At 69.5% G+C, this 55,170-nt stretch carries 58 protein-coding genes (2 of these 58 only partly in view); 27 read left to right on the plus strand and 31 right to left on the minus strand.

All coding sequences use genetic code 11. The features are described 5' to 3' along the window. On the minus strand, positions 1–206 hold the 5' end (the start) of the coding sequence (locus AB4079_RS13770; protein ID WP_441787872.1) for a LacI family DNA-binding transcriptional regulator. 823 nt of this gene lie to the left of the window's left edge; the window shows 206 of its 1,029 coding nt (coding positions 1–206); it begins with the start codon at positions 204–206; its stop codon lies beyond the left edge, outside the window. A gap of 182 nt (positions 207–388) precedes the next feature. On the opposite strand from AB4079_RS13770, the gene AB4079_RS13775 reads away from it, so the two are divergent. The 4 genes from AB4079_RS13775 to AB4079_RS13790 are packed head-to-tail and all read left to right on the plus strand — an operon-like array spanning position 389 to position 6,017. Further along, the gene (locus AB4079_RS13775; RefSeq protein ID WP_441787873.1) at positions 389–1,708 is read left to right on the plus strand and encodes an ABC transporter substrate-binding protein; all 1,320 of its coding nucleotides are present in this window, start codon (positions 389–391) and stop codon (positions 1,706–1,708) included. Positions 1,709–1,713: 5 nt separating this feature from the next. Beyond that, positions 1,714–2,649, plus strand: coding sequence for a carbohydrate ABC transporter permease (locus AB4079_RS13780; RefSeq protein WP_441787874.1), 936 nt, complete (start codon positions 1,714–1,716; stop codon positions 2,647–2,649). Further along, positions 2,646–3,542 (plus strand): carbohydrate ABC transporter permease, encoded by an 897-nt coding sequence (locus AB4079_RS13785; protein WP_441787875.1) that lies wholly within the window; start codon positions 2,646–2,648, stop codon positions 3,540–3,542. The genes AB4079_RS13780 and AB4079_RS13785 overlap by 4 nt, the downstream gene beginning before the upstream one ends. Positions 3,543–3,599: 57 nt before the next feature. Then, positions 3,600–6,017, plus strand: coding sequence for a glycoside hydrolase family 3 N-terminal domain-containing protein (locus AB4079_RS13790; RefSeq protein WP_441787876.1), 2,418 nt, complete (start codon positions 3,600–3,602; stop codon positions 6,015–6,017). A 7-nt stretch (positions 6,018–6,024) separates the two neighbouring features. On the opposite strand, the gene AB4079_RS13795 is transcribed toward AB4079_RS13790, so the two are convergent. Continuing rightward, positions 6,025–7,362, minus strand: a complete 1,338-nt coding sequence (locus tag AB4079_RS13795; protein WP_441787877.1) for an MFS transporter — start codon at positions 7,360–7,362, stop codon at positions 6,025–6,027. Positions 7,363–7,512: 150 nt separating this feature from the next. On the opposite strand from AB4079_RS13795, the gene AB4079_RS13800 reads away from it, so the two are divergent. From AB4079_RS13800 to AB4079_RS13815, 4 genes are all read left to right on the plus strand, one after another. Next, entirely contained in the window at positions 7,513–7,833 is a 321-nt protein-coding gene (locus AB4079_RS13800; RefSeq protein ID WP_441787878.1) for a DUF5652 family protein, read from the plus strand. An 85-nt stretch (positions 7,834–7,918) separates the two neighbouring features. Continuing rightward, the gene (locus AB4079_RS13805; RefSeq protein WP_441787879.1) at positions 7,919–8,563 is read left to right on the plus strand and encodes a hypothetical protein; all 645 of its coding nucleotides are present in this window, start codon (positions 7,919–7,921) and stop codon (positions 8,561–8,563) included. A 161-nt stretch (positions 8,564–8,724) separates the two neighbouring features. Then, positions 8,725–9,459: a hypothetical protein gene (locus AB4079_RS13810; protein ID WP_441787880.1), complete on the plus strand. Its 735-nt coding sequence runs from the start codon at positions 8,725–8,727 to the stop codon at positions 9,457–9,459. A 146-nt stretch (positions 9,460–9,605) separates the two neighbouring features. Then, entirely contained in the window at positions 9,606–10,385 is a 780-nt protein-coding gene (locus AB4079_RS13815) for a L,D-transpeptidase (RefSeq protein ID WP_441787881.1), read from the plus strand. A gap of 248 nt (positions 10,386–10,633) precedes the next feature. Here AB4079_RS13815 and AB4079_RS13820 read toward each other — a convergent pair whose 3' ends face one another. Both AB4079_RS13820 and AB4079_RS13825 read right to left on the minus strand, forming a co-directional pair. Next, entirely contained in the window at positions 10,634–11,155 is a 522-nt protein-coding gene (locus AB4079_RS13820) for a hypothetical protein (protein ID WP_441787882.1), read from the minus strand. Next, a complete protein-coding gene (locus AB4079_RS13825; protein WP_441787883.1) occupies positions 11,152–11,760 on the minus strand; it encodes an RNA polymerase sigma factor in 609 nt (202 codons plus the stop codon). The genes AB4079_RS13820 and AB4079_RS13825 overlap by 4 nt, the downstream gene beginning before the upstream one ends. A 163-nt stretch (positions 11,761–11,923) precedes the next feature. Here AB4079_RS13825 and AB4079_RS13830 point away from each other — a divergent pair, with 163 nt between their 5' ends. From AB4079_RS13830 to AB4079_RS13840, 3 genes are all read left to right on the plus strand, one after another. Then, positions 11,924–12,052, plus strand: coding sequence for a hypothetical protein (locus AB4079_RS13830; protein ID WP_441787884.1), 129 nt, complete (start codon positions 11,924–11,926; stop codon positions 12,050–12,052). Positions 12,053–12,172: 120 nt separating this feature from the next. Continuing rightward, positions 12,173–12,907, plus strand: a complete 735-nt coding sequence (locus AB4079_RS13835) for a hypothetical protein (RefSeq protein ID WP_441787885.1) — start codon at positions 12,173–12,175, stop codon at positions 12,905–12,907. A 43-nt stretch (positions 12,908–12,950) separates the two neighbouring features. Next, positions 12,951–13,589: a GNAT family N-acetyltransferase gene (locus AB4079_RS13840; RefSeq protein ID WP_441787886.1), complete on the plus strand. Its 639-nt coding sequence runs from the start codon at positions 12,951–12,953 to the stop codon at positions 13,587–13,589. A 15-nt stretch (positions 13,590–13,604) separates the two neighbouring features. Here AB4079_RS13840 and AB4079_RS13845 read toward each other — a convergent pair whose 3' ends face one another. Next, positions 13,605–16,088, minus strand: coding sequence for a hypothetical protein (locus AB4079_RS13845; protein ID WP_441787887.1), 2,484 nt, complete (start codon positions 16,086–16,088; stop codon positions 13,605–13,607). A gap of 52 nt (positions 16,089–16,140) precedes the next feature. Next, a complete protein-coding gene (locus tag AB4079_RS13850) occupies positions 16,141–16,671 on the minus strand; it encodes a hypothetical protein (RefSeq protein ID WP_441787888.1) in 531 nt (176 codons plus the stop codon). A gap of 142 nt (positions 16,672–16,813) precedes the next feature. Between AB4079_RS13850 and AB4079_RS13855 the strand changes: the two genes are divergently transcribed. From AB4079_RS13855 to AB4079_RS13865, 3 genes are all read left to right on the plus strand, one after another. Next, entirely contained in the window at positions 16,814–17,350 is a 537-nt protein-coding gene (locus AB4079_RS13855; RefSeq protein WP_441787889.1) for a GNAT family N-acetyltransferase, read from the plus strand. 10 nt (positions 17,351–17,360) lie between these two features. Then, positions 17,361–17,954, plus strand: a complete 594-nt coding sequence (locus tag AB4079_RS13860; protein WP_441787890.1) for a cation transporter — start codon at positions 17,361–17,363, stop codon at positions 17,952–17,954. Between the two features lie 84 nt (positions 17,955–18,038). Then, complete coding sequence (locus AB4079_RS13865; RefSeq protein ID WP_441787891.1) at positions 18,039–18,404, plus strand: YkvA family protein; 366 nt, start codon at positions 18,039–18,041, stop codon at positions 18,402–18,404. On the opposite strand, the gene AB4079_RS13870 is transcribed toward AB4079_RS13865, so the two are convergent. After that, positions 18,401–18,997, minus strand: coding sequence for a TetR/AcrR family transcriptional regulator (locus AB4079_RS13870; RefSeq protein ID WP_441787892.1), 597 nt, complete (start codon positions 18,995–18,997; stop codon positions 18,401–18,403). The two genes, AB4079_RS13865 and AB4079_RS13870, sit on opposite strands and share 4 nt — an antisense overlap. 86 nt (positions 18,998–19,083) lie before the next feature. On the opposite strand from AB4079_RS13870, the gene AB4079_RS13875 reads away from it, so the two are divergent. Then, complete coding sequence (locus AB4079_RS13875; RefSeq protein WP_441787893.1) at positions 19,084–20,088, plus strand: zinc-binding dehydrogenase; 1,005 nt, start codon at positions 19,084–19,086, stop codon at positions 20,086–20,088. A gap of 23 nt (positions 20,089–20,111) precedes the next feature. Here the strand turns inward: AB4079_RS13875 and AB4079_RS13880 are convergent, their stop codons facing one another. Together AB4079_RS13880 and nirD are read right to left on the minus strand one after the other, a co-directional pair. After that, complete coding sequence (locus AB4079_RS13880; RefSeq protein WP_441787894.1) at positions 20,112–20,828, minus strand: sirohydrochlorin chelatase; 717 nt, start codon at positions 20,826–20,828, stop codon at positions 20,112–20,114. Beyond that, a complete protein-coding gene (gene nirD, locus AB4079_RS13885) occupies positions 20,821–21,225 on the minus strand; it encodes a nitrite reductase small subunit NirD (RefSeq protein WP_441787895.1) in 405 nt (134 codons plus the stop codon). The genes AB4079_RS13880 and nirD overlap by 8 nt, the downstream gene beginning before the upstream one ends. A 221-nt stretch (positions 21,226–21,446) precedes the next feature. On the opposite strand from nirD, the gene nirB reads away from it, so the two are divergent. The 3 genes from nirB to AB4079_RS13900 are packed head-to-tail and all read left to right on the plus strand — an operon-like array spanning position 21,447 to position 25,961. Further along, positions 21,447–24,044, plus strand: a complete 2,598-nt coding sequence (gene nirB / locus AB4079_RS13890; protein ID WP_441787896.1) for a nitrite reductase large subunit NirB — start codon at positions 21,447–21,449, stop codon at positions 24,042–24,044. Beyond that, positions 24,041–24,829, plus strand: a complete 789-nt coding sequence (cobA, locus tag AB4079_RS13895; protein WP_441787897.1) for a uroporphyrinogen-III C-methyltransferase — start codon at positions 24,041–24,043, stop codon at positions 24,827–24,829. The genes nirB and cobA overlap by 4 nt, the downstream gene beginning before the upstream one ends. 1 nt (position 24,830) lies before the next feature. Further along, complete coding sequence (locus AB4079_RS13900) at positions 24,831–25,961, plus strand: uroporphyrinogen-III synthase (protein WP_441787898.1); 1,131 nt, start codon at positions 24,831–24,833, stop codon at positions 25,959–25,961. Between the two features lie 67 nt (positions 25,962–26,028). Here the strand turns inward: AB4079_RS13900 and AB4079_RS13905 are convergent, their stop codons facing one another. The 3 genes from AB4079_RS13905 to AB4079_RS13915 are packed head-to-tail and all read right to left on the minus strand — an operon-like array spanning position 26,029 to position 31,105. Then, positions 26,029–27,591, minus strand: a complete 1,563-nt coding sequence (locus AB4079_RS13905) for an FAD-dependent oxidoreductase (RefSeq protein ID WP_441787899.1) — start codon at positions 27,589–27,591, stop codon at positions 26,029–26,031. Further along, positions 27,588–29,684, minus strand: a complete 2,097-nt coding sequence (locus AB4079_RS13910; RefSeq protein WP_441787900.1) for a molybdopterin oxidoreductase family protein — start codon at positions 29,682–29,684, stop codon at positions 27,588–27,590. Before AB4079_RS13910 ends, AB4079_RS13905 begins: the two co-directional genes overlap by 4 nt. Positions 29,685–29,695: 11 nt before the next feature. Beyond that, positions 29,696–31,105 carry an MFS transporter gene (locus tag AB4079_RS13915; protein WP_441787901.1) on the minus strand — a complete coding sequence of 470 codons (1,410 nt, stop codon included), beginning with the start codon at positions 31,103–31,105 and terminating at the stop codon, positions 29,696–29,698. Positions 31,106–31,295: 190 nt separating this feature from the next. Here AB4079_RS13915 and AB4079_RS13920 point away from each other — a divergent pair, with 190 nt between their 5' ends. Next, the gene (locus tag AB4079_RS13920) at positions 31,296–32,123 is read left to right on the plus strand and encodes a helix-turn-helix domain-containing protein (RefSeq protein ID WP_441787902.1); all 828 of its coding nucleotides are present in this window, start codon (positions 31,296–31,298) and stop codon (positions 32,121–32,123) included. Here the strand turns inward: AB4079_RS13920 and AB4079_RS13925 are convergent. From AB4079_RS13925 to AB4079_RS13950, 6 genes are all read right to left on the minus strand, one after another. After that, the gene (locus AB4079_RS13925; protein ID WP_441787903.1) at positions 32,070–32,936 is read right to left on the minus strand and encodes an alpha/beta hydrolase; all 867 of its coding nucleotides are present in this window, start codon (positions 32,934–32,936) and stop codon (positions 32,070–32,072) included. The two genes, AB4079_RS13920 and AB4079_RS13925, sit on opposite strands and share 54 nt — an antisense overlap. Before the next feature lie 151 nt (positions 32,937–33,087). Then, the gene (locus tag AB4079_RS13930; RefSeq protein ID WP_441787904.1) at positions 33,088–33,912 is read right to left on the minus strand and encodes an alpha/beta fold hydrolase; all 825 of its coding nucleotides are present in this window, start codon (positions 33,910–33,912) and stop codon (positions 33,088–33,090) included. 124 nt (positions 33,913–34,036) lie between these two features. Further along, positions 34,037–34,735 carry a hypothetical protein gene (locus AB4079_RS13935; protein WP_441787905.1) on the minus strand — a complete coding sequence of 233 codons (699 nt, stop codon included), beginning with the start codon at positions 34,733–34,735 and terminating at the stop codon, positions 34,037–34,039. 42 nt (positions 34,736–34,777) lie between these two features. Continuing rightward, a complete protein-coding gene (locus AB4079_RS13940) occupies positions 34,778–35,230 on the minus strand; it encodes a MarR family winged helix-turn-helix transcriptional regulator (RefSeq protein WP_441787906.1) in 453 nt (150 codons plus the stop codon). Beyond that, positions 35,227–35,436 (minus strand): hypothetical protein, encoded by a 210-nt coding sequence (locus AB4079_RS13945; protein WP_441787907.1) that lies wholly within the window; start codon positions 35,434–35,436, stop codon positions 35,227–35,229. Before AB4079_RS13945 ends, AB4079_RS13940 begins: the two co-directional genes overlap by 4 nt. Positions 35,437–35,508: 72 nt before the next feature. Then, the gene (locus AB4079_RS13950; protein ID WP_441787908.1) at positions 35,509–35,922 is read right to left on the minus strand and encodes an arsenate reductase ArsC; all 414 of its coding nucleotides are present in this window, start codon (positions 35,920–35,922) and stop codon (positions 35,509–35,511) included. Positions 35,923–36,154: 232 nt separating this feature from the next. Between AB4079_RS13950 and AB4079_RS13955 the strand changes: the two genes are divergently transcribed. The 4 genes from AB4079_RS13955 to AB4079_RS13970 all read left to right on the plus strand — a co-directional run bounded on the left by AB4079_RS13955 (position 36,155) and on the right by AB4079_RS13970 (position 39,697). After that, positions 36,155–36,505, plus strand: coding sequence for an ArsR/SmtB family transcription factor (locus tag AB4079_RS13955; protein ID WP_441787909.1), 351 nt, complete (start codon positions 36,155–36,157; stop codon positions 36,503–36,505). Between the two features lie 188 nt (positions 36,506–36,693). Next, on the plus strand, positions 36,694–37,761 hold the full coding sequence (locus tag AB4079_RS13960; RefSeq protein WP_441787910.1) for an NAD(P)H-dependent flavin oxidoreductase: 1,068 nt from the start codon (positions 36,694–36,696) through the stop codon (positions 37,759–37,761). A 161-nt stretch (positions 37,762–37,922) separates the two neighbouring features. Then, a complete protein-coding gene (locus AB4079_RS13965) occupies positions 37,923–38,933 on the plus strand; it encodes an alpha/beta fold hydrolase (protein ID WP_441787911.1) in 1,011 nt (336 codons plus the stop codon). Positions 38,934–39,031: 98 nt separating this feature from the next. Beyond that, positions 39,032–39,697 (plus strand): methyltransferase domain-containing protein, encoded by a 666-nt coding sequence (locus AB4079_RS13970; RefSeq protein ID WP_441787912.1) that lies wholly within the window; start codon positions 39,032–39,034, stop codon positions 39,695–39,697. A gap of 23 nt (positions 39,698–39,720) precedes the next feature. On the opposite strand, the gene AB4079_RS13975 is transcribed toward AB4079_RS13970, so the two are convergent. The 5 genes from AB4079_RS13975 to AB4079_RS13995 all read right to left on the minus strand — a co-directional run bounded on the left by AB4079_RS13975 (position 39,721) and on the right by AB4079_RS13995 (position 43,581). Further along, positions 39,721–39,894, minus strand: a complete 174-nt coding sequence (locus AB4079_RS13975) for a hypothetical protein (RefSeq protein WP_441787913.1) — start codon at positions 39,892–39,894, stop codon at positions 39,721–39,723. A 9-nt stretch (positions 39,895–39,903) separates the two neighbouring features. Next, on the minus strand, positions 39,904–40,299 hold the full coding sequence (locus AB4079_RS13980) for a DUF2200 domain-containing protein (protein WP_441787914.1): 396 nt from the start codon (positions 40,297–40,299) through the stop codon (positions 39,904–39,906). A gap of 34 nt (positions 40,300–40,333) precedes the next feature. Further along, positions 40,334–41,500, minus strand: a complete 1,167-nt coding sequence (locus AB4079_RS13985) for a toxic anion resistance protein (protein ID WP_441787915.1) — start codon at positions 41,498–41,500, stop codon at positions 40,334–40,336. A gap of 203 nt (positions 41,501–41,703) precedes the next feature. Then, complete coding sequence (locus AB4079_RS13990; protein WP_441787916.1) at positions 41,704–42,006, minus strand: DUF2277 domain-containing protein; 303 nt, start codon at positions 42,004–42,006, stop codon at positions 41,704–41,706. 48 nt (positions 42,007–42,054) lie between these two features. Next, positions 42,055–43,581 (minus strand): MDR family MFS transporter, encoded by a 1,527-nt coding sequence (locus AB4079_RS13995; protein ID WP_441787917.1) that lies wholly within the window; start codon positions 43,579–43,581, stop codon positions 42,055–42,057. Between the two features lie 63 nt (positions 43,582–43,644). Between AB4079_RS13995 and AB4079_RS14000 the strand changes: the two genes are divergently transcribed. Together AB4079_RS14000 and AB4079_RS14005 are read left to right on the plus strand one after the other, a co-directional pair. Next, a complete protein-coding gene (locus tag AB4079_RS14000) occupies positions 43,645–44,319 on the plus strand; it encodes a winged helix-turn-helix transcriptional regulator (protein WP_441787918.1) in 675 nt (224 codons plus the stop codon). Between the two features lie 54 nt (positions 44,320–44,373). Further along, a complete protein-coding gene (locus tag AB4079_RS14005; protein ID WP_441787919.1) occupies positions 44,374–44,856 on the plus strand; it encodes a hypothetical protein in 483 nt (160 codons plus the stop codon). A 19-nt stretch (positions 44,857–44,875) separates the two neighbouring features. Here the strand turns inward: AB4079_RS14005 and AB4079_RS14010 are convergent, their stop codons facing one another. After that, positions 44,876–45,361 (minus strand): DUF805 domain-containing protein, encoded by a 486-nt coding sequence (locus AB4079_RS14010; RefSeq protein ID WP_441787920.1) that lies wholly within the window; start codon positions 45,359–45,361, stop codon positions 44,876–44,878. Positions 45,362–45,729: 368 nt separating this feature from the next. Beyond that, positions 45,730–46,605, minus strand: coding sequence for a LysR family transcriptional regulator (locus tag AB4079_RS14015; protein ID WP_441787921.1), 876 nt, complete (start codon positions 46,603–46,605; stop codon positions 45,730–45,732). 166 nt (positions 46,606–46,771) lie between these two features. Here AB4079_RS14015 and AB4079_RS14020 point away from each other — a divergent pair, with 166 nt between their 5' ends. Beyond that, positions 46,772–51,541, plus strand: coding sequence for an ExeM/NucH family extracellular endonuclease (locus AB4079_RS14020; RefSeq protein WP_441787922.1), 4,770 nt, complete (start codon positions 46,772–46,774; stop codon positions 51,539–51,541). A 98-nt stretch (positions 51,542–51,639) separates the two neighbouring features. Here AB4079_RS14020 and AB4079_RS14025 read toward each other — a convergent pair whose 3' ends face one another. The 4 genes from AB4079_RS14025 to AB4079_RS14040 are packed head-to-tail and all read right to left on the minus strand — an operon-like array spanning position 51,640 to position 53,968. Beyond that, positions 51,640–51,960 carry a CHY zinc finger protein gene (locus tag AB4079_RS14025; protein WP_441787923.1) on the minus strand — a complete coding sequence of 107 codons (321 nt, stop codon included), beginning with the start codon at positions 51,958–51,960 and terminating at the stop codon, positions 51,640–51,642. Next, a complete protein-coding gene (locus AB4079_RS14030; RefSeq protein WP_441787924.1) occupies positions 51,957–52,568 on the minus strand; it encodes a CbiQ family ECF transporter T component in 612 nt (203 codons plus the stop codon). The genes AB4079_RS14025 and AB4079_RS14030 overlap by 4 nt, the downstream gene beginning before the upstream one ends. Before the next feature lie 27 nt (positions 52,569–52,595). Further along, a complete protein-coding gene (locus tag AB4079_RS14035; RefSeq protein ID WP_441787925.1) occupies positions 52,596–53,303 on the minus strand; it encodes an energy-coupling factor ABC transporter ATP-binding protein in 708 nt (235 codons plus the stop codon). Beyond that, positions 53,300–53,968 (minus strand): biotin transporter BioY, encoded by a 669-nt coding sequence (locus AB4079_RS14040; RefSeq protein WP_441787926.1) that lies wholly within the window; start codon positions 53,966–53,968, stop codon positions 53,300–53,302. The genes AB4079_RS14035 and AB4079_RS14040 overlap by 4 nt, the downstream gene beginning before the upstream one ends. 56 nt (positions 53,969–54,024) lie before the next feature. Between AB4079_RS14040 and AB4079_RS14045 the strand changes: the two genes are divergently transcribed. Further along, a complete protein-coding gene (locus AB4079_RS14045; RefSeq protein WP_441787927.1) occupies positions 54,025–54,630 on the plus strand; it encodes a TetR/AcrR family transcriptional regulator C-terminal domain-containing protein in 606 nt (201 codons plus the stop codon). On the opposite strand, the gene AB4079_RS14050 is transcribed toward AB4079_RS14045, so the two are convergent. Together AB4079_RS14050 and AB4079_RS14055 are read right to left on the minus strand one after the other, a co-directional pair. Then, on the minus strand, positions 54,611–54,991 hold the full coding sequence (locus AB4079_RS14050; RefSeq protein ID WP_441787928.1) for a DUF3566 domain-containing protein: 381 nt from the start codon (positions 54,989–54,991) through the stop codon (positions 54,611–54,613). The two genes, AB4079_RS14045 and AB4079_RS14050, sit on opposite strands and share 20 nt — an antisense overlap. Before the next feature lie 107 nt (positions 54,992–55,098). Then, positions 55,099–55,170, minus strand: partial view of a hypothetical protein gene (locus AB4079_RS14055; protein ID WP_441787929.1) — the 3' portion only. The gene runs 177 nt beyond the window's last position; only the last 72 of its 249 coding nucleotides appear in the window; its start codon lies beyond the right edge, outside the window — the gene reads right to left on this strand; its stop codon occupies positions 55,099–55,101.

Raw genomic sequence — 55,170 nt, forward strand, 5'->3', positions numbered from 1 at the left:
TTGGGCGGGACGGAGGGGCGCCCTCTGAACTCGCCGTGGCGCTCATATCCGAGCTCGTGTGCAGCAGCGAGGATCTGCGTCCGCGTCTGGATTGTGACGTCGCCCTTGCCTGCCAGCACTCGCGAGACCACGGACGGCGAGTAGCCGGAGACCTGCGCAACATCGACGATCCGGGCGCGGGTCTTTCCCTCGGGGTCTCGCGCCATTGCCTCATGCACCTCCATGCACGCACCAAGAACTAATGAAAACACCTCAGTAGCTTGTCAAGCATCTTCGCAGGTGTTTTTGCGCACAATCTTAGGCGCTGATCCCGGCCGCAGGTAGCGTCTCGTGACTGTCGGCAGAGAAAGAAACGCTCTGCGATCACACTCAACGATGAGAGGCACACATGAACACGAGAAGGGGCATCCGGCGCGGCATCCTAGCGACCGTGGCCGTTGCCGTGACGCTACCGCTGGTGGCGGGATGCACGGCCGGCACTTCCGGAAGCACGTCGGGCAATACGACGCTCACGGTGATGACCGGCGCACAGGACCTGTCCAAGGACCAGCTCGCCGAATTCCAGAAGCAGAACCCGGGCATCACGGTCAAGGTGATCGCCACCGACGCGACCCGCCTGAACACCATGCTGGCCGCCGGAAACCCGCCGGACATCGCCGTCGGCGCGGCCATCGGCAGCGCCAACATCAACGCGCGCGGCCTCGCAACGGATCTGACGCCGTACCTGGCCAAGAGCAAGGTGCTCAAGGAGAGCGACCTGCAGCCGGTCAACAATGGCTTCCGCTGGAACGGCAAGCAGAGCGGTAAGGGCGACATCTACGGCATCGTGAAGGACTGGAGCCAGGACAACACGCTCTGGTACAACACGGCACTGTTCGACCAGGCGCAGGTCCCGTACCTCAGCGCCACCAAGGCGACGACCTACGATCAGCTTCTCGACATCTCCAAGAAGCTGACCTCGTCCGACGGCAAGCAGTACGGCCTCGGGCTCGAGTGGGCGTGGAGCCTGTACGCGCCGATTTCGGCCATGGTGCTTCAGCAGGGCGGACACCTCTTCAACAGCGACCTCACCAAGGTCGACTTCGACTCGGCCGAGGCGAAGCGTGCGCTGCAGTGGTACGTCGACTTCGGTCAGGCGAACGTCGGACCGACCTCCCTCAACCCGCTGGCGGACGGCTCCGACTACTCGACGTTCGCGGCGAACCGGATGGCGATCACGCAGGACGGCTACTGGTTCGGCGGAAACTTCGCCGATCCGAAGGCCATGAAGACGGTGGCGATGGCTCCGGCTCCGGTGATGGGTGACAAGCCCGTGGCGACGACCTACTCGGGACAGGGCTGGTGGATTCCGGCCAAGGCCAAGAACAAGGACGCGGCCTGGAAGCTCATCGAGTACTACATGGCCGGCAAGCCGGCGCAGGACCGTGCCTCCAGCGGCTGGGGCATCCCCGCGCTGAAGTCGCTCATGTCCAAGATGCCGCAGACCCTGCCCTACCAGAAGCAGGCCTACCAGGTCGCCCAGGACGAGCTCGCACACGCTGAGCCGCTGCCCGACTCGCCGTACGTGACCACCGACCTGCTGAACACCACGATCGACAAGTACCTCCAGCAGGCGATCAAGAAGCAGCTGACCGTCGACCAGGCGGCCACCGCGATCACGAACGACATCAACAAGGCCCTCAAGCAGGGCAAGGAACAGATCGGCTAGCTCCAATGACTCGCAAGTGGACCCGATACCCGAAAAGAGCGTTCTACGCCTTCGTCGGCCCGTGGGCTGTCGGTTTTGTTCTTCTGACCGCTGCACCCATGGTGTACGGGTTCCTTGTGAGCCTGACCAACTTCGACGGCAGTTCACCGCTGTGGAGGTGGGTCGGATTTCGGAACTACGTCGAACTGTTCAGTGACGGCGACGCTTGGGCGGCACTTTTGAGGACGGTGTTGTTCACCATCATCATCGTGCCGCTCAGCGTCGCCGGCTCTCTCGGCCTCGCGGTCGTGATCAACCGGAGGCTGCGCGCCGTCGGCCTCTGGCGAACCGTGTTCTTCCTGCCATCGGTCGTACCGGTCGTCGCGATGGCGATCATGTGGAAGCTGGTCTTCAACAAGGACGCAGGAATCGTCAATGCGATCCTCGGGGTCGTCGGCATCCCGCCGGTATCCTGGCTGGTCGATCCGACCGCGTTCTACGCCCTGATCGTCCTGATGCTCTGGGGCGTCGGCGGCGGCATGATCATCATGCTCGCAGCGCTCCAGGGTGTCCCCATCGAGTTGGAAGAAGCTGCCCGGGTGGACGGCGCCAGCCGGTGGACCGTCTTCCGGCACGTCACCGTGCCGATGATCTCGCCGGTGATCTTCTTCGCGGTCATCACGGGGGTGATCGGCTCCCTGCAGATCCTCGTCCAGCCCCTCCTGCTGACGAGCGCCAGCGGCATCGCTGCCGCCGGCACCGTACCCAACAGCAACCGGTTCTACATGGTCCAGGTGTACCAGGAGTTCTTCGTCGACAACCGGTTCGGGTACGGCTCGGCGATGCTGTGGGTCTTCTTCGTCGTCATCCTGGCGCTCACCGTGGTGCTGATGAGGGCGAGCCGGTCCTGGATCTACTACGAAGTCGACGCCGACGCCGAACGTGAGGGAGCTACCCGATGACCGCCACCGCCCAGCGACCTGAAAAGCAGGCGCCCCTGGCAGCCACGCCGCCACGAAGGGTGCGCAAGCGGAGGAAGAAGCCGCAGGTCGGCCTCTACATCCTGGTCCTCGTCCTTTCGGTGTTCTTCGTCGGCCCGTTCGTCTGGTTGCTGCTGGCCGCGCTCAAGTCGCCCGGCGAGTGGACAGCGCTGCCGGTGCAGATCCTCCCGGCCCAGCCGCAGTGGGACAACTTCGTCCATGCGCTGACCGACATGAACTTCCTCGGGTACACGGGCAACTCGCTCACCGTCTCGTTGACGTACTCCGTGCTCGTCACGCTCTCGAGTGCTGCGGTCGGCTTCGGATTCGCCCGCCTCAGGGCCCCCGGCAAGGGAGTGCTGTTCATCATCCTGCTCTCCACGATGATGATCCCGCAGATCCTGACCCTGCTGCCCACCTACGTGATGTTCTCCCAGATCGGGCTGCTGAACACGTACTGGCCATGGGTACTGTGGGGACTCGCTTCTTCTGCCTATCTGGTGTTCCTCTTTCGGCAGTTCTTCGCGGCGATGCCGCGTGAGCTCGAGGATGCGGCGATCATCGACGGCGCCGGCTGGGCCAGGATCTTCTTTCAAATCTTTCTGCCGCTGTCCCGACCAGTGCTCATCACGTCATTCCTGCTGTCGTTCGTGGCGTCCTGGGGCGACTACATCGCCCCGGCGCTCTTCCTCGACCTCGACCACACGACCCTCGCCGTCGCCATTACTGCCTGGTATCGGGATCCGCATGACAATGTCGTCCCGACCGTTCAGGCTGCCGCGGCCGCGCTCTATGTGGTGCCGGTGCTCCTGATCTTCCTCTTTGCTCAGCGCTACTTCATCCGCTCCGCCCTCGGCTCCGGCATCAAAGGCTGACGCGAGCGATCGCATTTCCCACACTCGCTTCACCGAAACACAGTTAGGACAGCGCAATTGAGCACTGACCACGCCCTCCCGTACCGCAACCCGGCTCTCCCGGTCGAGGATCGCGTCAGCGATCTTCTCAGCCGGATGACGACCGTTGAAAAGGCGGCGCAACTCGCCTCACCGTTCGGTGCGGTCGTCGACGTTCACAACCCGCCGGAGACCGGTTGGGGAACCGCCGTCGCTGCGCTGTCCTCCCTGGACGCCCGGCCGCGCGAGGCTGCGAAAGCCGCCAACGAGCTGCAGCGCAAGCACGTCGAAGAAACCCGGCTAGGCATCCCCATTCTCTTGGGTGAGGAGGCTCTGCTCGGCTTCAAGGTCCGGGATGCCGTGGTCTTTCCCGACGCGATCGCACAGGCGGCCACCTGGCAGCCTGAGCTGATCGAGGAGATGGCGTCGACGATCGGTCGGCAGATGACCTCCCTCGGCGTCCGTCAGGCCCTGTCACCGCTGGGCGACACTGCTCGGGATCCCCGCTGGGGTCGCGTAGAGGAAACGTACGGCGAAGACCCTTACCTCGTCGGCGAGATGGCCACGGCGTTCGTCCGCGGCCTACAGGATGCCGACCCCGACAAGCCGGTCATCGCCACGCTGAAACACTTCATCGGATACAGCGCTAGCGAGGGCGGCCGTAACACCGAAGCAGCGCAGCTGGGCGAGCGCGAACTTCGCGAGGTTCACTCGGTGCCGTTCGAGATGGCGATCCGCACCGGCGGCGCGCGCGGCATAATGCCGTCCTACAACACCGTCGACGGCCTCCCTGTGACCGGGTCCGCGGAGCTCTTGCAGGACCTGCTCCGTGGCGAGCTCGGCTTCGACGGCATCGTCATGTCGGACCTCAACGCGATCGCCCAGTTGGCGACGAAGCACGGAGTAGCCGCCGATCAGCGTCACGCGCTCGCTCTGGCGCTTCGGGCAGGGCTCAACCAAGACCTCGACAACCGGGTGTCCACCGCAGAGATCGTCGACGCCGTCACCGACGGTGTGCTGGCCGAAACCGATCTCGACAATGCCGTCTCCACCGTCCTGAGGGCCAAGTTCGCGATCGGCCTGTTCGAGAATCCTTACGTAGACGTCGCTTCGGTCCCAGAGACGTTCGATGGCGACACGGAGCGTGCTCTCGCTCGTCGCATCGCCGAGCGGTCGACGATCTTGCTCAAGAACGACACGATCGGGGAGAAGCCCCTCCTTCCGCTCGACCCCGGAGTGGGTCGCGTCGCCGTCATCGGGCCGAACGCCGATCGCCTGATGGGGCAGCTCGGCAACTACAGCTACCAAGTGCTGGACAGTGTCACCCGCCAGTTCGCACACGCGGCCAACCCGCAGGCGACCGCCGATGAGCTCGCCGAAATCGTCGGCCGCATGGGCCCCGACGACGCGCGCCTGATGGTCAGTTCGGTGCCGATCGTCACATTCCTCGACGGAATCCGACAGCGCGTCAGCCCCGATACTGAGGTCGCCTACGCCCAGGGATGCACCATCGCCGGCGAGGACACCCGGAACATCGACGCCGCGGCCGCCGCGGCCGCGAGTGCGGACGTCGCCATCGTCGTCGTTGGAGACCAGGCCGGTATCAACGGCTTCGGCACCGTCGGAGAAGGGCTCGACAGCACCGATTGCGAACTACCTGGAGTGCAGCGCGAACTGATCGAGGCCGTCCTCGCCACCGGTACGCCCACCGTCGTCGTGCTGAGTCACGGGCGCCCGTTCGTACTCGGCTGGCTGAGTGAGCAGGCCCCAGCGATCGTCAGCTCGTTCTTCGGCGGCGAGGAAGCCGGCAACGCCGTCGCCGGCGTGCTGTTCGGCGATGTGAACCCAGCGGGCCGGCTCCCCATGAGCATGTTGAAGTCGGCCGGGTCAGCGCCGTCACCATACGGGCGAGCGGTACAGGGGCGGGCGTATGTGAATGGCGACGGCGGCTTCGTCTTCCCGTTCGGACATGGCCTGAGCTACACCCGTTTCGAATACCGCGACCTCGTTGTCGACACCGAGGCGACGACCGACGGAACGATTCGCCTTGCGTTCACTGTCGTCAACGTCGGCGATCGCGATGGAGACGAGGTCGTGCAGATCTACGGACACGACGTGGTCGCCCGGACCGCTCGACGCGGCCGCACCCTGCTCGCCTTCCAGCGCATCAGCCTCGCCGCAGGCGCAGGCGCACGAGTCAGCGTCGCGATCCCCGCGAGCATGCTCGCGCTGTGGGACCGGCGAGAGGGCTGGGTGGTCGAACCCGGCGTCATCGAACTGTTCGTGGGCGCCTCCTCCGCGTCCATTCGGCTCAGCGACGAGGTCACTCTGACCGGACAACATCACCTCACGGGCGCTGCTCGTGACCTGTTCAGCCGGGTGACGACCGCGCAGGTGACCGAGGACGAGCTTTCGGCTGTGAGCCCGTCGTTGCTGACCGCCCAATTGGTGAACTGAGCGGAGGTCAGCGGACGCCCCGGATACGCCAGGTCGTGACCGCCGTCCCCGCGGCGAGGATCGCACCGGCGACGAAGAGAGCGGGGTAATTGCTTCCGCCGCCGATTGCGAGGATCAGGGGTGCGATGATCGGCCCGATCACCGCCGGGATGCCGGAGGACAGGTAGTAGATCCCCATGTACTTGCCCGCCCTGTCCTTCTCCGGGAGCACGTCCGTCGCCAGGGCGAGGTCCACCGAAGTGAAGGCGCCTGTCCCGGCAGCGAGAAGGGTCCCGCCGACGACGAAGAGGGTGAAGTCCGGCGCAGCAGCGGTGACGACCAGGCCGGACGCGATGAGCGCGGCGGCGAGATAGATGAAGGGCTTGCGACGGCGAAACCTGTCAGACAGGAATCCGCCCAGAACCGCGAAGCCCATCATCGCGAGCAGGCTGACACCGCCGGCGGCCGCCAGGCTCTGACCGGCCTGCTCGGCGGTGAAGCCGAGTCGTTCGAGCAGGAAGTACAGCTGGTACGTGCTGAAGAAGGTGAATCCGAACTGGAGTAGGAACTTCCCCAGGAAGACGAGGGCGAAGTCGGGGTACCTGCGAGGACTGAAGTAGAAGCTCGTGAACACCGTGGATACCGGCTGCCGGTCCTCGCCGGATGCGGGACGGTCCTTGATGACCAGCACGATGATGAGAGCGCCGAGGGCGAAGACCAGCGGCGGCAGAAGGAACAGCAGAACCAGGTTGCCGGTCAGGAAGCTACCGAAGAGACTGGCGCCGATTCCGGCGATGGAGGCCGCCACCCCTCCAAGTGCACCGACCTTGCCGCGCTGTGCCGACGGGACCTGCTCGGCCAGGATGGGGTTGAATCCCGCGCCGATGGTGGCGACGGCGAACTGGCAGACCGCCCAGCCGACGATCATCGTCGGGATGTTCGGCGCGATGGCCACGATGGCGCCGCCGACAGCGGACAGGACCAGTCCGCCGATGATCCAGGGCCGGCGCCGGCCCCAGCGCAGTCGCGTGCCGTCGCTCAGTGCGCCGGCGATGGGCCCGAAGACAAGACCGAGGATGCTGCCGAGGCCGATGACCAGACCGAGGCTGGTGTCCTTGTCGTGCGGGTCGACGAGCTGGACCTTGTACGCGAGGCTGAACAGGGCCGGCATCAGCATGACGAGGTTCAGGCCGAAGTACGCGAACATGTAGGCCGCGATGAAGCCGGCCTTGACGCGAGGCGGCTCGGGCTGCTGCAGTGCTTCCGCAGGGTGCTGCTCCCCGAGGGCGTAGTCCGCAACCGAAGCAGAAGCATCGGTGAAGGCTTGCGCGGGCGAGATCTCGGGGGGCTGGGGGTTGTTCGACACGGTGGCTCCGTTGGCATCCGGTAGTGCAATGCAGTTTAACTACTCGGCGGCCCGAACGGTGCGGGCTGCCTCCGATCCACAGATCGAGGAGAGTCCCACCCTGCGCTGACCCCTTGCCACCTCGCTGGGGACGGCGGTGCAATGGTGCTCATGAGAAACAACACAGGGCCATTCGGAATGCGGATGCCCGACATCCCGCCGGCTCGACGCGCCCTCCTCGTCGCGGTGATCGCCTGGAGCCTCGCCTGGAAAGGCGCGTCGCTCTGGCGCGCGGCCAGGAATAACAGCAAGCCGTGGTTCGTCGCCCTGCTGCTGACGAACACGCTGGGCGTGCTGGATGCCGTCTACCTCTTCGCCATCGACCGCCGTCGGCCGAGTTCCCGCCTGGTCGAGGAGGCCATCCTCACCGCAACCGGCGAACCGGAGCAGGGCGGACACTGGGACGAACCTCGAGGTCCTGCCGGCCCCTGAACGGCACACGCTTCGCGATTTGCGCTTTACGACGACCCACCTTTGAGGGCTTGCCCGGGATCGCTTGGTTCGGGAGTATCGCTGGATGACATTCCGCGAAGCGCTTGACCGGTGGGGCTTCCGCGCGGCGTATGTCGCCGGCGCCGGCTTCCTGGTCGCACTCGCGGCACTGCTTGTGTTGGCCGGCGCTGCCTGGAGCCCGCTGGTCGTCTCCGTTGCCGTCATCTATCTGGGACCTCTCGGGCTCGCGCTGCTTCTCATCGTCCTGCTGTTCCCGTCCCTTCCCGCACCCATCGCTGTCCTCGCAGCCGTGTCCGTCGCCGTCGCCGTGGCGATCGCCAACGTCGCCATTGTGCGCCGCTGGAGCGCTCTGGCCGACCAGCGAGGTGCGGCGCCCGATGGAGGGGAGCGGTTCTGGCGCTATGATCGGCTCCTGGGTGGGACCTCCTTTGTGGCATCGGGGTGTGTCTTCCTTCTGCTCACTGTCGTCGCCGGTTTCGCCGCGCTGACGGCTCACGGCATCGACGTGCGCGCGGCTGACGCCCTGGCGAATCGGGTGATACTCGTCGCCGCCATCACCTGGTGCCTGGGGTTCGTGCTCGCCATCGCCGGGCTCATTCTCTGGATCATGAGGGCCACGCGAAGGCGAGTGCTTGTGCCATGGGCCGCGTCAGAGTTCGCGGTGATGGTCGGTCTCATCGCCGCCTTCATCGTGGGGGTAGCGGTCTGATGGCGTGAGAGAGTGCTCGCGCCGATCTGTACGTTTCTTCAGCACTGGCGCGTACCCCGGTGCCATAGTGTTGGTTTGCCCTGTTCGGGCTTCGTACTCGGGGGGAAGACATGAGCCGATCTGTGCGCTCTCGGTGGGCACTCATCACGACGGTCGCAGCGTTGGTCACTGGCAGCATTCTCGTGTCGAGTCCGGCACAAGCGGCTACCGCCTCGATCGGTGTGACGGATCCGGTGGTCTATTCGGACACGTGGTCGAGCGGAATCGATGTGACTGGCGGTGGCTTCACCCCTAACTCGACGGTGACCCTCTCGCTCGACTGGGTCGACGACAGCACCGCGACGAAAGTTCATCTTGCTGACACGACCACTCAAGCGGACGCATCAGGCACCGTCTCCGTGGTCGGCTGGATCCCAACGCAAGCGCCCGGGAGCTGGGCCGACTCCACCCTTACCCTGTCTGCAACGAGCGATGCCTTGGACACGTCCAACGCTGTTGCTTTCGATGTGCGCAATCCGCCAGGCATCGAGACAAACGCACCGAGCCTGACGACAGCTCAATTCATGGATCCGGCTTTGGGGCTCTTAGTCGAAGCCAGCGGATTCACACCGGGCGAGGCGGTCACGTTCTCAGCGGTCTACAACGGAGAGAACCTTCCGGCGCCTGCCTCGATCGTGGCGGATAAGTACGGCTCCATATTTTGGCAATATGTGCGCCCCAACAGTGCCGCAGCGGGGTCCGTCGTCCTGGATGCCGCGGGCGCAACGGTGCATTGGCGTGCCACTGTCGCCATTACAGGGGCGACGATCGGAGGTTCACCGGCGCCGGCCGCGTCCGCTGACCCCGAGGCCTCCAAACCCGCGACACCGCGCGCGCTTCCGGTCGTCAGCGGCTAATAATCCCATTGGTGAAACCGCGCGCCATTCTCGCTGTTGTGGCATCGCTCGTTCTTGTCGCTGGAGCCGGCACTCTCGCGCTCGTCCTTCCGGTGACAGCGGGTTCGACGGCTCCCTCGTCTCCTGTCGCAGCAGCACCATCGCACGTGCCTTTCGGCAAGCACACATCGTCGGCGCCTCCCGCCGCGCCGATTCCCATGCCACCTGAGTTGACCTCCGCACAGGTGGCGGCGCTTCCAGCGGCGGACTACCGGGCGGTGATTCCCGGTCTCGTGGCCGCGCCGCCGACCGCGACGTGGGCCTCGGTGTTTCGGCTAGCAAGCGACACCCCACTTTTCGGAACAGACCGGGCGGTTCCGATCGCGCGGCTCGAGGCCGAGGACTTTTTGAATGAGACCACAGTCGTGGTGCGGATCAAGGTGGAGGGAGAGTGGTCGCTTGTTCTCGTGCCGAGCAGGGAAAACCTGCCCTCGCAGGTCCATGCAGGGCAAACGGCACCGGCACAGAGCGCAGCCTGGCTCCCGACGACCGCTCTGATCCCGCTCTCTACCGTCAAGAACCGCGTGGTCATATCGGTTTCTGCTCAATCGCTGACGATCACGGACGCAGCGGGTCGACCACAGCGGACGTTCTCCGTCGGGGTCGGCGCAGCGGGGACGCCGACGCCCATCGGGGTAACCGGGTATCTAGAGGCTCGATACCTGGACCCGGCTCAAGGACAGAGTCGCTACCGCATCCAGCTCACCTCCCTGCACTCGTCAGCCGCTGATGAGCCGTACGGCGGGTCAGACGGCGGACTGATCGGCATTCACTACGAGGACGTGTCCACGGGTGCGGTTTCGCACGGTTGCGTCCGGCTCGGGGCAGACGCCATTGCCGCTGTGGACAACCTGACGCTCGGCACGCCGATCGTCATCGTTGCGTAGAACCGTCACGCTCAAACCCTCACACCGTGACGCGAATCACGGAGGAACCGATGACCCTCTGGTGGACATCGCCCTGTGAGTTCCGGTGATCGCCGGAGCCGTGATTCGGCGGGTGCTCGCGACGGGCGCCGGTCCTGTCGTGAGGAGTCCACATGAAGCGCACCCTTGCGCTGACCTTTGCTGTCGTGTTCGCAGCCGCCCTGTCTGTCACCACCACGGCGGCCGCTCCGGAGCCGGCGAGCTGAGGACTACCGTTTCGGGGCGAGCCCGATCGCCTGGCAGATGCTGGGCCGCCCCGGAACCACAGCGGGAGAGCCGTCGTCCATCACGCACACCTGGAGCTGCGAGGGGACCGCGTGCGGAGCGGGCGACGCGGAGAGCTGGTCGGTGCCCTTATCCAGGGCACCGCGGCGCCACATGTCCCGGCAGACGCTGACCGGATCGCTGACGGCACCCGCGTTGATCGCTGCATCGTGCAGGGTGGCCGCTGCGTACGTGAACTGGCCGTCCGACCCCCGCTGGGACGAGGCGAAGCAGTAGACGATGTCGGAGTTGGTCACCCGCTGGGCCTGCACGATGGCGGTGGCGGCAGTGGCGACCCCTCCGATCACGAGCACACCGATGCCGCCCCAGACCGCGAAGCGGCGGCGGAGGGTGCGGTGCCGGCGTGCGGTCTCGGTGCGCACCTGATCCAGCAGCGTGTCGCGGATCGCGTCGGTGCGCACCGCGGTCATGTCGGGCATGTCGTCGTTGTCGTAGAGGGAGGTCACTGTGGCGCTCCGTCCAGTCGGGCGGTGAACTCGCCGTGCGCCTCAGGCAACAGGTGGCTGGGGATGCGCCGGCGGACCTTCTCGCGCGCGCGGTACAGCTTCGACTTCACCGTTCCCATGGGTATGTCCAGCACGGCGGCGACGGTTGCAAGCGGCAGCTCCTCGATCACGCAGAGGTCGATGATCGAACGCTCCTGACTGGTCAGCGTCGTCATGGCCGCGTAGATTGCGCTCAGCTTCTCACTCTGCCCTGCGCGCTCGAGCACGTGATCGGCGTGATCTGCTTGCTCCTCCGCCGCGGGCAGTGCTGCGATCAGTCGACGCCATCGCCGGGAGCTCCGCGTCTGATTCAGCAGGACGAAGCTGGTGACGCTGAGCAGCCACGGGAGCACCGACCCGTCGACGATGCGCACTTTGGATCGGCTTCTCCACGCCTCGAGGAACACCATGGCCACCACGTCTTCGGCGTCGTGGACGCTCTTCAACTGGGCGTAGGCCTTTCGGAAGACGCGAGTGCGGTATCGGTCGAACAGGACGGCGAACGAACGCTCGGTACCGGTTGTAGCCTCCAGCCAGAGTGCGGCGTCAGAGCGCTCATCGACCACCCTGTCACCCCCTCCGCAACGGAGAGAGGCTAACACGAGGCGACGACGCGCTCGGCACGCGCGCCGACCGAGGGCAGTCGTGCAAACCGGCGGGAACCGGACCGCTCCTGCCGGACATCCCGCTGTGGGGGTCCTTCGCCCCGCTCGGCTCGAGGGAGGAATCATGGGACCTGTCACGCTGTGGAATCTGCTGATGGTCGTCGAGCTCATCGTCGTCATCGCGATGGTCGTGGGCCTGATGTGGGCGCACCGTCGATTCACGAGACGGCGCCGCGACCGGCGAAGGAGCTGAACTCCACCCGTTCCGAGGCATGACGCATCGCGAACCCGCTCCTTACACGCCTCGAACATTCGGGGCGGAGGCTGAGGACTGCCGGGGGAGTCTGATGCAACACCACGGAACGGGAGAACCATGTCCACACGATCTGTTGGCCTCTTCGCCGCTGCAACGGCGGGGATCGCGTGCCTGACGCTGGTGGGCGCGCCGGCGTTCGCCGACACCACGCCCACTCCAGCGCCGACCTCGTCCTCGTCGTCCCATACCCCCAAGACGCTGGCGCAGCTCCAGGCCGCGGTGGCGAAGGCGGCCTCCGACCGGGAGTCCAAGGTCATGGCCGCCATCAGCAAGGTCACGGCCGACAAGCACCTCACCTCGAGTGACCGCTCCACCATCCTCGGGACGCTCAACGCCGACCTCGCCACCCTGAAGTCGTCGGCCTCGACCATCGCCGGCGACAAGACGGTGACCCAGGCGAAGGACGACATCAAGCAGGCCCGCGAGAAGTACCGGTCGTACTCGATCGCCATTCCGCAGGCCCGTCTCGTGTCGGACGCCGACCGGTTGACCGGCACGGTGCTGCCCAGGCTGACGAAGGAGCAGTCGACGCTCTCGGGTCTGCTCTCGGGAGCGGACAAGTCCACGTCGACGTCCGCGCTGCAAGCCGACCTGAGCGACATGAGTTCGGAGATCTCCGCCGCATCCCACGATGCGAGTGGTGCGGCTGCGGCAGCTCTCGCGGCCAAGCCTGCTGCGTCCGGCTCGGACCACACCGCGCTGTCCTCGGTGAAGTCGTCACTAGAGTCCGCCCGGACTGCCGCACAGAAGGCCGCATCGGATGCGAAGACCATCAGGCAGGCACTGAAGTAGACCCTCCCGGGTGGTCGGTCGCGCGGCCGAGGAAAGAGGACCTGTGGGCTCGCTTGTGCGGCAGGTGCGGCACCTGGGAACACCGGGGCTGGCACCGCCCGTCGTCGCAGGGGAGAGCAGAACGCCCCGGCTGCTCCTCCGTGGCTACCGGATGGCCGACACGGCCGACTGGCTCGAAATCGAGGGTGACGAGGCCGTTCGGGAGGGGCTCGGCTGGCCGGCGCGGACGGCCGCCGAAGCAGTGGAGCATCTCCGCGCGCGAACGCACCACACCGCGCTGAGTCACCCGGGTGACCTGCTCGTGCTTGCCGCCGAGCATGAGGGTCACGTGATCGGTGACGTCTCACTCCATCTGCGCACCATCGCCCCGGCGACGCGAACCGTCGAGATCGGCTGGCTCCTGCGGTCGACGCACCGCGGCCGCGGCTTCGCGACCGAGGCGGCGGATGCCATGCTCGAGATCGCCTTCGAGCGGGTGGGGGCCACCCTCGTGACGGCGGTGGTCAGTGGATGGAACGAGGCGTCGGCGAAGCTCGCGCTCCGTCTCGGCTTCCGGCTCGCCGCGCAGAGGGCCGACCTCACCACCTACGTCCTCTCGTGGGAGGACCGCCGACCGCAGGTTCGAACCGCTCTGATCGAGCGACCGGAGGCCGGCGGCGGCCCCTTCGGGCGCGTGCCGTGAACCGAGAGAGCCCACTCACTTCAGCGGTGTGAACACGTCTCCCGCCGCGACCCAGACCTTCGGGTTCAGGCCGTAGTACCAGGCCAGCCAGTTGACGGACGCCTGGTCGGCGACCGGTTGCTTGTATCCGCCGGAGATCAAGTAGATGCTCGTCGAGTTCGCGGGCCGCATGAAGAAGGGCGCTGTGACCTTCGGCGAGACGGGCATCCCCGTCCAGGCGGAGGATGGCTCGGCCGTGAAGGCGCCGGCGCCGCCCAACGTCGCGGGTGCGACCTCCAGCCAGCCGGTGTCGACCGCGACGAAGTACCGACCGTCGCTCACCATCGCCGGAGGAAGCTGGTTCGTCGCGCCAAGCGTCTGGTACGACTGCGGCTGGAGCTTGGTCGCGTTCGTCACCAGCGGTCCGGTCAGAGCGGCCATCGAGAAGTTGCCGCCCAGTGTGACGTTCGCGACGTTCGTGCCGCCATCGCTGTAGACCCCCGCGCGCAGGGCCGGCACCCCGACGGGGAGCACACCGACGGTTGCCGATGACAGCGTGGTGGTGGTGGTCGGGATGTAGTACGGCGTGAGCACCGACGGGTCCGGGGTCTCCCTCCGCTGACCGCCCTGCACCAGCCAGATGGTGCCGTCCGCGAGCTTCACCAGGTCGGTCAGGGTCCCTGCTGTCGGGTACTCGTTCAGGGCGGACGTCGAGAGTGAAACGATCGTCCCGCAGGCCTTGCCCCACGCCGCGAGCTGGGCGCAATCGCGCACCTTGTACTTCTTGCCCGCATCCACGAGGTAGTTGTTCTGCGTGCCCGCTTCGTTCACCAGCGGGCCCTCAGCCGGGACGAGGCCGCGCAGGGAGCCGTCGGCCGCAGTCCAGATCGTCCCAGGGACGCCGTAGTACTGCGAGATCCAGTTGACCGTGGCCTGGTCCGCGACCGTCTGCTTGGTTCCGCCGCTCACCAGGTAGATCACGTTGCTGGAACGCTCCCGCGCGAACAGCGGTGTCATCGCGCTCGCCACCAGCGGCACGCCGGTCCAGGAGTTGTCTGGCGCCTGCGTGAAGTAGCTGGAACCCCCGAAGTTGGCGGCGCTCACCTCGAGCCAACCGCCGTCGACGGCGATGAAGGAGCGACCGCTCGAGGCGAGCCGGATGGGCAGGGTGCCGGTGGGGTAGAGGCGTTGGTACGAGTAGATCTCGAGGGGTACGGCACGGGCCGCAAGGGTGCCGGCCGCGGCGGCGGCGGTGAGGGAATACATTCCGCCGCCGGTCGAGGCCGTGACGTTGACCTGGCCATCGCTGAACGCTCCCAGGCCGACGACCGGTGAACCGATCTGGACCGACCCGATGGAGAAGTTGGAGAGGCTGGTCGTCGCCGTGGAGAATCCGTACGGCGCGAGCACCGAAGGGTCTGGGGTCTCCCGGCGCTGGGCGCCCTGCAGCAGCCAGATGCTGCTGTCGGGCAGCTTCACGAGATCGTTCAGGTAGCCGCCGTCCGGGATCTGGGAGAGCTGCCCGGTGGAGATCGTCGGGATCTGATCACAGGACTGGGCGAAGTTCATCACCTGGGTGCAGTCGCGGAATCGATAGCGCTTGTTGCTGTCGATCAGGTACGTGGACCCGTCCGGCGTGCGGATCGCCCGTTGGACCGGCACGCTGGCGATGTAGTTGTTGAAGGTGCTCTGGGACACATCCTGAATCGTGCCGAGGACGCTGTACTGGGCGAGCATGTCCGCCGAAGGGAACGCGAATCGCAGGTTGCCACTGGTGAGGTAAACCGTGCTCGCGCCGCTCAGGCGGATCAGGTTGTTGCCTGTGGTCAGCCGGAGGGGCGCTGTACTGGGGCCAAGGTCGACGTGCATGTGGGTGCAGTAGTCGGCGAAGCGGGAGATGTTGACGAGCGACGGCATGGAGTAGTTGCCGCACCCGTTGCTGTTGGCGGCCTGCCCCGCCCTCGAGCCGGACGGAAGGAAGGTGTCGAGGAAGCGCAGCAGTGTGGCGGAGGCGTCGTCGTTACCTCGCGTGCGCTGGCCGCCGACGTAGGTCATGTCGACCGCTTCGGTGCCCGAGGGTGGGAGGCAATGGTAGGACGTCGGATTGCTGGCGCACGTTGCGACGCCGTCGTTCGCGCAGCGGCGGTTCAGGTCGCTGATCTGCACGGATCCGAAGTTGCGGATGATGACGACCAGCATCTGCAACGTGCGGGCGTCGATGTTGCACTGCGGGGTGGACCCGATCGTGCCGTTCGCGATCGGCTGGAGCTCGTTCGGAATGATCGCCGCTTCCGCCGACTCGACGATCAGAGTGCCGCTGTAGTAGGAGGCCATGAGGGATTGGGCCGCCTCTTGCGCGGTCCCGGGCACGTTGGCGCAGGTGGCCGAGCAGGAGCTCTCAGCGGGCTGAGCCAGCGAGACCTGGGCGCGCACGGGCGCCGGTGCGACCAACACGGTGACGGCGATGCTCAGGGCGAGCAGCACCCCGCCCATCCGGAACCACGAGCGTAGGCGTCTCATGCTGCTGCACGCTCATCCCGCGGCGGAAGGACACTGTTCGACATTCGACTCCTCAGTCCTGGCTGACCTGGACGCCGGCGAGCGTGAAACAGTCGTGTGCGGCGGCAGCGGCGTCGTCGGCGGTCTTCTGGGGTCCAGCCCCGGTGTTCGGGTCGATCGGGTTCTGCCGGATGAATTCGAGGTCTGCCGCGAGCGGACCCCAGAGGGAGTCCTTCGCCGCTGCCTGGGCGGCGAGGGGTGACGCCTGCGCGACTCTGTCGGCCGCGAACCCGCTCGCGATGGTCTGGCACGCCTGCACGGCGAGAGCCTTGGCGCCGGCCGGGTCACCGACGGGGGGCGCGGGGGAGGTGGGGGGCTGGGGAGTTGGCGTAGAGGGCTCGCCGGGAGTGGCGGTCGGCGTCGGCGTCGTCACGGGGGTGGATGTCGGCGTGGACGAGCTGGTCGGACGCGGGCTCACCGTCGCGCTCGTCGACGTCGTGGGTGCGCATCCGGCAACCGTCAGAAGGAGCGCCGACGACACCGCGAGGACGCCCAGACCGTGCGCCCAGCTCGGCGACCTGCGTACCGGTGTCCTTTGACTCACGCGCCGACCCTACTTCACGGATCAGCCTATTGACGTTTTCCATATGGCTTGTCGCGAATACCGGCATTTCCGGGCATGGACGCTGTGTGGCACGGTGGTCGGGAACGCTGCGCCGACGGCGCTGCACGGGAGAGGGTGGCGCATGGCTCGTCGGAGTGAGGCCGCCGCCCTCAGAGTCGGCACGTCCCTCGACGTCGACGCCTGCGTCCAGTTGTGGATCGACTCGGTGTCTGCCCGAGACCGCCGGCCGGCCCCGGCTTCCGTGGCGGAACGAGCGCGAGGCAAGTTCCAGCACGCCCAGGTCGCCTTCGCCGTCGCGGACGACGGAGACGATGTTGCGGGGTTCGCCCTGGTGACCGGCCCCGGTTCCGGCTCACCGCTCGATCCTCCGGATGCCGCCTACCTCGCCATGATCGCGGTGTCGCCGAAGCTGCAGGGCGCCGGCCTGGGGTCGCTGCTCCTCGAGGACGTCGTGCAGGGCGCCCGGGCTGCCGGACATCGCGCCATCGTCCTTCATGTCCTGACGTCCAACCGGAGAGCTGTCGCGCTCTACTCCTCGCGAGGTTGGCATCCGCTCGGAGACGCGAGCAGTCACCCCATCAGCGGTGCTCCAATCCTGACGTTGGAGCGTCGCTTGTTCGGGTCGCCCGAGGATACCCCGGCAGGAACCCCTTGCTAGCCTCGTCAGCGTGGCACAGCTTCGATCCGAGACCTCCCGGCGGCTCCGCGGCCTGGGATTCGCGCTGGAGGGCGTCACGCTCACGTGGAACGTCGTCGGGGTGGCGCTCCTTGCGGTGCTCGCCTACCAGGCCGCGTCGGTGGCGTTGCTCGCCTTCGGGCTGGACAGTCTGATCGAGATCGGTGCGAGCACCGTGGTGATCTGGGAGCTGAGCGGGCGGGGCGAGGCGCGACAGCGTTTCGCGCTGCGGCTGATCGGCTGGGCCTTCCTCCTGCTCGCCGCATACCTACTGGTGCAGTCGGCGATCGCGCTCGCCACCGGTCACCGCGCGACGCCGGGCGCCGGCGGGATCTGGTGGACCGCAGCGACCGCCTGCGTGATGTTCGCGCTCGCCTGGGGCAAAGCGACCGTGGGGCGCCGACTGGGCAACCGGGTGCTGGTCACCGAGGGACGGGTGACGCTCATCGACGGCGTCCTCGCGGTCGCGGTGCTGGCCGGACTGCTCCTGGACGGCCTGCTCGGCTGGTGGTGGGCCGACCCGGTCGCAGCACTGGTCGTCGTCTTCTATGCCGTCCGCGAGGCCGTGCACATCTTCCGCGAGTGACCGTGCCCGCGTGGTTGCAGATCCTGCTCGGCGTGGTCGCAGGGCTTGTCCTGTTGTGGCTGATTCTTGCTGATTCTCGTGATCGTGCTGCTTGTCCAACAGCGACGGACCGCTACCGGCGTCGACTGGCGTGGAATAGCCCGCCTCGGCCCCGACGTGGTGCGGCTGATCAAGCGGTTGGCAACCGATCCGGACGTTCCCCGACCGGTTCGCTGGTGGCTGTTCGGTCTGCTGGTCTATCTCATCCTTCCCATCGACCTCATCCCGGACTTCTTTCCCGTGATCGGCTACGCCGACGATGCGATCATCACGGCGATCGCGCTGCGCTTCGCCATGCGCCATGCCGGTTACCCCGCCCTCACGCGCAACTGGCCCGGGACCCCGGAGGGGCTCGCCGGTGTTCTCGCACTGGCGCGCATCCGTCCCCCCGAAGGCGGCGACCAGGGCTAGGCGCGGCCGTCCCCGGCGGCGTCAGCCGAGTCGCACATCGGGGCGCGGAAGGCGTCGATCGCCAGCTCGGCGAAGCGCTCGGCGGCGGCCTTCCGCCGGTCTGCTTCCGCGGCGGACAGCCCCCGGCCCGCGAGCAGGACGAGCCTCAGGTCGTCGATGCGGAAGTCGGAGCGGAGGGCCCCGGCGGCCTGCGCTCGACGCGCTAGCTGCGCAAGCATCCCGAGCAATTCCTCCCGGTGGGCGCTGATGGTGCCGTCGACCTCGCCCGTGGAGGTGAACGCATCGACGAACCCTCTGTTTTGGACATTGAGTGCGGTGAGACGACGGATGACCGATGTGAATCCGCGCCAGGGTTCGGGGTCGCCCGCGCCGTCGACCACGATCTGCCGGCAGGTTCGGAGCTCTGCGCTGAAGGCTTCGTCGATCAACTCCTGCTTGGTGGGGAACCGGCGGTAGAGGGTCGCGGGCCCGATTTCGGCTCGACGCGCGACCTCGCGCATCCCGACATCGAGTCCTCGTTCGGAGAACAGCGCGCGGGCCGATGCGAGGATGCGGTCGCGGTTGTCTTGGGCGTCGGCCCGGAGCTGAGTCAAACCGTTGCCCCTTTCTCTCACTTCGGATAACCGGACGGGTGCGTCCGTTACCGTCAGAGGATACCCGCGAGATCGAGGAGACCACGATGAAAGCCATCACGATCGAGGAATTCGGCGACCCGAGCGGCCTGCGCGTGTTCGACGCCCCCGTCCCGGTGCCGACTGCCACGCAGGTCCTGCTGCAGACCGAGGCGATCGGCGTCGGCGGCGTGGATGCGGTGATCCGGCGCGGCACGCTCGGGCGGAACTTCCCCGTGGGGATGATTCCCGGCAGTGAGGTCGCCGGGCTCGTCACCGCGGTCGGAGCGGACGTCGATCCCTCCTGGACGGGTCGCCGGGTCTGGGCCTTCACCGGGGCCGGTGGCGGCTACGCCGAGCATGCGGTCGCGGAGGTCGACGACCTCACTCCGCTGCCGGAAGGGCTGACGGCCGCCGACGCGGTGACGCTCGGCAGCGCGGGCACGGTGGCGCACTTCGCGCTTCAGCACGCGCGGTTCTCGGCCGGTGAAGCGGTGCTGGTTCGTGGCGCTGCGGGCAGCATCGGCATCGCGGCCGTCGAGCTCGCCGTTCAGGCGGCCGCGGGCTCGGTCACGGTCACGACGTCATCGGACGAGCGCGGCAGGCGCCTCGCAGAACTCGGCGCGACGCACATCCTCGATCGCGCGGGGGAGGGCGTTCCGGGCGCGCCGACACGGTTCGACGTGGTCATCGACATCGTCGGTGGTCCCGGGGTTCCGGCGTTCATCGACCGTCTCGCGCCGAACGGCAGGTACGTTCTCGTCGGTGCCGTCGCAGGCTTCCCGCCGGCCGACTTCGGTACGACGCTGCTCCGCTCGTTCCAGGAGTCGCGCTCGTTCGCGACGTTCAGCCTGGCGACGGTTCCGGTCGGAGAGCGCAACCGGGTCCGGGCTGCTCTGTTCGACGCGGCGGCTGAGGGGCGGATCACCCCGGTCGTCCACAGCGTCCTCCCGCTGGAGCGGGCCCGCGAGGCTCATGTCGAGGTGGACGGCGGAGGAGTCTTCGGGCGAATCGTGCTGGTTCCCGATGTCATGCTTTCGGGCCACGTGGCTGCGGATCCCGTCCAGCTGTAAGGCAGCATTCCGACGCCGGCGAGCTACCGGGGGACCAGGGCCAGCGCTTCCACCCGGTCGACCACCACGTCGATCAGCTCCTGCGGCGTCGACTCCGGCGTGAGCAGGGGTGACGAGACGAGGTCGGCGCCCGCGCCCTTGGTGAGGGTGGCGAAATAGCCGGGTGCGAGCAGGTAGGTGGCGATGAGCACCCGGGCGTCCGGTGTGCGGCGCCGCGCGATGGAGACAGCTTCGGGAAGGGACGGGGTTGCGGCCGAGATGAAGCCGACGGTCACCGGCGCGGCGAGACGGCCGGCGAGCAGGGAGGCGGTGCGATGGCAGTCCGCGACGGCACGCCGGTCGGTGGAGCCGGCGGCGGCGAGCACCACTTCGTCGCCCGGGCGGTAGCCGGCCTCCAGCAGCCGGGTGGCCAGCACCTGCACCAGGCGGATGTCCGGGCCGAGGGCCGGAGAGACGGTTGTGGGGATCGGCGAGGCTGCGGCAGAGTCCGCGAGGTCGACGAATACGTGGAAGCCCGCGGAGAGCAGCAGCGGCACCACGATCGCGCGGTCCGCCAGGGCGGCAGCCGACGCGAGGGTGGAAGCGACATCGGGCTGCTCCACGTCCACATGACACCCGAGCACAGGGAAGGGGAGGGATGCGGCGACGCGCTCGACGAGGCGGCGGACGGCGAGCTGCCCGTCCGCGGATGCGGTTCCGTGCGAGGCCAGGACCGCCGCCGTGGCGGTGCGGTCAGTCATCGCCCAGTTCGATCTCGATGAAGCCGCCGACGATGCGCGTGCGGAAGGTCTTCAGGGCGAGCTCCGGGTCGCCGAAGCACTCGCCGGTGCCGAGGTCGTACACCTCCTTGTGCAGCGGGGATGCGACGGTGGGCCGGTCGCCGCGGGAACCGACGATCCCGCGGGCCATGACGGGTGCTCCGTCGGCGGCAGGGTCCTCGTGCGAGACCGCGTAGACCTCGCGCGGGCCGAGCAGGAACACGGCGATCTGCCGCATCCTGAGCAAGACCGCCTCACCCCAGGACGGCTCCAGGTCGTCGACGCGGCAGGCGCGTACCCAGCCGGAGCCGCTCACGTCGGCGGACGGCCCGGCCGAGGTCAGGTCGGGCTGCAGTGTGGCATTCCCCGTGATCGTCATGCTCCGACGCTAGGCCGCGGATGTTTCGCCTGCACGCGCACCCTGTTACTTCCGCGTGACACCCGGCTCACACGGCGGAGCCGCGCGTGTGCGGCCCGTGTTAACACGCGGTTACACAGCCGAAACGGTCGGGAAACCGCGCCGCCGTACGCTCGGAAGCCACCGGGCGGGGACCACCGCTCCGGTGCGACGGCAGCCGCCGCCACGGGGAAGGGGCCCGCATGAAGACCGAACGCACGCTGATCGTGGGGGGCGGCCCTGCCGCCCACCGACTGGTCGACGCCCTGGTCTCCCGGGGCGCGGCGGACGGCACGGACCACTCGGTCGTCGTGGTCGCCGAAGAGCCGTACCTCCCCTACGACCGCGTCCAGCTGAGCAAGCGGCTCGCCGACGGGGCGGTCGACCTGACGCTGGAGCCGTCCACCCACTGGGCCGACGGCGGCGTCGAGCTCCGGGTCGGGGAGGCCGTCACCACCATCGACCGCGACGCCCGCACGGTCACCACCACGGCCGGCGCGGTCCTCGAGTACGACAACCTCGTGCTCGCCACCGGCTCCTCCGCTCCCGTTCCCGACATCCCCGGCGCCGCGGCCAGCCGCGTGTACCGCACCATCGACGATGTGGATGCGCTGGTCGCCGAGGTCGCCGAGTTGCGATCGCGTCTCGGCCGGGCGCCCCGCGTCGCGGTGGCCGGTGGCGGGCTGCTCGGGCTGGAAGCCGCGGGCGGTGTCGCGGCCCTGGGCGCAGAGGCCGTGATCATCCACTCGGGCGGCTGGCTCATGTCCGCGCAACTCGACGAGGGCGCCGGCCAGGCGCTGGGCCGCCTGATCTCGGCGCGCGGCATCGACCTGCACCTGGGGACGCGGCCCCGCGAGATCCTGCTGGGCGACGACGGCCTGCCGACCGCGGTGCGGTGCGCCGACGGGCGCACGGTCCCCGCCGACATCGTGGTGTTCGCCATCGGAATCCGCGCCCGCGACGAACTGGCCAGGGCGGCCGGCATCGAGACCGCCGAACGCGGCGGCGTCGTCGTCGACGAGGCCTGTCGCACCTCCGACCCGTCGGTGTGGGCCATCGGCGAGGTCGCGGCCATCGACGGCCGCACGGTCGGGCTGGTCGCGCCGGCGAACGCGATGGCCGAGACGGTCGCCGACCGCCTGCTCGGCGGCGACGCGACCTTCACCACTGTGGACGACGCGACGAAGCTCAAGCTCTCCGGCGTGGATGTGGCCAGCTTCGGCGACGCGCTCGCTGCTGAGCCCGGTGCCCTGGAGATCGTCTACGCCGACCCTGCGCGGGGCCTGTACCAGAAGCTGGTGGTGAGCGACGACGCCAAGACCCTGCTCGGTGGTGTCTTCGTCGGAGACGCCGCTCCGTACTCCAGCCTGCGTCCACTGCTCGGCCGCGAGCTGGACGCGGAGCCTGCCGCCTACCTCTCCGCCGCGGGCGCCGAGCCTCCGGCCGGCGGCGCGCTTCCCGACGACGCCCTGGTGTGCTCGTGCAACAACGTCACCGTCGGCACGGTTCGCAGCGCGGTGGCCGACGACGGCTGCCACGACCTCGGCGAGCTCAAGACCTGCACCAGGGCCGGTACCCAGTGCGGCTCGTGCGTTCCGCTGGTGAAGAAGATCCTCGAGGCGGAGCTCACCCGCTCCGGTGCGACCGTGTCGCACGCGCTGTGCGAGCACTTCGAGCTCTCCCGGCAGGAGCTGTTCGAGTCCATCCGGGTGCTGGAGCTGACCAGCTGGGAAGAGACGATCGGCCGGCTCGGCACCGGTCTCGGCTGCGACATCTGCAAGCCGGCGGTGGGATCCATCCTGGCCAGCCAGCACAGCGGCTACCCGCTCGACGGCGGCCGCGGGCCACTGCAGGACACCAACGACCGCGCGCTCGCCAACATGCAGAAGGACGGCACCTACTCGGTCGTGCCGCGCATCCCGGGCGGCGAGATCACCCCGCAGAAGCTCGCGGTCATCGCCGAGGTCGCGACTGAATACGGGCTGTACACGAAGATCACCGGAGGCCAGCGCATCGACATGTTCGGCGCGCGCCTGGAGCAACTGCCGGACATCTGGCGGCGGCTGGTCGACGCCGGCTTCGAATCCGGTCAGGCGTACGGCAAGGCACTGAGGAACGTCAAGAGCTGCGTCGGCTCCACCTGGTGCCGCTACGGCGTGCAGGACTCGGTGGGCATGGCCGTCGGGCTGGAGCTCCGCTACCGCGGCCTGCGGGCGCCGCACAAGTTCAAGTTCGGCGTCTCGGGATGCGCCCGCGAGTGCGCGGAGGCGCGCGGCAAGGACGTCGGCGTCATCGCCACCGACAAGGGCTGGAACCTGTACGTCGGAGGCAACGGCGGCTTCCAGCCGGCGCACGCGCAGCTGCTCGCCTCCGACCTGGACGACGAGACACTGATCCGCTACATCGACCGCTACCTCATGTACTACATCCGCACGGCCGACCGGCTGCAGCGCACGGCGCGCTGGATGGAGGAGCTCGACGGCGGCGTGGACCACGTGCGCGCGGTCGTCGTGGAGGACTCCCTGGGTCTCGGCGCGGAGCTCGAGGCGGCGATGGCCAAGCACGTCGACACCTACGAGGACGAGTGGGCGGCGACGCTCCGCGACCCGGAACGGCTCCGACGGTTCCGCTCCTTCGTCAACGAACCGGGGACGCCGGACCCGTCGGTCGCGCGCGTCGAGGAGCGGGGCCAGCTGCGGCCGGCCACCGACGCAGAGCGCCGCGCGGGTGCAGCGGTCGGACCGGTGCTCGTGGCGGGCGCCTCCCTGCCGGTGCGGGGCAGGGACGAGGTGGCCGGATGAATGCGGAACCAACGGTCGTCGGATCCGTCACCCTCGTGGGCGGAGGTCCCGGCGACCCCGACCTGCTGACCGTCGCGGCCGTGCGTGCGCTCGCCGCCGCGGACGTGGTGTTCTACGACCGGCTCGCTCCGCACGAGACGCTGGCCGAACTCGCGCCGCGGGCGCGGCTGATCGACGTCGGCAAGCAGCCAGGGCACCACCCGATCCCGCAGCACGAGATCGAGCGGCTCCTGGTCGAGCAGGCAGTGGCCGGTGCGAACGTCGTGCGACTGAAGGGCGGCGATCCGTTCGTGTTCGGTCGCGGCGGCGAAGAGGTCGACGCCTGCCGGCGCGCGGGTGTGCCGGTACGGGTGGTGCCCGGCGTCACCAGCGCGATCGCGGTGCCGGGCGCGGCCGGAATCCCGGTGACCCACCGCAGAACGAGCCGGATGTTCACCGTCGTCTCCGGGCACGCGCCGCTCTCGCCCGGCGAACTGGAGCACCTGGCCGGTCTCGGCGGCACGATCGTCATCCTGATGGGCATCACCAACCTGCCGTCGATCTCAGCGGGGCTTGCCCGGTTCGGCATGGACCCGCGGATGCCGGTCGCGATCATCGAGCGCGGCTTCTCCTCCCGTCAGCGCACCACTTTCGGCGAGCTGCGGTCCATCCTCACCGAGTCCGTGCGCGCGGGCGTCTCGTCTCCCGCTGTGGTGGTGATCGGCGAGGTGGTCGCCCTCGCCCGTGACGGCGACGCAGCAGCAGCATCGGCACTCGCCGACGCAGCCGCAGCGACGGGAGGCTGACGTGACCGACGAGCGCACCGGAACGCCCGCCTTCCGCCCCGATCAGCTGGCCGGCTTCCGCATCGGCGTGACGAGCGACCGCCGCTCCGCCGACCTCATCGACGCCTTCGAGCGGCGCGGCGCCACGGTGCTGCACGCCCCGACCGTGCAAATGCAGCATGCCCACGACGATGCCCCGGTGATCGCCGACACCGAGCGGATCATCGAGGCGCGACCGGATGTGCTGCTCGCGACGACCAGTTACGGCATGCGGCGCTGGTTCGAGGTCGCCGACTCGGCCGGCCTCGGCGAGGATCTGCAGCGGGTGCTCGGCGACTCCACCATCCTCGTGCGCGGCCCGAAGGCGCGCGGCGCGGTGCGCGCCGCCGGCCTCGACGACTCGGGGATGAGTGATGAGGAGACCACGGCATCCCTGGTGAGCAAGCTCATCGCAGAGTATCCGGCGGGCATCACCGTCGCCGTGCAGCTGCACGGACAGATCGACGAGGTCCAGTTGCAGCGGCTACGGGATGCGGGCGATACCGTCATGCCGGTAGCGCCCTACTCGTGGTCGGTGGCCGAGGACGACGACGAGCGGGTGACGCGTCTCGTGGACGCGATCGCCGGCCGTCAACTGGACTGCGTCACGTTCACCAGCGCCCCGGCGGTCGACGGGCTGTTCTGCGCGGCGCTCGCGCGCGGTCGCTACGCCGAGGTGGTGGATGCGTTCGCCACCGAGGTGGTCGCCGCGACGGTCGGCCCGGTCACCTCAGCACCCCTCATCGCAGCGGGGATCACGCCGCTGCAGCCCGACCGGTACCGGATGGGCGCGCTGATCCGACTGACCTGCGAGCACCTCGAGGCGCAGACCACCCGACGGGTCACCACCCGGCACGGCGACATCGAGCTGCGCGGGAGCCTGGCGATCGTCGACGGGATGCCGGTGCGCCTCACTCCCGCGTCGCTCTCGCTGTTCCGCGCACTCGTCGCGGCGAAAGGCGCCGTGGTCTCGCGTCGCGAGCTCACGGTCGCCCTCGCGGGCGAGAACGACGAGCACGCGATGGAGGTCTCGCTCAGCCGGCTGCGCCAGAGCCTCGGGACGCCGGGGCTCGTCGCCACGGTCGTCAAGCGGGGGTACCGGCTGGACGTCTGAGCTCCGCTCACGCTTCTGTCGCTCACTGCGCCGTTATTCACGGCGCCGCCGCTCGCTGCGCCGGCACTCACTGTGCCGCCGCGAGGATGGCCGCGATGCGCCCCTTGCAGCCGCCGCATCCCGTGCCCGCCCGGGTGTCCCGGCCGACGCACTCGACGGTGTCGCTGCCCGCGGCGACGGCCTCCCCGATGCGGCCGGCGGTCACACCGTTGCACCAGCAGACCGTCGCGTCCGGACCGAGCGGGTCGGAGACGGGCGCCGCTCCCGCGTCCGCGGCGTCGAGCCGCAGCAGCGACGAAGGCTCGGCCGGCAGGGCGGCACCGCGCTCGAACAGCAGTGTGAGTTCCGCTCCTGCGTGCGGGAGGCCGACCGAGACGAATCCGGCGAGGGAGTCGTTTCGCACCACGGTCTTCAGGTACGCGTCGCGCGCCGGGTCGAGCCACACGGTGACCTCCGCGTCGGCGTCCCACGGCTCGGCCGCGTGGTCGCCGCCGGAGACCACGTCGATGCCGGTCGCCTTGAGCATCACGGCGGTGGGCCGCTCGCGCAGCGCGACGCCCGCATCCGGCCCGGCCACCGCGCCCGCGGCTTCGGCCCGCAGCCGGCGGGCCAGCGCCGCTGCCTGCCGCCAGCCGGGCCCGATCAGGCCGCTGGGGGCACCGGGCACGCGGCCGTCCGCCGCGACGTCGTCGGGGGAGGCGACCTGCGCGCAGTCGCCGATGGCGAAGACGTCGGGATCGCTCCAGCTGCGCAGCTCCTCGTCGACCAGGATGCCGGCCGAACAGGCGAGGTCCGCGGCGGCCGCCAACTCCACCCGGGCGCCGACGCCACAGGAGAGCACCAGCAGATCGCCGGAGATGTAGGTGCCGTCCGCACAGCCGACACCGTCGAACGCGCGGCCCGCTTCGTCGTCGCGGAAACCGATGCTCTCGGCGCGGGCGTGTGCGGCCATCCCGATGCCGAGCCCCCGCGCGGTGCGCGTGAGCATGCGGCCGCCGGCGTCGTCGAGGTTACGGGGCATGGGCGCCGGCCCGTGGTGCACGACGACCACCTGGGCGCCGTGCTCGGAGGCCAGAAGTGCGAACTCCATCCCGAGCACCCCGGCGCCCAGCACCACGATGGTGCCGCCGCCGGCGACGACCGGCGCGACCGCTTCGGCGTCGGTCAGGTCCCGCAGGGCGACGACGCCGCGCGGCAGCGGCCGTGCTCCGGTGTCGAGTTCCGCGGTCAGCGCCGTCTCGCGCCCACGCCGCGTCTGCTGCAGGCCGTCGAGCGTCGGGATGTTCGCCCGCGCACCCGTCGCCAGCACGAGCCGGTCGTATGGAAGCTCATCGCCGCTTTCCAGGATCACTCTCTGACGCACGCGGTCGATGCGCACGGCGACGTCGCCGAGGCGGATGTCGGCGCCCGCCGCGCGAGCGGCCTCGGTGTCGGTGAGGTCGAGCCGGTCACGGCCCGCCGCGCCGACCGCGTACTCCGCGACGAGCACGCGGTTGTATGCGTCCTCGCGTTCGGCGCCGACCACGACGAGGGAGGCCTCGCCGGAGGCCACCGAGGGGAGCAGCTCCTCCACGAGGCGCGCGCCCACGGGCCCGTAGCCGACGAGGACGATGCGCAGCGGTCGGTTCATGCGATCTCCTGACCCGTCGCCTCGACGGTGACGAGTGTTCGTTTGAATTCGGGCATTGCCGAGATCGGGTCGACGGCGCCTTCGGTGAGCACATTCGCGCACTGCCGCCCGCTGAAGTGGAAGGGCAGGAACACGGTGTCGATCCGCATCCCGTCACTCAGTTGCGCGGTCGCCGTCACGGTCCCGCGGACGTTGCGCACGCGTACCGGGTCGCCGTCGCCGATGCCGAGCCGGGCAGCGGTCGCGGGATGCAGTTCTGCGCGGGCCACCGGCTGAGCGGCGGAGAGTTCGGGAACCCGGCGGGTCTGGGCGCCGGACTGGTAGTGCTCCAGCAGGCGCCCGGTGATCAGGGTGAGCTCGCCGGTGGCCCGTCCTGTCGTGAGGTCGCGCGGTCGGACGGCCACCAGCCGGGCGCGACCGTCGTCGTGACCGAAGCGGTCGAGGAAGAGCCGGGGTGTTCCCGTTGACCCGGCGGGGTACGGCCAGTGCGCCGCCTCGTCCGTCGCGGCCTGCTCGTCCAGCAGCCCGTGGCTGAGACCCGAGTAGTCGGCGATCCCTCCGGCGGAGGCCCGCGCCAGCTCGTCGAACACGGTCGCCGGGTCGGTGGGCCACTGGGAGGGCGCTCCGAGCCTCGCTGCGAGGTCGGCCAGGATGCTGAGCTCGCTGCGTACGCCGTCCGGCGCATCCAGCGCCCGTCGTCGACGCAGCACGCGACCCTCGAGGTTCGTCATCGTCCCCTCCTCCTCGGCCCACTGCGTCACCGGCAGCACCACGTCGGCGAGTGCGGCTGTCTCGGAGAGGACGAAGTCGCTGACCACCAGCAGGTCGAGAGAGCTCAGCCCCGAGCGGATCGCGGAGGCGTCCGGCCCGGAGACGACGACGTTCGAGCCGTGCACGAGGAGGGCGCGGACGCCGCCCGGACGGCCGAGCATCCCGAGCAGTTCCACCGCGGGGACGCCGGGCCCGGGGATCGTGCCCGGGTCAACTCCCCAGACGGCGGCGACGGCGGCGCGTGCTTCCGGGTCGGCGATCTTGCGGTAGCCCGGAAGCTGGTCCGACTTCTGACCGTGCTCCCTTCCGCCCTGCCCGTTTCCCTGCCCGGTGAGTGTGCCGTATCCCGAGCCGGGACGGCCGACGAGCCCGAGCACCAGCGCCAGGTTGATCGCGGCGGTGGCGGTGTCGGTGCCGTCCACATGCTGCTCCACGCCACGCCCGGTGAGGATGTACGTGCCGCGGCCGCGGGCGAGCCGGCGGGCCACCTCGCGCAGCTGAGCGACGGGAACGCCGGTGTGCTCCTGCACCCGCTCGGGCCACCAGGGAGCCACCGAGCGGCGCACCGCATCGAAGCCGGTCGTGCGCTCCGCGACGTAGGCCTCGTCGGCCAGGCCCTCCGCGAGGACGACGTGCAGCAGCCCCAGGAGCAGGACGAGGTCGGTCCCCGGCGCAGGCTGCAGGTGCACCCCGGCGCCGTCCGCGGTGAGCTGCGCGGTCTGCGAGCGGCGCGGGTCCACCACGATGAGCCCGCCCGCCGCCCGCGCGTCGGCGAGGTGTCCGATGAACGGGGGCATGGTCGCCGCGACGTTCGAGCCGAGAAGCAGGATGGTGTCCGCGGTGTCGAGATCGGTCACCGGGAACGGCATCCCGCGGTCGATGCCGAACGCCCGATTCCCTGCGGCTGCGGCGGAGGCCATGCAGAACCGGCCGTTGTAGTCGATGCGCGAGGTGCCCAGCGCCAGCCGGGCGAACTTGCCTAGCAGGTACGCCTTCTCGTTGGTGAGGCCGCCGCCGCCGAAGACGCCCACCGCGTCCGGACCGTCCTCGCGGCGGATGGCGGAGAGCCGGTCCGCGACCAGGGCGAGCGCCTCCTCCCAACTCGCCGGGCGGAGTTCGCCGTCGACGCGGACGAGGGGAGTCGTCAGCCGGTCCGGCGCCGCCAGCAGCTCCGCGGAGGTCCACCCCTTCTTGCAGAGCCCGCCCCGGTTGGTCGGGAACATCCGCCCGGACACGGTCACCGGAGTGGCCGCGCCCGGCTCGGGGGTCAGCGTCATGGCGCACTGGAGTGCGCAGTAGGGGCAGTGGGTGGCGGCGGGCACTCGGGCCGCCTCTAGATCCGGACGCCGCGGCGGCGACCGTGGATGGCGACGCCGACGGTGATCGCGAGGAAGACGACGTAGGCGGCGACGAACCAGCCGAGGCCGGTCACGTATCCACCCGTGGACGTCTTCGAGAGCGAGAGCACCTGCGGGATGACGAAGCCGCCGTAAGCGCCGAACGCCGACACGATTCCGAGGGCGGCGGCCGCCGTGCGCTGCGCCGAGATGTCGCCCGCCGTGCTGTGCCCGTCGGTGGCGCCGGAGCGCAGGGCGAACAGGGTGGGGATCATCCGGTAGGTCGCGCCGTTGCCCGCGCCGCTCGCGATAAAGAGCACCAGGAAGAAGACGAGGAAGAGCCAGAAGTTGTCGAGCGGCAGGGTGACCATGACCGCGAGCGCGCCCAGCGCCATCACGATGAAGGCAGCCATGGTGATGACGCTGCCGCCGAACCGGTCGGCCAGGCGGCCGCCGAAGGGGCGGGCGAGCGAACCGACCAGGGCGCCGAGGAAGGCGAGGGACACCGTGGCGCCGGCGACCGGGAAGGCGCTGAAACCGGGGAACTGGTCGGCGATCAGCTTGGGGAAGACGCCGGAGAATCCGATGAACGAGCCGAACGTTCCGATGTAGAGCAGCGCCATCAGCCACAGCTCCGGTGCCCGCAGGGCCGCCAGCGACGCCTTCACGTCGGCGCGTGCGTTGGTGAGGTTGTTCATCCGCAGCCCGGCGCCGACGATCGCGACCAGGATGAGCGGCACCCACACCAGACCCGCGAGCGGCAGTTGCAGCGTGGCACCCGCTCCGATGGTGATGACGATCGGCACCGCGAACTGCGCCACCGCGGCACCCAGGTTGCCACCCGCCGCGTTCAGGCCGAGTGCCCAGCCCTTCTTGCGCTGCGGGTAGAAGTAGGTGATGTTCGCCATCGAGCTGGCGAAGTTGCCTCCGCCGAGCCCGGCGAGGGCCGCCACCAGCAGCATGACGCCGAACGGGGTCTCCGGGTTGGCGACGCACAGCGCCAGCCCGATCGCGGGGATGAGGAGGAGCGCGGCCGAGATCATCGTCCAGTTGCGGCCGCCGACGCGGGGCACCATGAAGGTGTACGGGAAGCGCAGCGTGGCTCCCACCAGGCTCGGCATCGAGATCAACCAGAACGTCTGACCGGTGGTGAAGTGGAAGCCGGCCGTGGGCAGGGCCACGACGACGATCGACCACAGCTGCCAGACGACGAAGCCGAGGAACTCGGCGAAGATCGACCAGCGCAGGTTGCGCTGCGCGATGGCGGCGCCCTGCTGGTCCCACTGCTGCGGGTCTTCGGCGTTCCAGCCGTCGATCCAGCGGCCGGGGCGGAAGGTGAGGGATGACGCGACCGGGCCGGTCGTGGCGGTGGCTGTGGTCGTCGGTTCGGGGACGGTGCTGGTCATCTGCGAGCCTCCTGGGTTCGGTGGGGGTGTCACCACGCTACGGATGCGGTGTTTCGGCGGACGGCCCGCGACGTGAAGCCCGCGTAACGAAGACCTCTCGCGGACGGCGGAGTGATGTGAGGGGAACGTAACGGGGCGTGATCGCCGGGCCGATCAGCCCGCAGCCCCGGCGAACCGCTAGCATCCAGGAATGGCGGACAACGCCCTCGGCGAATACCTGCGTGCACGGCGTGAATCGCTGCTGCCTCCCGACGTTGGGCTGGCCGAGGACGGCCGCAGGCGCCGTGTCGCCGGGTTGCGCCGCGAAGAGGTGGCCGCGCTCGCCGGCATCAGCTCGGAGTACTACCTCCGCCTCGAGCAGGGTCGGGAGCGGCACCCGTCACTGCAGGTGATCGCGTCCCTTTCACGCGCGCTGCAGCTCAGCGCGGCGTCCGAGGAATTCCTGCACAGGCTCGTGCGCCCGCTGCCGGACCGCGGCTACGAGAGCCGACAGGCCAGCGCGGGGCCGGAACGGCTCTTCGCGCTCATCTCCGCACTCTCCACCCCCGCGTACGCTCACGACCGGGTGCTGGACGTCATCGCCTCGAACCCGCAGGCGCAGGCGTTGGCGCCCTCCTTCCGTCCCGGAGTGAACCTGATGCGGGCGGCCTTCCTCGACGCCGCCATCCGCGATCTCTACCTCAACTGGGAGGAGATGACCACCCGCCTGGTGTCGTACCTCCGCGCCCAGGCCGCAGCGCCGCCGTTCGATCCGCGCCTGCCGGCGCTCGTCGAGGAGCTCTCGGCGCGGAGTTCCCGCTTCGCCGAGCTGTGGTCGCGACATGACGTCGGCGCGACCTCCAGCGGAGTCAACCGGCTCCAGCATCCCCTCGTCGGACCGCTGGAGCTGAACTTCGACCGTCTGACGCTGGCCGGCACCGACCACCCGGTCGTGATCGTCTACCACGCCGAGGCCGGAAGCGCGTCAGAGCGGGCGCTCGGCTCGCTCGTCCGGGCCGCTGCGGCGGAACCGGTCTAAAGAAAGACCCTTCTCTTTCAGCCACTCCAGAGCGGTGTCGGCGACGTCGCGCCAGCCGGAATCCATGGTCAGGGAGTGTCCTCGTCCCTCGAACTCGCGGTAGTCGGTGACGGACGGCCCGCCCGCGTAGAGCTTGGCGACCGCAGCCGTCACCGAGCGGGGCACCGTGTGGTCCTCGGTTCCCGTGATCAGCAGAAGCGGACCACGGTCGGCCGCGTGGACGTCGATGGTGGCGGGGGAGTTCTTCACGAAATTGGCCGTCGCATCCTCGAACAGCGGGCGCCCGGGACCGGGGATGGTCCAGGCGTCGAAGAGTGCGTTCGACTCCTCCTCGGAGAGGGCGTTCCCGAACGCATAGCGGAACTGCTTCGCGGTGAGGGCGACGGTTCGCTTGCGGTTGGCCGGGTTGCCGAGAACCGGAAGACCCGAGCGCAGCTGCGAGAACGGGAGGATGTTGACACCCTTGATCGGCGCAGGATCGATCGCGACGGCGGCCGACGCGAACCCGTGCCCGAGCAGCTCCTGTGCGATCAGACCGCCGAAGGAGTGGCCGACGACGATCGGCTTGTCCGGCCCGTCGCCGATCAGGTCGGCGTAGTGGCGGCAGATCGCCTCGATCCCCACGCCGTCGAGACCGGACGGGTCGGCTCGGGTCGCCTCGACCGTCTCCAGGTCTCCCGGCCACCCGGGCGCGCTGACCTGGTAGCCGGCCTCGCTGAAGAGGTCGAGCCAGGGCTTCCAGGCCGAGGAGTGGATCCACAGGCCGTGGATGAACAGAACGTGGGTCGGTGCGGGTGTTTCGGGAAGGTCCATGTCCCGAACCTAGGGTCGCGAGCTGGCGTGTGCCTGTCCGCCGTTCTCCTGGTAGTGCCACACCCACCTACGGTGCTGTCTGTGGGCGCCCGTCACGTCTGCCGCTGCTCGCGCAACCGCAGACGTTCCGGGCGCCCGCAGACGCGCGCGGTTACGAGCGCAGCCAGGCCAGGAGGTCGGCGTTGATCGTGTCGGCCTGAGTGGTCGGCATGCCGTGCGGGAAGTCGCTGTAGGTCTTGAGCGTCCCGTTCTGCAGGAGCTTGGCCGAGAGCGGGCCGGAGTCCGCGTATGGCACGATCTGGTCGTCCTCGCTGTGCATGACCAGTGTCGGGACCGTGATCTTCTTCAGATCCTCGGTGAAGTCGGTCTGCGAGAAGGCGACGACCCCGTCGTAGTGCGCCTTGGCGCCGCCCATCATGCCCTGGCGCCACCAGTTCTCGATGATCGCCTCCGACGACTCCACACCGGGCCGGTTGAAGCCGTAGAACGGTCCGGCGGCGAGGTCGCGGTAGAACACCGACCGGTTCTTCGCCAGCTGCGCCTGCAGGTCGTCGAAGACGCTCTTCGGCAGCCCGCCCGGGTTGCTCTCGGTCTGGACCATCAGCGGAGGAACGGCGCTGATCAGCACCGCCCGGGCCACCCGGTCTTCACCGTAGGTGCCGATGTAGTGCGCGACCTCGCCGCCGCCGGTGGAGTGACCGACGTGGATGGCGTCGTGCAGGTCGAGGTGTTCGACCACGGCGCGCAGGTCGGCGACGTAGTGGTCCATGTCGTGGCCCTCGCCGGTCTGGGTGGAGCGGCCGTGTCCGCGCCGGTCGTGGGCGACGACCCGGTAGCCCTGCTGCAGGAAGAACAGCAGCTGCGTGTCCCAGTCGTCCGCCGAGAGCGGCCAGCCGTGGCTGAAGACGATGGGCTGACCGGTTCCCCAGTCTTTGTAGTAGATCTCGATGCCGTCTGGCGTGGTGACAGTGCCCATGATTTCCCTTCGGAGATGGTGAGGGTGCTGCGGGCGACGCTGGCTGCAGGACTGTGGATGCGCTCTCACCGTAGCTGCCCGCGCGCGAGACACGCCAGGGAGCAGCGGTGGTCCCGGGCGTGTCTCAGCGCTGCCGTCGCGGTTGCAGCAGAGAGAAGACCGCCGCCGTGACCGTGCCGAAGACGAGGTGGGCGGCGAGGTCCTTCCCCAGGGTCTTCGCGTCGTACTCCGTGATCCTCTTGTAAAGGTGCATCGGCGGCAGGATGACGTAGCCGGAGAGCCACATCCCCACCGCCAGCAGCAGACCGTACGCCGTCCGCGGTCGTCGCAGCGAGCCGGCCACCAGGCCGAACACGGTGGCGCCGAACACTCCGTAGGCCCAGTGCGCGACGTTGTTCATCGCGGCGGCGCGGGAGTCGGGGAGCCGGGTCTCGAACAGCCCGTCCACGATCCGCCGCCCGACCTGGGCGGGTGCGGGCGCCGAATCCCAGCCGGTCACGTCGGCCGAGAACTCCCAGTCGGCGAAGGGCTCCGTGCCGTGGCCCCGTCGGTACTGCAGGTACAGCCACACGTCGAAGGCGAGGGTTCCGACGACGCCTGCCGCCGCGCCGCGGGCGATGGCCCCGACCGGCGTGGACGGTGCGACGGCCGTCCGCCGACGCCGGGTCACGAGGCCGATGACAGTGATGGCCACACCGGCGGCGGAGACGGCAGCCGCAAGCGCTCGCCGGTTGCGGCCGGCCGTCGCGGCGGCGGCATCGGTGTCAGCCATCCGTTCGGGGCTTTCGTTCGGTTCGGCTCCAGGCTCATCCGGATCGGTCATGCGCCCAGGATGCGCCCTCGTCCGGGCGCGTGGGAAGCCCGGCTACAGGTCGCGCGCGGCCTCGATGAGCGAGCTCATCGCGCGATGCAGGTCGCGGAGCTGCTCCGGTCCCATTCCCAGCCGCTTCATCATCGTCGCCGGGATGGTTTCCGCGTACGAGCGCAGCTCCCGCCCGACGTCGGTGAGCCGGATCTCGACGACGCGCTCGTCACTGGCGGAGCGCTGCCGGGCGACATAGCCCAGCGCCTCCAGCCGTTTGAGCAGCGGCGAGACGGTCGCCGATTCGAGGGCCAGCAGGTCGGCGAGCCGGCGGACGGACAGCGGCTCGTTCTCCCACAGGGCCAGCATCACCAGGTACTGCGGGTGCGTCAGGCCGACCGGCTCGAGCACCGGTCGGTAGGCGGAGATCACCGAGCGCGCCGCCACGGACAGGGCGAAGCAGACCTGGCTCTCCAGCGCGAGCGGGTTGGTGGCGGTGGTGACGGTGTCGCTCACGGGCAGTGGATCCGGGTGGAGGTGCGCGAGTCCTGGAATCGTTCGATGCGGTGCTGGTCGAGTGGCTTCCCGCACAGGGGGCAGGCGGCGTCCACGCGGCGCACGTCAGGGCCTTCCGGGTGGCCGGCGCCGAGCTGGGCCGGGCCGGTGAAGGTGCGTACGACGTCGTTGGCGCGTTCGTAGAAGCGCCAGAAGCGGCCGGCCATGCTGAGTCTCCCAACCCGAAGTGCAATCACTTAGTACGCAATCCATTATTGCACAAAGGAGTTAACAGCGCGTCAGGCGTTCGCCGGCAGCAGCTCCCCGAGCAGGTTCTGGATGCGCTGCTTGATCTCGTCCCGGATCGGGCGCACCTCGTCGATCGGCCGTCCGGCCGGATCGGCCAGCTCCCAGTCCTCGTAGCGCTTGCCGGGGAAGATCGGGCAGGTGTCGCCGCATCCCATCGTGATCACGACGTCGGACTCCTTGACCGCCTCTGTGGTGAGGACCTTCGGCTGTTCGTTCGCGATATCGATGCCCTCCTCTGCCATCACCTGGACGGCGATCGGGTTGATCGCATCCCCTGGCTCGGAGCCCGCGGACAGCACCTCCACGCGGCCGCCGGAGAGTTCGCGCAGGTAGCCGGCCGCCATCTGCGAGCGGCCGGCATTGTGGACGCAGACGAAGAGGACGGTCGGGGTGGTGTCGGTCATAGTGGCTCCGTGTTCGCGGGGGTGTTCAGGGTGGGCGGGCCGTCGCTCCGGCGGGAGCGACGGCCCGGGGTGTCAGCAGCAGTCCGGCGCGCAGGAACCGTCGGGCAGTGTCTGACACTGGTCTGTATCGCAGCATCCCATGATGATTCTCCCTTCTTCATCGACCGTTGTCGATGAACCCAGGGTGAACGAATACATTGACGTTTGTCAATGTATCGAGCAGAATCGATGCATGGCGATCACCGAGCTCCTCCCGCTGCGCGACCTGCAGGCGTGCTGCGCCCCGATCACGAAAGAAGTGATCAGCGAGGCGAATGCCGTCTCCGTCGCCAGAGCCATGAAGGCCCTCTCCGACCCCGCCCGCCTGCGGCTGGTCTCGATGGTCGCCGCGCACGAAGACGGCGAGGCGTGCGTCTGCGACCTGACCGAGCCGCTCGGGCTCTCGCAGCCGACGGTCTCGCACCACCTGAAGATCCTGGTGGAGGCGGGGTTCCTCAGCCGGAGCAAGCGGGGGACCTGGGCGTACTACCGACTCGTCCCCGGATCCCTCGACGTGGTCTCGTCCTTCCTCGGCTCCGTCTGACCGCGCGCGGCGCTCCCGCCGGCGTTTGTAACGCTCGCCGGTGCGCGCGCGGCCGCACGTGTGACAAACCACGGCGACACCAGCGAGACGGGTGAAGTCGAGGTCCCCGAATGGCTCGCGCATAGAATCGAGCGGTCAGACGTTTGCGACTACGCAATCACGTTGATTCGACAGAAGGAGGCTCCCGGATGGACCTACGCCGGCTGCTGGGAATCGAGACGCCGATCGTCCTCGGACCGTTCGGCGGCATGTCCTCGGTCGCGCTGACGGCAGCCGTGAGCGAAGCGGGCGGCTTGGGCTCGTTCGGCCTCTACGGGCTGGGTCCCGACCGCATCGCGTCGGTGGGCGCCGAGTTGCGCGACCGCACCGCGCGGCCGTTCGCGCTCAACCTCTGGCTGCCGTTCCAGGGTCCAGGCGAGCGCGCGCCAGGCGACGACTTCGACCGTGCCGAGTTCGACCGCGCGGTGGCCGGCCTCACCGACTTGTTCGAAGAGGTCGGAGTCGCGCCTCCCGAGTGGCCGGTCTCTCCCCTCCCCGACTTCGACGTGCAGCTGGAGGCGGCGCTCGCCGCTGGGCCGGCCGCCCTCAGCTTCGTCTTCGGCGTGCCACCGGCGGAGGTGGTCGAGCAGGCGCACCGGCACGGGATCAGCGTCATCGGCGCAGCGACCACGGTCCCGGAGGCCGTGGCGCTGGAGGCCGGTGACGTGGATGCGATCGTCGCCTCCGGTCTGGAGGCTGCCGGGCATCGTCCGTCGTTCCTCGCGGATCCGGAAGACAGCCTAGTTGGCGGCCTCGCCCTCATCCCGCAGGTCGTCGACGCCGTGAGCCTGCCGGTGATCGCAGCAGGAGGCATCGCCGACCGCCGTGGCGTCGCCGCGGCCTTCGCGCTCGGTGCGGACGGTGTCCAGGTCGGGTCCGCGTTCCTGGCGACCCGGCAGTCGGCGGCACCGGAGGTCCATCGCGAGCGCATCCGGAGTGCGGACGCCCACGACACCGTCCTGACCCGGGCGATGAGCGGCCGCCCCGCCCGCGGGCTGCGGAACGAGGCCGTCCGCGCGATCGAGGAGCAGGGCGGTCGGGCCTCGTTCCCGCTGCAGAACATCCTCACCGGCGTGTTCCGTCGCCGGGCAGCCGAGCTCGGCCGCCCCGAGTTGCTGTCCTTGTGGATGGGGCAGGCCGCTGGGCTGTCGCGCTCGGACGAAGCCCTGGACGTCTTCGCAGAACTGGCCGCGGGAGTGCCGGGTGACCGGGCCTGAGGTCCCGCCCGACGCCCCACCGACCTCCGAGGAGGAGGAGGAGGAGGGAGGCGACGCCGCCTGCTGGCTGGGGTCGGTCTGTCCCGAGTGCGGGGCATTCCGTGAGGGGCCGGGGCCCTGCTGGCGGTGCGGGACGGCGGACGTCGGGCCACACTAGAGCCGTGCAGCAGCACCTCTCCCGTGTCACCGCCGCCGACGGCTCGGAGCTCGCCGTCGCCACGGTCGGCGCCGGCCGCCCGATCGTCTACGTCTCCGGGTGGCTGAGCCACCTGGAGCGTGGATGGGAGTTGCCCGAGGAGCGCGCCTTCTACGAGTCCCTCGCGCAGGGCTGCCGGCTGGTGCGGTACGACCGGGCGGGCTGCGGCCTGTCCGCGCCGACCGACCGTCCGCCGTCGCTGGAGTACGAGCTCGAGCAGCTCGCCGCAGTGGTCGCAGATCTCGGCCCGGAGCCGTTCGACCTCGTCGGCGCTTCGCTGGGCGCGGCCGTCGCCGTGGCCTGGGCGGCCGCACATCCCGAAAGCGTCCGGCGGCTCGTCCTGTACGGCGGCTGGGCTTCGGGCGCCGCGATCTCGCCGTCCAGCGCGCGCGAGCACGTCCTCGCCCTCGTCGAGTCGCACTGGGGCCTCGGCTCGGACGTGCTGACCGACCTGTTCGCGCCGGACGCCTCGCCGTCGGCCCGGGCCGAGTTCGCCCGCTACCAGCGCGCCTCATCGAGTGCCGCGACCGCCCGGGCGCTGCTCGGGATGAGCTACCGGCTCGACATCAGCGGCCTCCTGGCGCAGGTGGTGACGCCGACGCTCGTGGTCCACCGCTCGGGGGACCGCGCCGCGCCGCTCGCGCAGGCGACGGCACTCGCCGAGGGTATCGACGGTGCCCGGTTCGTCGTCCTGCCCGGCCGCTCGCACCTGCCGTGGGCGGGGGACGCGCACGAACTGGTGTCGGCCATCCGCCGCTTCCTCGGCCTCCGTGTCACTCGCGGCGGTGCCGGCGCACTCACCGCCCGGCAGCAGGAGGTTGCGGCCCTCATCGGAGAAGGGTGCACCAACCGCGAGATCGCCGCCCGCCTCGGCATCGACGAGCGGTCGGCGGAGGGTCACGTCGAGCGCATCCGGCTGCGGCTCGGGTTCCGCTCCCGCAGCCAGATCGCTGCGTGGTACGCCGCCCAGCGCTAGCCGGGTCGCGCCTCGGCCAGGTGGGGTAGTCCTACGCCTGCGCCGCGCCCGTCCGGCGAGCAGAGTGGAGTCGTCCCTCCCGAACGACAGGAGCAGCCATGACCGAGACGACCACCAGCGACCGCGCCGACGCCGGATTCCGGCTGCACGGCGGGCGGGGCCGCTTCAATGCGGCGTTCTTCCGCGCGATGGGGCCCTACCTGGAGGCGTCGCTGCGCCCGTACAAGCAGCGCGTGTTCGCGGGACTGCCGGGCAGCGTCGTCGAGATCGGCCCGGGGGTCGGAGCGAACGTGCCCTTTCTACCGCCGGGCGGGACGCTGGTGGCGATCGAGCCGAACCGGTACATGCATGATCGCCTCGCGGCGGCCGCCTCCCGTCGCGGCGTCCGTCTGGACCTGCGCGAGCGGATGGCCGAGCAAACCGGTCTCGCCGACCACAGCGCCGACACGGTGATCTCCTCCCTGGTGCTCTGCTCGGTGGGCGACCCGGAGGCGGTGCTCGCCGAGATCAGGCGCATCCTCCGCCCAGGTGGCACGTTCCGATTCGTGGAGCACGTGGTCGCCCGGGAGGGCACGGCGACCCGCGCATCCCAGCGCGTGCTCCGCAGGCCGTGGGCGTGGACGTTCGAAGGATGCTCGTGCGAGCGCGACCTGGAAGGCGCGGTGCGAAGCGCCGGCTTCGCGAGCGTGGAAGTGGTGCGCTACCGGCTGCACACGCCGTTCCTGCCGTTCAACACACAGATCGCCGGCGTCGCGAGGGCGTGAGCCACCTCGCGCCGGTACTCGAGTCAGTAGTCCTCGCGGCGGTCCTGCTCCGCCGCGGCGATGGGCTCCAGCTCTGCAAGCTCGGTCAGGGCCGAGCGCAGGTGCCGCTCCAGCCATTCGGCCGAGACATCGCCGTTCGCCGAGGCCGCGTCGAGCTGTGCGAGTCGCTCCGTCGCCGAGCCGTGAAGGTCGTCCATGATGTCCACTCACCTTCCTGACGGCCCGGCCGGGCCGCCTGCACCGAGGCTACCGTCGCCGCGCAGGATGGAGGACATCTTCTTTCCGCGGGCGACCTCGTCGACGAGCTTGTCCAGGTACCGGATCTTCTGCATCAGCGGATCGTCGATCTCCTCCACCCGGACGCCGCAGATCAGGCCCGTGATCAGGGAGGCGTTCGGGTTCAGGCGCGGAGCCGCGGCGAAGAAGCCCTCCAGATCGACGCCCTCGGCGACCGCCGCATCCACCCCGTCCTCGTCATACCCGGTGAGCCAGTGGATGACGGTGTCGAGGTCGTCCTTGCTGCGGCCCTTCCGCTCCACCTTCGCGACGTACAGCGGGTAGATGCGGGCGAACGGCATGGCGACGAGGCTGTGTGCTGCCATACGTCCACGGTAGCGCCGGAGGCCCGCGTCGGGGCTACCCGCGCGGGTCGGTCGGGCGGGAACGCTTGAGATAGGCGCGGGAGCGCGCGACCTGCTGGTCGAGGGCGTCGACGGTCTTCGCCATGCTCGCGATCGCGCCCGTGCGGTAGGTGTCGATGCTGTCCATAGTGGCGAACACGTTGTCGAAGGCGCGCTGCAGCACCTCCACATCCACCGCCGAGGACGTCTGCTCCTTCTGCACCTGCTCCGTCTGCGTCCTGAGCACCTCGCCGGTGCGTCCGATGAGCGCGTTCGTGCTCTGGTGCAGCGCGCCGAGCTGGTCGATCACCAGGCGCTGGTTCTCCAGCGCTTGGGCGACCACGACGGCGGTCCGCAGGGCGGAGACGGTGGTGGTCTTGGCCCGCTCGACCCCCTTGATGAGTTCGACGTTGTTCTTCTTGATGACGTCGAGCGCGAGATACGCCTGTACGGAGACGGCGATCTGGGCGGTCAGGTCCTGGCGGCGCTGACGGATCGGGAAGAGCGCCTCCTTCTCCAGCACCGTCGCCCGGTCCGGGTCGGTCATCCGCAGGTCGGCGGCGGCGTCCACGGTGGCGCGGTCGAGGGCGGCGGTGAGGACGACGTACTCGTTCAGGCGTTCCGTCGTCTTCCAGAGCGATGCCCGCTCCTTCTCGATCTCGACGTTGTCGCCGGCGAGCCACTCCTGGCCGTGGTCGAGGGCCGCCACGATCCCGTCGAGCTGCTTCTGCGCCGACTCGAAGCGCTGCACGTACTGCCGGAGTCGCCGGCCGCCGGGGAGGCGGGCGAGCATCCGGTTGTGGCCGGTGAGATGCTGCGGGTCGAAGTCGCTGACCGTCGCCCGTAGGTCCTGCAGCGTGCGGATGACGCCGTACTGCGGGTCACTGCGCACGCCCTTTCCGCGCGCAGCGGCCAGCGACGCGGCGGGCCGGCTGAGCAGCTGCCGCGACGCGTCGCTCGAGGCGCGCATCTCCGCGTCGCCCAGGTGCGAGAACCCGGTGATCTTGCGCGTGAATGCATCCGTCCCCGGCTCGGCGGCCGCGAGCTCGCGGATGAACTCCCGCGCCCGGGTCTCGAGCTCGGCCTCGCGCTCCGCGGTGACGGCGACCATGGCGACAGCCTGGTCCTCCGGCAGCTCGGGCACGGCCTCCGGGGGCCGCAGGTCTTCGGTCGTGTCGTTCATGAACTGGTCCTCCCACCCGACAACAGACTGTGTGGACACGATATATCGCGACTGGCGCCCTGGCGAGAGTATCGCAGCGAACGTCCAGCCGCCGCTCGCCCCCGCCCCCCCCGTCGAGTCCTCAAAAAGTGCACGCGACACGCCGTGCGAGCGTGCAGTTTGTGAGGACTCGACGGTGGGGCGCGGGAGGGGGAGGGGGGAGGTCAGGGGGTGAGCGCGGCGGTGCGGATCCTGACCTCGCGCTCCATCCGCTTCTCGTGCCGCTCGCGGCCCTTCACAGCCTCCAGCTCGCGGCTCTTGGGCGGTGCGGTCGTGACCAGATGGTCGAGCATCCGCCTCGTCGCCTCGGCGATGTCGTCGATCGCCTGCTCGAAGGCTGCGGTGTTCGCCCGGGAGGGACGCGTCGAGCCGCTGACCTTGCGGACGAACTGGAGGGCCGCCTCCCGGACCTCATCGTCGGTGGTCGGTGGTTCGAAGTTGTGGAGGCAGCGGATGTTCCGGCACATGCGCCGACGATAACGCGGATCGCAAGCCGTCGCAGCCCCCAGCCGGCCTCAGTGCTCCGGCTGCTCCGACGGCTCCGGCTGCTCCGACAGCTCCGACAGCTCCGGTGCGACCGGCTTGCGGACGAACAGTGCCAGCGCGATCACCCCGAGTGACAGGATCGCGCCGGCCAGGAAGGCCAGGTGCGACCCGTCGGCCGCAGCTGCGGCGGTCGGCAGGTCCGGGTCGGCGTTCCCGGATGCGGCGACGCCCGTCGCGTACAGGGCCACGAAGATCGCCGTCCCGGCGGCCCCGGCCACCTGCTGCAGGGTGGCGATGGTTGCGCTGCCGTGCGAGTAGAGCTGCGGCGGGAGCGAACCGAGGGAGGCGCTGAACGCCGGGGTGAAGAGGAAGGCGAGGGACAGCATCACGAGGACGTGCGCGCCGAGCAGCACGACCCAGGAGGAACCCTCGCCGAGCCCGAAGGCGAACGTCCACAGTCCCGCTGCCAGACCGATGGAGCCGGGAATGACGAGCGGGCGGGGGCCGAAGCGGTCGTAGAGGCGCCCGACGGTCGGCCCGGCCAGGCCCATCAGGAGCCCGCCCGGCAGCAGGATCGCGCCCACCCAGAGCGGCTCGAGGCCGAGTGTGTAGCGCGCGAACTGGGGCAGCACGATGAAGGCGCCGAACAGGGACACCATGGCCGCGGTCATCATGGCGACCGAGACCGCGAAGTCCCGCGAGAGGAACGTCCGGAGGTCGAGCAGTGCCGAGTCCGTGCGCTGAAGCGCGATCTGCCGCCACACGAAGATGCCGAGCGTGGCGAGGCCCACGACGATCGGAATCCAGGGCTGGACGGCCGCCCCACCGACCGCTGCGGCGCCGATCTGGCTCAGACCGAACACCAGGGCCGAGAAGGCGAGTGCAGAGAGGATGACTGAAGCGACGTCCAGGGGGACCTTCCGGGTCTCCGAGACGTTCGGCACCCGGCGTGCCCCGATGGTCAGCATGGTGAGCGCGATCGGGAGCATCACCCAGAACAGCCCCTGCCAGGGCAGCACCTGGATGAGCGCGCCGGACACGATCGGACCGACCGCGGGCGCCACCGACATGACGATCGAGACCCGCCCCATCACGCGGCCGCGCCCATCCGGGGGCACGACGGTCATGACCGTTGTCATCATCAGCGGCATCATGATCGCAGTGCCCACCGCCTGGATGACGCGACCGGCCACAAGCATTTCGAAGGTCGGCGACAGCGCGGCCACAAGAGTGCCGATCGCGAAGCTGGACATCGCCACCAGGAAGACCGGGCGGGTGTTGAGCCGCTGCATCAGCCAGCCGGTGATCGGGATGACTACGGCCATGGTGAGTGCGAACGCCGTCGTCAGCCACTGACCTTTCGTCGCGTCGATGTGCAGGGACTCTTGGATGCGCGGCAGCGCGACGCCCATCATCGTCTCGTTCAGGAACACCACGAACACGGCGGCGAGGAGCAGGGCGAGAGCCGTGCGGTTGCGGGCGGCATGGGGGGCCGGAGCCTGCGGGGTTGCGAGCTCAGCACGGTCGATGGTGTCGGTCATGTCTCTCTCCTTCATCGGTTCCACTGCAAAAAATAAAGCACACTGCAATTAATGAAGTCAAGTGGTAAAGTGAAATTCATGACGAACCAGCACTACGGGCAGTTCTGCGGATTGGCGCGCGCGGCGGAGATCGTCGGACAGCGCTGGACGTTGCTGATCCTGCGAGACCTGAGTGTTGCGCCGCGGCGCTACTCCGAGCTGGTCGCCGGGTTACCCGGCATCCCGACGAACACGCTCGCGTCCCGGCTGAAGGAGCTCGAAGAGGAGGGGCTGGTGGCGCGGGTCGCTCCCTCCGGCGCCGACCGCGCAGTCGTCTACGGACTCACGCCGCGCGGTGAGGAACTCGGCCCGGCGATGGACGCCCTGTCCCGCTGGGGCGCCGGCGGCATGCGCGCGCCGCGTGATGGCGAGATCGTCACCACGGCATCCATCGCCTCCGCCCTTAAGGTCGCGGCAGGGGACGGCGTGGTGCCGCCGGACTGGGACACGACGTATACGGTCCGCGTCGGCGAGGTCGAGACGCAGCTGACGATGCGCGACGGCGTCATCACCGTCGCTCCCGGCGCTGCCGACAAGCCGGACCTCATCATCAGCGCAGGCCCGCAGATCCGCGACCTGCTCGCGGGCGAGCTGGACGCGCACACCGCCATCGCTACCGGAGTCGTGCACCTCGAGGGCGACGCCTCACTGTTCGAGCGCTTCGCCGACCGGCTCCACGTGCCGTACAGCCCGAATGTGCCCGCCGGAGCCTGACGCACGTCGGCGCGCGTAGCATTTCGGTGAGCGGAACCGGCGGAAGGGACCACCATGACCGACACGCAGCAGAGCGGGACGACCCAGCGGGAGTTCTACGCCGGAGTCGCCGCCGAGTTCCTGCAGCACTACGGCCGCGGCCCGCGGTTCGTCGCGGTGACGGGCGTCCCGGCGGCCGATCCGGCGAGGGTGGCCGACCACCTCGCCGCGGCGCTGCGCGAGGCCGGTCAGGAGGCGGAGCGGGCGAGTGTCGCGTCCGGTAGCGAGCCGGACGCCTTCCGCGAGGATGTCGTGGTGCCGTTCCGCTCGCGCGACGCGGTGCTCGTGGTGGACGGCTCTGGGCTGCTGAGTCCGGCGTTCCGCGGCTTCTGGAACTTCTCCGTGTGGGTCGAGCACGACCCGGAGCGGAGCCCCGACTGGTCGTTCGTGACGACCGGGCAGAAGGACCCGCTCGGCGCGCCGCGCGAGGTGGCGTCCGTCCTGCTGGACGACACCGACCCCGAGCGGCCGCGCCGGCTGTGGGCCGACTCCTGCTGAGGACTCGGCCCGGTTCCCGCTAGGCGCGGGGACGGTCGAAGCGCGCGCCCTCCGGCTTCGAGGGCAGGATCGTCAGGACGAGCACGATGATGCCGCCGACGAACGGGACCAGTGCGAGGAACACGAACGGGCCGGCCAGGTTCGCGTCGTGCAGACGGCGCCAGCCGATCGCCAGCTGAGGGACGATGGTTCCGAGGCCCCAGACGATGAGGAGGACCGTCGCCACCCAGAACAGCGGGCCGGGCGTCGAGGTTCCGTCGTCGTTGATGGTCGCACCGGCGGCACCGAGCACCCCGGCGAGGATCTCCAGGACGACGACCACGATCACGGAGACCAGGTACCACCACCAGTACTCGCTGCGGCTGGCACGGCCGGTGAAGTCCGCGTACTTCTTGAAGAAACGCTGGACGGCCTGGCCGATGGATGCGCCGTAGAGCGGAGCCCAGAGCGGAGCCTCTCCGGTCGGCGCGGCGGGCGGAGCGGTCGGATACTGCGGAGACGTCACGAGGAGTCCTTTCCAAGACACGTGTTGTGTTGAGATGGAGCGGGCACAGTCAACCGCATGTGAGTCCCCTGAGCGTCTTTCGTGACGCGGCGTGTCCTCCATCGCCCCGCATGGGGGTCGGCCCCCCGCGTCAGCCCAGCGACCGCCTCCGCGGGCGGAAACGGAGGAGTCGACGGCGGTTTCTGCGCCGTTCTCCTCCGTTCCCCCTCGTTCCGGGTGTCTGGTCGCTGGATCTCCTCCATTCCCAGCGCGTCCTTCCGCGGGCGGAAAGGGAGGAGTCGACCGCGCGGAGACCCCGGATGCAGGCGAACGGAGGAGTATGCGGCGGGGCGCCCGACCCATCTCCTCCGATTCCGCCCCGCCCGGGGTCAGCCCAGGGAGTCGAGCTCCTCGTGCACGAAGCGGGCGAACTGCTCGGCGGCGGCCGACTGCGACCGGCTGCGGTTGCGGGCAAGGCCGATGATGCGCGTCGCCTCGTCGCGCAGCGGGACCGCGACGATCCCGGGCTCGGCCGGGGTGTCCGGGATGAGCGCGACGCCGACGCCGTCGCGGACGAGGCCTCGCAGCGTCGAGAGTTCGGTCACCTCGATCACCGGGCTCATCACCACCCCGTGGGTGGAGAAGTAGGCGTCCGCGATGTGGCGGAGGCCGGAGCCGGTGCGCAGCGCGACCAGATCGAACGGCTCCAGGTCGGGCACGGTCACCGCATCCCGCCCGGCCAGGGGATGCCCCTCTGGCACGCCGAGCACGAGCCGCTCCGAGGTGAGCGGCTTCCACTCGATCTCGGCGTCGCGCGGGTCGGGGCTGAGGAACGCGAGGTCGGCAGAGCCGTCGCGGAGCGCATCCAGGACGATGTCCGCCGTTCCGCCGCGCAGCAGGAAGCGGATGTCGGGGAACAGGCTGCGGTACTCGCTGATGACGCGGGGGATGAGCCAGCCGCCGAACGACGAGACGTACGCGAGCGAGACGGTACCGCCGGACGGGTCGCGGAGGGCTTCGATGCGCGCTCGCGCGTTCTCCAGCTCCGACTCGGCGCGGACGGCGTGCGCCAGCAGGATCTCGCCGTACTGATTCAGCTCCAGGTGGCCGCGGCGGCGGTCGAACAGCTCGACGCCCATCTCCTGCTCCAACCGGGCGAGGGAGCGGGTGAGTGTCGACTGCGAGACGCCGAGGGTCTCGGCGGCGAGGCCGGGATGCCCCTCCGCGGCCAGGGCCCGGAAGTGGGCGATCTCGTCGATCCGCATGCCTCTCATCATGGCGCATCCGCCGCCGCACCCGGCCGGTGCTCAAATGAGCGGTCTACCCCCGAACGAGTTTTCTGTACGTTCACACAGGGGAAACAGTCCCGTTCAACGGCGTCCCTACGTTGGCGACCGACTCATCCGCACACCTCACCGACCGAGGAGAACAATGTCAATCAGATTCGGCAGGCTCGCGCGCGTCGCGGCAGCCGCGATCGCAGGAGCCGGCCTCGCCGCCGGCGCCCTCGTCGCGACGCCAGCGCTCGCCAGCACGGACGGCACAGGCGTCGTCATCAACGAGGCCTACCTCTCCGGCGGCAGCGCCGGCGCGGCCTTCACGAACAAGTTCGTCGAGCTCTACAACCCGGGCGACAGCGCTGTCAGCCTGACCGGATGGAGCCTGCAGTACCGACCCGCCACCGGCACGGCGGCCGCCACCGGCGTCGTCCCGCTGACCGGATCCATTGCGAGCAAGGGCTACTACCTCGTCGGCGGCGGCTCCAACGGGACGAACGGGCAGGCGCTGCCGACGCCGGATGCGGCGAGCAATGCGCTCAACCCCAGCGGCACCACCGGCACGTTGATCCTGGCGAAGTCCGCGTCGGCGCTCACCCTGCCGACAGGTTCCGTCACGGGCGACGCGAGCGTCGCCGACCTGCTCGGCTACGGCACCTCGAACACGTTCGAGAAGGCGAAAGCGACCGCGCCGCCCGCGAACACCGACGTGAAGTCGCTGGTGCGCACGAAGGCCGCCGACACGGACGACAACAGCGCCGACTTCACGCTCAGCGCCACGATCACGCCCCAGAACGCTGCCTCGGCGCCCGGCGACCCGGGCACCGGTGACCCCGGCACGGGCGACCCCGGAACTCCCGCCGACACGACTCCGATCGCCGAGATCCAGGGCACCGGAGACGCCAGCCCGAAGGCGGGAACGACGGTCACCACCAACGGCGTCGTCACCGCTCAGTACGCGACCGGCGGCTTCAACGGCTTCTACCTGCAGACCGCGGGCACCGGCGGTGCGATCGACCTCGCGACGCACACCGCGTCCGACGCAGTCTTCGTCTTCGGGTCGTCCTTCGCCGACACGGTAACCGCTGGGGACTACGTGAAGGTCACCGGTGCTGTCAGCGAGTTCAACGGCCTCACCGAGATCACGGCGACGGGCGTGACCAAGCTCGACGCCTCGACCGTCACCGCCCCGGTCCCCGCGACCGTCGGCCTGCCCGCCACGACGGCGCAGCGCGAGAGCCTGGAGGGGATGCTGGTCGCACCGCAGGGCGCGTTCACCGTCACCGACGTCTACTCGGCCAACCAGTACGGCGAGATCGGTCTCGCGGCGGGCGACAAGACGCTCGTGCAGCCGACCGAGGCGGCTCGCCCCGGCTCGCCCGAGTATGCCGCGGTCGTCGCGGACAACGCGGCACGGGCGGTCACGCTCGACGACGGCGCTTCCACCAACTTCCTCAGCGCGGCCAACAAGTCCAAGCAGCTTCCGTACCTGTCGCTGGCCGACCCTGTCCGCGTCGGCGAGCCGGTGTCGTTCACCAAGCCGGTCATCCTCGACTACCGCAACAACGCCTGGAAGTTCCAGCCGACAGCCGAGTTGACCCCGGCGAACGCGGCGACGGTCCAGCCGGTGTCGTTCACGAACACGCGGACCGCCGCTCCGGAGAACGTCGGCGGTGACCTCCGCCTGGCGACCTTCAACGTGCTGAACTACTTCACGACGACCGGCGACCAGCTCACCGGCTGCACGTTCTACACAGACCGCGACGGCAACCCGATCACGGTCAACAGTGGATGCGATGCCCGCGGCGCCGCCGACGCTGCGAACCTGAAGCGTCAGCAGGACAAGATCGTCGCGGCCATCAGCGGTCTCGGCGCGGACGTCGTGTCGCTCGAAGAGATCGAGAACTCCGCCCGCTTCGGCGAGAACCGCGACTCCGCCCTGGCCACCCTGGTCGGCGCCCTCAACGCGGCGGCCGGCTCGGAGGTCTGGGCGTACGTGAAGTCGCCGTCGCAGCTTCCCGCGACGGAGGATGTCATCCGCACCGCGTTCATCTACAAGAAGGCGAACGCGGTCCCGGTCGGCGACGCGAAGATCCTCGACGACCCGGCGTTCTCGAACGCCCGCCAGCCGCTCGCTCAGGCGTTCAAGAAGGTGGGCGAGAAGGACTCGCAGGCATTCCTCGCGATCGTGAACCACTTCAAGTCGAAGGGTTCCGGAACGGGTGCGGACGCGGACCAGGGCGATGGCCAAGGCGCGTCCAACGCCTCCCGCGTCAAGCAGGCCAACGCGCTGGTCGCGTTCGCCGACGAGCGGAAGGCCGCGCTGAAGACCGACAAGGTGCTCCTGATCGGCGACTTCAACGCCTACCTCAAGGAGGACCCGATCACGGTCCTCACCGACGCGGGCTACATCGACCAGGTGAGCACGCGCACTTCGAAGGCGACCTACTCCTTCGGCGGCACCACCGGCTCGCTGGACCACGTGCTCGCCTCCCCTGCGGCGAACGCGGCGATCACCGGCGCGGACGTCTGGAACATCAACTCGGGCGAGTCGGTCGCGCTGGAGTACAGCCGCTTCAACTACAACGTCACCAATTTCTACGCTGCCGACCAGTACCGGTCGTCCGACCACGACCCGGTCGTGATCGGACTGGGCCTGTCGGCTGCGCCGGTGACGCTCAACCTCCTGAACATCAACGACTTCCACGGCCGGATCGACTCCAACACCGTGAAGTTCACCGGCACGATCGAGAAGCTGCGTGCGGCCGGTGGCGAGGCCAACTCGCTGTTCCTGTCGAGCGGCGACAACATCGGCGCCTCCCTGTTCGCGTCCGCCTCGGCCGGCGACGTCCCGACGCTCGACGTGCTCAACACGCTCGGCCTGAAGGCGAGCGCGGTCGGCAACCACGAGCTCGACAAGGGGTACGCGGATCTCACCGGCCGGGTGAAGGATGCGGCCGACTTCTCGTACCTGGGCGCCAACGTCTACCAGAAGGGCACCAAGACCCCGGCCCTGCCGGAGTACGCCCTGTTCGATGTCGACGGTCTGAAGGTCGGCGTCATCGGTGCGGTCACCCAGGAGGCCCCGACCCTGGTGTCGCCCGGCGGCATCTCAGCGCTCGACTTCGGCGACCCGGTGGACGCGGTCAACCGCGTCGCCGGAGAACTGACCGACGGCGACCCCGCCAACGGTGAGGCCGACGTGCTGGTCGCCGAGTACCACGAGGGTGCCGGCTTCGGCACTCCGGAGGGTGCCACGCTCGACCAGGAGGTCGCCGCCGGCGGCGCGTTCGCCGACATCGTCACCAAGACGAGTGCGAAGGTCTCGGCGATCTTCACCGGCCACACCCACAAGGTCTACGCGTGGGATGGCCCGGTGCCCGGCGTCGACGGCAAGACGCGCCCGGTGGTGCAGACCGGCAGCTACGGCGAGAACGTCGGCCAGGTGACGCTGACCGTGGACCCGCAGAGCGACACGGTCACCGCGTACACCGCCCGCAACGTCGCCAGGACCACGGACGCCGACGACGCTCTCGTCGCCGCGTACCCGAGGGTCGCTGCGGTGAAGACGATCGTCGACAAGGCGCTCGCGGATGCTGCCGTGATCGGCAACCAGAAGGTCGGCTCGGTGACGAAGGACATCACCACCGCCTACCTCAACGGTGGCCGCGACGACCGGATGAGCGAGTCCACCCTGGGCAACCTCGTCGCCGACTCCCTGCTCTCGTCGCTGTCTCCGCAGGAGCTGGGCGGTGCTGAGATCGGCGTCGTCAACCCGGGCGGTCTCCGCGCGGAGCTGCTGTACGGCACCGACGGAACCGTCACCTATGCCCAGGCCAACGCGGTCCTGCCGTTCGTCAACAACCTGTGGACGACATCCCTCACCGGGGCGCAGTTCAAGCAGGCCCTCGAGCAGCAGTGGCAGCGGAATGCCGACGGCACGGTGCCGAGCCGGCCGTTCCTGAACCTGGGGCTCTCGAAGAACGTCAGCTACACGTACGACGCGACCCGGGCGGAGGGCGACCGCATCACGAGCATCCTCGTGAACGGGAAGCCGATCGACCCGGCGAAGTCGTACCGGATCGGCTCGTTCTCCTTCCTGCTGCAGGGCGGTGACAACTTCCGGGCGTTCGCGGCGGGAGCCGACACCAAGGACTCGGGGCTCATCGACCGGGATGCCTGGATCAGCTACCTCCAGAAGAACAGCCCGCTGTCGCCCAGCTTCGAGAAGCGCGGCGTCGGGGTCAGCGGTGTGCCGTCCGGGACGCTGCAGCGCGGTCAGCAGGTCACCCTCCAGGTGTCCAAGCTGAACGTCACCTCGCTCGGCAGCCCGGCAAACACGAAGCTCGATCTCTCCTGGAACGGGTCCGCGTCGCTCGGCAGCGTCCCGGTGGACGCCGCAGGCAACGCGACGGTGACCTTCACGGTCCCGGCCGATGCGGCCGGCGCGAGCACGCTCGTGCTGACTGCGCCCGACTCGGGCACCACCGTCCGCGTCCCGCTCGCCGTGGCGGACGCACCGACGAACCCGAAGCCGGGCACCGACCCGAAGGCGGCCAAGGAGTCGGCGCTGACCAAGGCGCTCGAAGACAAGGTCACCGTCGACAAGGCCGGCTACCGTCCGGGCGACCCCATCCGCGTCACCGTGGGTGCCCGGCACGCCGGCGAGTGGGTCTCGGTGTGGCTGTATTCGAAGCCGCAGAACATCAGCGGGGGCTGGGTGCAGGTGCCGGCGGACGGCGTCGTGAAGCTGACCCTCCCGAAGGACGCAGGCAACGGCCAGCACAAGCTGTCGGTGCAGAACGCGTCCAACGGGGTGATCGGCTGGACCACGCTGAAGGTGAAGGCCGACAAGCCGTCGACCGGTAACCCCGGCCTCGACTGGCTGCTCGACCTGCTGAACCGCATCTTCGGCTGGTTCTAGCTTCGGATCCGCGCACAAGGGAGGACATCCGGTCCATTCGGCGCCGGACGTCCTCCCTTGCGCCGCAATCCGGCCGTGAGAGAGACGGATCTCCTCCGTTATGCGAAGTACAGGTCGGTGTGGAGTCGGCACCCCGGGTTGAAGGCTGCCCCGCAGCGCGGGCACGAGTCCGTCTCCAGGTACTCGGCGATCGTCAGCTGGTCGCCGCACACCCCGCAGAGCACCGCCTCCCTGTCGCGGTCCGCCAGCGGCCACCGCTCAGCGGGGTGCCCTGCCGCCTCGGCGTGACACAGGTGACAGGGGTAGTACTCGCCGCAGCAGGCGAACCGGATCGCGACGACATCCAGGGCCGAGCGGTAATGGATGCAGCGGGTCTCGTCGTCCACGACGGGCCCGAGCACGCGCGGCCGGTCGGTCATCGCACGCCTCGCGCGGACAGCGCCTCGCCGAGCTGGTCGGCGTGCTTCAGCGAGAGGATGAGGAACGGAACGGCGAAGAAGCGGATACCCGGCCGGACTCCGCGTGCCCGCTGCGCCTCGCGCACCTCGCCGGCGAGCCGGGCGAGCACCGGCACCGTGGTCAGGGTCACCGTGAGCAGCACGGCTGCGCGCTCGGAGTCGAACCGCAGCCGGTCCAGCGGACGCAGCCCACGCTCGACGGCGTCGAGCAGGTCGGTCACCTTGGTCGTGAGGGCGAGCAGCCCGGCCAGGAGCACCGCAGCGGTGACGCGAGCGGTGTTCGCGACCGCCTGCTCCGGGCCGAGGAACACCAGCTGTGCGGCCAGCGTGACGACGATCAGCCAGCGCAGCGCCAGCAGCTGCTTCGCGAGTTCCCGCATCCCGAGCATGCCGTCGCCCAGGCCGGAAGCGGCGTAGACCGCCACCGTGGCGCCGAGGGCGACCGGTGCGGCCCACCACTGCGAGGGCAGCAGGGAGACGGCGAGCACGAGGACCAGCAGCAGTAGCAGCTTCGGTCCGGCCGGCATCCGATGCAGGATGCCGTGGCCCGGCCGGTAGAGGCTCAGCATGGCTGCATTTTCATCACGGCGACACTCTCAGCATGGCGGCACCCTCGTGAGGGTCGCTTCGTATTCTGCGATGACGGCAGCGGGCTCGCCGACCGCTTCGACCCGTCCGTCCACGAAGAGCACAGCCGCGTCGCAGCGTTCGGCGAGGGAGAGGTCGTGCGTGACCAGGACCAGCCGGTGCCCGGTGTCGTCCAGCAGGTGGGCCGCGACCCGGCGTGCGTTTCGCGCGTCCAGGTACGTGGTCGGTTCGTCGGCGACGACCAGGTCCGGCCGCCGGACGAACGCGCCGGCCAGTGCGAGCAGCTGCTTCTGGCCGCCGGACAGGTCGTGTGCAGATCGGTCTCGCAGGTCGGTCAGTCCGAATCGCTCGAGCGTCTCGTCCGCCCGGCGTCGCGTCTCGTCGCGACCGAGCCGATCCGGGCGGAGCGAGAACGCCACGTCCTCCGCGACGGTCGGCATCACGATCTGTGCGTCCGGGTTGCTGAACACGACGGCGACGCGCCGACGCAGTTCCGCCGCCTGCCGCACCGGGTCGAGGCCCAGGATGCGCGTCTCGCCGACGGTCGGCGCGATGAGACCCGCGAGCAGGCGGGCGAAGGTGGACTTGCCGGAGCCGTTCTCGCCGACGACGGCGACGGTGCGGACATCCAGAGCGAGCGTCACATCGCGCAGGGCGTCCACCTCGCCGAGGCGGACGCCCACGCTGTCCAGCTGGAGTGCGGGGAGGCCGGTCACGGAACCCGGGGCTCGGCCGGCTCGGGCGTCGCGTCGGCCGCGGCGGGCGTGACGGGAGCCTCGCGGGGCGCGGTCGCCCAGCTACGACGGAAGGCGCGCGGGTAGGCCCGCACCAGCGTCATGACGACGGCGGTCGCGATCACCGCCTTGATGAGGTCGCCGGGCACGAAGACGAGGCTCGCCGCGGCGGTCGGGCCGAGCGGGAGGCGCATCACCAGGCTCTGCACCGGAACCCCGATGGCGTAGACGACGAGGATGCCGCCGACGAGCATCCCGAGGAACGTGCGCCACCACACCGGCTTGCGTCGCCCAGCGTGGACGATGAGGCCGATCACGAACGCGCCGACGATCCAGCCGAACAGGTAGCCGGCGGAGGGACTGACGAAGACGCCGATGCCGCCCGTTCCGCCCGCGAGCAGCGGAAGCCCGACGGCCACGAGCGCGAGGAGCACGGCCATCGAGAGGGCGCCGAGCCACGGGCCGAGGATGGCGCCGGCCAGCATGACTCCGAGCGTCTGGGCTGTGATGGGCACCCCTCCGAAGACACTGATTCCGGCGGGCAGGCCGAGGACGGCGACGAGTGCCGCGAAGACCGCGACGCGGGCGAGGTCGGTGGCGTCGAGCCGTCGGCGGGCGGGCGAAGCGGGGGGAGGGGTGAGAGTCACGAAAGCATCCTTACCTGAACGGTGTTCACCTGAACGGTGTTCACTATACTGATGAGGTGGCAGGGAACGAAACCGGACGGCGGCACTCACGCGACGACGTGGCGGAGGCGGCCCTCCGCATCCTCGACGACCTCGGCCTTCCCGACCTGACGATGCGGCGCCTGGCCGGCGCGCTCGACGTGCAGCCGAGTGCGCTGTACTGGCACTTCCCCAACAAGCAGACCCTGCTGGCAGAGCTGGCCGACCGCATCGTCGCCACCCGCCGCGCTGCCGAGCTGCCGGGCGACGCTCCCTGGCAGGATGCGGTCCGCGCCGAGGCGGGCGCCCTCCGCGACGCTCTTCTGTCGTATCGGGACGGCGCCGAGGTCGTCTCCAGCACCCTGGCGCTCGGGCTGGGCTCGCCGGAGACGGTGGACCGCCTCGCCCGGGCGGTGGCCCGCGGTGGATTCGACGCCGAGACCTCACGTCGCGCCGCGACGGCCCTGCTGCATTTCGTGCTCGGGCACGTCTCGCACGAGCAGCAGCGCATCCAGTACGACTCGCTGGGGGTGCTCGTGAACGAGCCCGCGTCGCCGCTCGACGAGGACGACCCGGCGGCGGCTTTCGCCTTCGGGGTCGGGCTGCTCGTGGGCGGCCTGGAGCTCAGTCGCTCCCGAAGGTGACCTTCCAGCCGCCCACCACGTGGACGGCCAGGTTGAACAGGGCGGCGAAGATTGCGCCGAGTGCCGACACCACGATGACCTCCAGCAGCGCGACGACGAGGGTGAACGTCATCACGTTCTGGAACGTCAGTCCCGCCACGAGGCTCGCCCCCTGTGCGCCGGCGATGTCCTCCAGGAAGTTGGTCGCCGCGCCCACGACGCCCAGCTTGTCCATCACCGACCAGATCAGCAGGCTGATCAGCACGGTGATCGCCGCCACGATGATGCTCAGCAGGAACGACATCTTCAGCGCCGACCAGAAGTCGATGTAGACCAGGCGCATCGTCGCGCGTTTCTTCTGCGCCTTGCCCCGTGACGACATGCCGTTCCTCCCCAGTACTGCCTCCGCCGTCGCCGGCGCTCCCCGTCGGGCAAGTCTACGGGACGTCCTCCCGGCATCCGGGACGGTACGTCGTTCGCAGCGGTCGGTCATTCGTCCCGTGCCCTCCGGCGTCGCTTGTCGCGAACCGCGACGATGAGCACCATCGTTCCGATCGCCGA

This window comes from Leifsonia sp. 2MCAF36, assembly GCF_052115525.1.
Classification (GTDB): Bacteria; Actinomycetota; Actinomycetes; order Actinomycetales; family Microbacteriaceae; genus Leifsonia.

What these genes read in the sequence shown, in the direction of transcription:
- AB4079_RS13775 (WP_441787873.1), top strand. Translation starts at nt 389, where the DNA reads ATGAACACGAGAAGGGGCATCCGGCGCGGCATCCTAGCGACCGTGGCC.
- AB4079_RS13780 (WP_441787874.1), top strand. Translation starts at nt 1,714, where the DNA reads ATGACTCGCAAGTGGACCCGATACCCGAAAAGAGCGTTCTACGCCTTC.
- AB4079_RS13785 (WP_441787875.1), top strand. Translation starts at nt 2,646, where the DNA reads ATGACCGCCACCGCCCAGCGACCTGAAAAGCAGGCGCCCCTGGCAGCC.
- AB4079_RS13800 (WP_441787878.1), top strand. Translation starts at nt 7,513, where the DNA reads ATGAGAAACAACACAGGGCCATTCGGAATGCGGATGCCCGACATCCCG.
- AB4079_RS13805 (WP_441787879.1), top strand. Translation starts at nt 7,919, where the DNA reads ATGACATTCCGCGAAGCGCTTGACCGGTGGGGCTTCCGCGCGGCGTAT.
- AB4079_RS13830 (WP_441787884.1), top strand. Translation starts at nt 11,924, where the DNA reads ATGGGACCTGTCACGCTGTGGAATCTGCTGATGGTCGTCGAGCTCATC.
- AB4079_RS13835 (WP_441787885.1), top strand. Translation starts at nt 12,173, where the DNA reads ATGTCCACACGATCTGTTGGCCTCTTCGCCGCTGCAACGGCGGGGATC.
- AB4079_RS13845 (WP_441787887.1), bottom strand. Translation starts at nt 16,088, where the DNA reads ATGAGACGCCTACGCTCGTGGTTCCGGATGGGCGGGGTGCTGCTCGCC.
- AB4079_RS13855 (WP_441787889.1), top strand. Translation starts at nt 16,814, where the DNA reads ATGGCTCGTCGGAGTGAGGCCGCCGCCCTCAGAGTCGGCACGTCCCTC.
- AB4079_RS13875 (WP_441787893.1), top strand. Translation starts at nt 19,084, where the DNA reads ATGAAAGCCATCACGATCGAGGAATTCGGCGACCCGAGCGGCCTGCGC.
- AB4079_RS13880 (WP_441787894.1), bottom strand. Translation starts at nt 20,828, where the DNA reads ATGACTGACCGCACCGCCACGGCGGCGGTCCTGGCCTCGCACGGAACC.
- nirD (WP_441787895.1), bottom strand. Translation starts at nt 21,225, where the DNA reads ATGACGATCACGGGGAATGCCACACTGCAGCCCGACCTGACCTCGGCC.
- nirB (WP_441787896.1), top strand. Translation starts at nt 21,447, where the DNA reads ATGAAGACCGAACGCACGCTGATCGTGGGGGGCGGCCCTGCCGCCCAC.
- cobA (WP_441787897.1), top strand. Translation starts at nt 24,041, where the DNA reads ATGAATGCGGAACCAACGGTCGTCGGATCCGTCACCCTCGTGGGCGGA.
- AB4079_RS13905 (WP_441787899.1), bottom strand. Translation starts at nt 27,591, where the DNA reads ATGAACCGACCGCTGCGCATCGTCCTCGTCGGCTACGGGCCCGTGGGC.
- AB4079_RS13915 (WP_441787901.1), bottom strand. Translation starts at nt 31,105, where the DNA reads ATGACCAGCACCGTCCCCGAACCGACGACCACAGCCACCGCCACGACC.
- AB4079_RS13920 (WP_441787902.1), top strand. Translation starts at nt 31,296, where the DNA reads ATGGCGGACAACGCCCTCGGCGAATACCTGCGTGCACGGCGTGAATCG.
- AB4079_RS13925 (WP_441787903.1), bottom strand. Translation starts at nt 32,936, where the DNA reads ATGGACCTTCCCGAAACACCCGCACCGACCCACGTTCTGTTCATCCAC.
- AB4079_RS13930 (WP_441787904.1), bottom strand. Translation starts at nt 33,912, where the DNA reads ATGGGCACTGTCACCACGCCAGACGGCATCGAGATCTACTACAAAGAC.
- AB4079_RS13935 (WP_441787905.1), bottom strand. Translation starts at nt 34,735, where the DNA reads ATGACCGATCCGGATGAGCCTGGAGCCGAACCGAACGAAAGCCCCGAA.
- AB4079_RS13945 (WP_441787907.1), bottom strand. Translation starts at nt 35,436, where the DNA reads ATGGCCGGCCGCTTCTGGCGCTTCTACGAACGCGCCAACGACGTCGTA.
- AB4079_RS13950 (WP_441787908.1), bottom strand. Translation starts at nt 35,922, where the DNA reads ATGACCGACACCACCCCGACCGTCCTCTTCGTCTGCGTCCACAATGCC.
- AB4079_RS13955 (WP_441787909.1), top strand. Translation starts at nt 36,155, where the DNA reads ATGGCGATCACCGAGCTCCTCCCGCTGCGCGACCTGCAGGCGTGCTGC.
- AB4079_RS13960 (WP_441787910.1), top strand. Translation starts at nt 36,694, where the DNA reads ATGGACCTACGCCGGCTGCTGGGAATCGAGACGCCGATCGTCCTCGGA.
- AB4079_RS13970 (WP_441787912.1), top strand. Translation starts at nt 39,032, where the DNA reads ATGACCGAGACGACCACCAGCGACCGCGCCGACGCCGGATTCCGGCTG.
- AB4079_RS13975 (WP_441787913.1), bottom strand. Translation starts at nt 39,894, where the DNA reads ATGGACGACCTTCACGGCTCGGCGACGGAGCGACTCGCACAGCTCGAC.
- AB4079_RS13980 (WP_441787914.1), bottom strand. Translation starts at nt 40,299, where the DNA reads ATGGCAGCACACAGCCTCGTCGCCATGCCGTTCGCCCGCATCTACCCG.
- AB4079_RS13985 (WP_441787915.1), bottom strand. Translation starts at nt 41,500, where the DNA reads ATGAACGACACGACCGAAGACCTGCGGCCCCCGGAGGCCGTGCCCGAG.
- AB4079_RS13990 (WP_441787916.1), bottom strand. Translation starts at nt 42,006, where the DNA reads ATGTGCCGGAACATCCGCTGCCTCCACAACTTCGAACCACCGACCACC.
- AB4079_RS13995 (WP_441787917.1), bottom strand. Translation starts at nt 43,581, where the DNA reads ATGAAGGAGAGAGACATGACCGACACCATCGACCGTGCTGAGCTCGCA.
- AB4079_RS14000 (WP_441787918.1), top strand. Translation starts at nt 43,645, where the DNA reads ATGACGAACCAGCACTACGGGCAGTTCTGCGGATTGGCGCGCGCGGCG.
- AB4079_RS14005 (WP_441787919.1), top strand. Translation starts at nt 44,374, where the DNA reads ATGACCGACACGCAGCAGAGCGGGACGACCCAGCGGGAGTTCTACGCC.
- AB4079_RS14015 (WP_441787921.1), bottom strand. Translation starts at nt 46,605, where the DNA reads ATGCGGATCGACGAGATCGCCCACTTCCGGGCCCTGGCCGCGGAGGGG.
- AB4079_RS14020 (WP_441787922.1), top strand. Translation starts at nt 46,772, where the DNA reads ATGTCAATCAGATTCGGCAGGCTCGCGCGCGTCGCGGCAGCCGCGATC.
- AB4079_RS14025 (WP_441787923.1), bottom strand. Translation starts at nt 51,960, where the DNA reads ATGACCGACCGGCCGCGCGTGCTCGGGCCCGTCGTGGACGACGAGACC.
- AB4079_RS14030 (WP_441787924.1), bottom strand. Translation starts at nt 52,568, where the DNA reads ATGCTGAGCCTCTACCGGCCGGGCCACGGCATCCTGCATCGGATGCCG.
- AB4079_RS14050 (WP_441787928.1), bottom strand. Translation starts at nt 54,991, where the DNA reads ATGTCGTCACGGGGCAAGGCGCAGAAGAAACGCGCGACGATGCGCCTG.